The sequence below is a fragment of the Paeniglutamicibacter sp. MACA_103 genome (assembly GCF_045798555.1).
In the GTDB taxonomy this organism is placed as follows: domain Bacteria; phylum Actinomycetota; class Actinomycetes; order Actinomycetales; family Micrococcaceae; genus Paeniglutamicibacter.
This window is the reverse complement of the sequence record NZ_JBIXLN010000018.1, coordinates 1-55,283: the sequence shown is the minus strand read 5'-3', so window position 1 is coordinate 55,283 and position 55,283 is coordinate 1. Positions and strand designations below refer to the sequence as shown.

General features: G+C 68.3%; 55 protein-coding genes (1 of these 55 running past the window's edge). 30 read left to right on the top strand and 25 right to left on the bottom strand.

The features are described from left to right. From ACIPVK_RS10480 to ACIPVK_RS10460, 5 genes are all read left to right on the top strand, one after another. A protein-coding gene (locus tag ACIPVK_RS10480; RefSeq protein WP_407611916.1) for an ABC transporter substrate-binding protein crosses the window boundary here: on the top strand, positions 1-229 show its final stretch. It extends 1,136 nt beyond the left edge of the window; the window shows 229 of its 1,365 coding nt (coding positions 1,137-1,365); the start codon falls outside the window, past its left edge; the stop codon is at positions 227-229. Next, positions 204-1,127 (top strand): carbohydrate ABC transporter permease, encoded by a 924-nt coding sequence (locus ACIPVK_RS10475; RefSeq protein WP_407611915.1) that lies wholly within the window; start codon positions 204-206, stop codon positions 1,125-1,127. Before ACIPVK_RS10480 ends, ACIPVK_RS10475 begins: the two co-directional genes overlap by 26 nt. Continuing rightward, a complete protein-coding gene (locus tag ACIPVK_RS10470) occupies positions 1,124-1,939 on the top strand; it encodes a carbohydrate ABC transporter permease (RefSeq protein WP_407611914.1) in 816 nt (271 codons plus the stop codon). Before ACIPVK_RS10475 ends, ACIPVK_RS10470 begins: the two co-directional genes overlap by 4 nt. 29 nt (positions 1,940-1,968) lie before the next feature. After that, positions 1,969-2,565: a GNAT family N-acetyltransferase gene (locus ACIPVK_RS10465; protein WP_407611913.1), complete on the top strand. Its 597-nt coding sequence runs from the start codon at positions 1,969-1,971 to the stop codon at positions 2,563-2,565. 115 nt (positions 2,566-2,680) lie between these two features. Further along, complete coding sequence (locus ACIPVK_RS10460; RefSeq protein ID WP_407611912.1) at positions 2,681-3,232, top strand: DUF488 family protein; 552 nt, start codon at positions 2,681-2,683, stop codon at positions 3,230-3,232. 13 nt (positions 3,233-3,245) lie between these two features. On the opposite strand, the gene ACIPVK_RS10455 is transcribed toward ACIPVK_RS10460, so the two are convergent. After that, entirely contained in the window at positions 3,246-3,878 is a 633-nt protein-coding gene (locus ACIPVK_RS10455) for a hypothetical protein (protein WP_407611911.1), read from the bottom strand. A gap of 227 nt (positions 3,879-4,105) precedes the next feature. On the opposite strand from ACIPVK_RS10455, the gene ACIPVK_RS10450 reads away from it, so the two are divergent. Both ACIPVK_RS10450 and ACIPVK_RS10445 read left to right on the top strand, forming a co-directional pair. Further along, positions 4,106-4,561 carry an HD domain-containing protein gene (locus ACIPVK_RS10450; RefSeq protein WP_407611910.1) on the top strand — a complete coding sequence of 152 codons (456 nt, stop codon included), beginning with the start codon at positions 4,106-4,108 and terminating at the stop codon, positions 4,559-4,561. 155 nt (positions 4,562-4,716) lie between these two features. Next, positions 4,717-5,427: a response regulator gene (locus ACIPVK_RS10445; protein ID WP_407611909.1), complete on the top strand. Its 711-nt coding sequence runs from the start codon at positions 4,717-4,719 to the stop codon at positions 5,425-5,427. A 34-nt stretch (positions 5,428-5,461) separates the two neighbouring features. Here ACIPVK_RS10445 and ACIPVK_RS10440 read toward each other — a convergent pair whose 3' ends face one another. Further along, positions 5,462-6,988 (bottom strand): GAF domain-containing sensor histidine kinase, encoded by a 1,527-nt coding sequence (locus ACIPVK_RS10440; RefSeq protein WP_407611908.1) that lies wholly within the window; start codon positions 6,986-6,988, stop codon positions 5,462-5,464. Positions 6,989-7,157: 169 nt separating this feature from the next. Between ACIPVK_RS10440 and ACIPVK_RS10435 the strand changes: the two genes are divergently transcribed. The 3 genes from ACIPVK_RS10435 to ACIPVK_RS10425 all read left to right on the top strand — a co-directional run bounded on the left by ACIPVK_RS10435 (position 7,158) and on the right by ACIPVK_RS10425 (position 8,483). Beyond that, positions 7,158-7,646, top strand: a complete 489-nt coding sequence (locus ACIPVK_RS10435) for a GNAT family N-acetyltransferase (RefSeq protein WP_407611907.1) — start codon at positions 7,158-7,160, stop codon at positions 7,644-7,646. Positions 7,647-7,696: 50 nt separating this feature from the next. After that, a complete protein-coding gene (locus ACIPVK_RS10430; RefSeq protein ID WP_407611906.1) occupies positions 7,697-8,026 on the top strand; it encodes a hypothetical protein in 330 nt (109 codons plus the stop codon). Between the two features lie 115 nt (positions 8,027-8,141). Next, positions 8,142-8,483, top strand: coding sequence for a hypothetical protein (locus tag ACIPVK_RS10425; RefSeq protein WP_407611905.1), 342 nt, complete (start codon positions 8,142-8,144; stop codon positions 8,481-8,483). 142 nt (positions 8,484-8,625) lie between these two features. On the opposite strand, the gene ACIPVK_RS10420 is transcribed toward ACIPVK_RS10425, so the two are convergent. The 6 genes from ACIPVK_RS10420 to ACIPVK_RS10395 all read right to left on the bottom strand — a co-directional run bounded on the left by ACIPVK_RS10420 (position 8,626) and on the right by ACIPVK_RS10395 (position 14,894). Next, a complete protein-coding gene (locus ACIPVK_RS10420; protein ID WP_407611904.1) occupies positions 8,626-9,102 on the bottom strand; it encodes an ATP-dependent endonuclease in 477 nt (158 codons plus the stop codon). 62 nt (positions 9,103-9,164) lie between these two features. Next, a complete protein-coding gene (locus ACIPVK_RS10415) occupies positions 9,165-10,310 on the bottom strand; it encodes a cysteine desulfurase family protein (protein WP_407611903.1) in 1,146 nt (381 codons plus the stop codon). Position 10,311: 1 nt separating this feature from the next. Beyond that, positions 10,312-11,169: a carboxylating nicotinate-nucleotide diphosphorylase gene (nadC, locus tag ACIPVK_RS10410; RefSeq protein WP_407611946.1), complete on the bottom strand. Its 858-nt coding sequence runs from the start codon at positions 11,167-11,169 to the stop codon at positions 10,312-10,314. A 43-nt stretch (positions 11,170-11,212) separates the two neighbouring features. Beyond that, positions 11,213-12,904, bottom strand: coding sequence for an L-aspartate oxidase (gene nadB / locus ACIPVK_RS10405; protein WP_407611902.1), 1,692 nt, complete (start codon positions 12,902-12,904; stop codon positions 11,213-11,215). Beyond that, entirely contained in the window at positions 12,901-14,169 is a 1,269-nt protein-coding gene (gene nadA / locus ACIPVK_RS10400) for a quinolinate synthase NadA (protein WP_407611901.1), read from the bottom strand. The genes nadB and nadA overlap by 4 nt, the downstream gene beginning before the upstream one ends. Further along, positions 14,166-14,894 carry an NUDIX hydrolase gene (locus ACIPVK_RS10395; protein WP_407611900.1) on the bottom strand — a complete coding sequence of 243 codons (729 nt, stop codon included), beginning with the start codon at positions 14,892-14,894 and terminating at the stop codon, positions 14,166-14,168. The genes nadA and ACIPVK_RS10395 overlap by 4 nt, the downstream gene beginning before the upstream one ends. Positions 14,895-15,053: 159 nt before the next feature. Here ACIPVK_RS10395 and ACIPVK_RS10390 point away from each other — a divergent pair, with 159 nt between their 5' ends. From ACIPVK_RS10390 to ACIPVK_RS10360, 7 genes are all read left to right on the top strand, one after another. Continuing rightward, complete coding sequence (locus ACIPVK_RS10390) at positions 15,054-15,353, top strand: ArsR/SmtB family transcription factor (protein ID WP_407611899.1); 300 nt, start codon at positions 15,054-15,056, stop codon at positions 15,351-15,353. A 21-nt stretch (positions 15,354-15,374) separates the two neighbouring features. Beyond that, the gene (locus ACIPVK_RS10385) at positions 15,375-16,343 is read left to right on the top strand and encodes a TIGR03086 family metal-binding protein (protein ID WP_407611898.1); all 969 of its coding nucleotides are present in this window, start codon (positions 15,375-15,377) and stop codon (positions 16,341-16,343) included. Between the two features lie 27 nt (positions 16,344-16,370). Beyond that, entirely contained in the window at positions 16,371-16,817 is a 447-nt protein-coding gene (locus ACIPVK_RS10380; RefSeq protein ID WP_407611897.1) for an SRPBCC family protein, read from the top strand. A 125-nt stretch (positions 16,818-16,942) separates the two neighbouring features. Then, positions 16,943-17,257 carry an antibiotic biosynthesis monooxygenase family protein gene (locus ACIPVK_RS10375; RefSeq protein WP_407611896.1) on the top strand — a complete coding sequence of 105 codons (315 nt, stop codon included), beginning with the start codon at positions 16,943-16,945 and terminating at the stop codon, positions 17,255-17,257. A gap of 62 nt (positions 17,258-17,319) precedes the next feature. Further along, positions 17,320-18,822: an SWIM zinc finger family protein gene (locus tag ACIPVK_RS10370; RefSeq protein ID WP_407611895.1), complete on the top strand. Its 1,503-nt coding sequence runs from the start codon at positions 17,320-17,322 to the stop codon at positions 18,820-18,822. Then, positions 18,819-21,350: a DUF6493 family protein gene (locus ACIPVK_RS10365; protein WP_407611894.1), complete on the top strand. Its 2,532-nt coding sequence runs from the start codon at positions 18,819-18,821 to the stop codon at positions 21,348-21,350. The genes ACIPVK_RS10370 and ACIPVK_RS10365 overlap by 4 nt, the downstream gene beginning before the upstream one ends. A 97-nt stretch (positions 21,351-21,447) precedes the next feature. Continuing rightward, a complete protein-coding gene (locus ACIPVK_RS10360; RefSeq protein WP_407611893.1) occupies positions 21,448-22,260 on the top strand; it encodes an alpha/beta hydrolase in 813 nt (270 codons plus the stop codon). A 352-nt stretch (positions 22,261-22,612) separates the two neighbouring features. Here the strand turns inward: ACIPVK_RS10360 and ACIPVK_RS10355 are convergent, their stop codons facing one another. Beyond that, entirely contained in the window at positions 22,613-23,932 is a 1,320-nt protein-coding gene (locus tag ACIPVK_RS10355) for a TrkH family potassium uptake protein (RefSeq protein ID WP_407611892.1), read from the bottom strand. 177 nt (positions 23,933-24,109) lie between these two features. Here ACIPVK_RS10355 and ACIPVK_RS10350 point away from each other — a divergent pair, with 177 nt between their 5' ends. Further along, positions 24,110-25,582, top strand: coding sequence for a DUF4118 domain-containing protein (locus ACIPVK_RS10350; protein WP_407611891.1), 1,473 nt, complete (start codon positions 24,110-24,112; stop codon positions 25,580-25,582). Further along, positions 25,579-26,253 carry a response regulator gene (locus ACIPVK_RS10345; RefSeq protein ID WP_407611890.1) on the top strand — a complete coding sequence of 225 codons (675 nt, stop codon included), beginning with the start codon at positions 25,579-25,581 and terminating at the stop codon, positions 26,251-26,253. The genes ACIPVK_RS10350 and ACIPVK_RS10345 overlap by 4 nt, the downstream gene beginning before the upstream one ends. A 398-nt stretch (positions 26,254-26,651) precedes the next feature. Here the strand turns inward: ACIPVK_RS10345 and ACIPVK_RS10340 are convergent, their stop codons facing one another. From ACIPVK_RS10340 to ACIPVK_RS10310, 7 genes are all read right to left on the bottom strand, one after another. Further along, a complete protein-coding gene (locus tag ACIPVK_RS10340; protein ID WP_407611889.1) occupies positions 26,652-27,065 on the bottom strand; it encodes a DUF6480 family protein in 414 nt (137 codons plus the stop codon). Between the two features lie 40 nt (positions 27,066-27,105). Further along, positions 27,106-28,029: an SDR family oxidoreductase gene (locus ACIPVK_RS10335; protein WP_407611888.1), complete on the bottom strand. Its 924-nt coding sequence runs from the start codon at positions 28,027-28,029 to the stop codon at positions 27,106-27,108. Positions 28,030-28,145: 116 nt separating this feature from the next. Then, positions 28,146-28,340 (bottom strand): hypothetical protein, encoded by a 195-nt coding sequence (locus ACIPVK_RS10330; RefSeq protein WP_407611887.1) that lies wholly within the window; start codon positions 28,338-28,340, stop codon positions 28,146-28,148. 26 nt (positions 28,341-28,366) lie between these two features. After that, complete coding sequence (locus ACIPVK_RS10325) at positions 28,367-28,624, bottom strand: DUF4235 domain-containing protein (protein WP_407611886.1); 258 nt, start codon at positions 28,622-28,624, stop codon at positions 28,367-28,369. Between the two features lie 44 nt (positions 28,625-28,668). Then, on the bottom strand, positions 28,669-29,751 hold the full coding sequence (locus ACIPVK_RS10320) for a hypothetical protein (protein WP_407611885.1): 1,083 nt from the start codon (positions 29,749-29,751) through the stop codon (positions 28,669-28,671). Positions 29,752-29,779: 28 nt separating this feature from the next. Further along, the gene (locus ACIPVK_RS10315) at positions 29,780-30,043 is read right to left on the bottom strand and encodes a hypothetical protein (RefSeq protein ID WP_407611884.1); all 264 of its coding nucleotides are present in this window, start codon (positions 30,041-30,043) and stop codon (positions 29,780-29,782) included. Between the two features lie 174 nt (positions 30,044-30,217). Next, positions 30,218-30,997: a hypothetical protein gene (locus tag ACIPVK_RS10310; RefSeq protein WP_407611883.1), complete on the bottom strand. Its 780-nt coding sequence runs from the start codon at positions 30,995-30,997 to the stop codon at positions 30,218-30,220. 363 nt (positions 30,998-31,360) lie between these two features. Between ACIPVK_RS10310 and ACIPVK_RS10305 the strand changes: the two genes are divergently transcribed. The 4 genes from ACIPVK_RS10305 to hpaD are packed head-to-tail and all read left to right on the top strand — an operon-like array spanning position 31,361 to position 36,246. Further along, entirely contained in the window at positions 31,361-32,866 is a 1,506-nt protein-coding gene (locus ACIPVK_RS10305) for a fumarylacetoacetate hydrolase family protein (protein ID WP_407611882.1), read from the top strand. Positions 32,867-32,874: 8 nt separating this feature from the next. After that, a complete protein-coding gene (locus ACIPVK_RS10300; protein ID WP_407611881.1) occupies positions 32,875-33,534 on the top strand; it encodes a GntR family transcriptional regulator in 660 nt (219 codons plus the stop codon). A 55-nt stretch (positions 33,535-33,589) separates the two neighbouring features. After that, a complete protein-coding gene (hpaE, locus tag ACIPVK_RS10295) occupies positions 33,590-35,095 on the top strand; it encodes a 5-carboxymethyl-2-hydroxymuconate semialdehyde dehydrogenase (protein ID WP_407611880.1) in 1,506 nt (501 codons plus the stop codon). Positions 35,096-35,148: 53 nt separating this feature from the next. Continuing rightward, positions 35,149-36,246 (top strand): 3,4-dihydroxyphenylacetate 2,3-dioxygenase, encoded by a 1,098-nt coding sequence (gene hpaD / locus ACIPVK_RS10290; RefSeq protein WP_407611879.1) that lies wholly within the window; start codon positions 35,149-35,151, stop codon positions 36,244-36,246. Between the two features lie 112 nt (positions 36,247-36,358). Here the strand turns inward: hpaD and ACIPVK_RS10285 are convergent, their stop codons facing one another. Continuing rightward, positions 36,359-36,919, bottom strand: coding sequence for a dihydrofolate reductase family protein (locus ACIPVK_RS10285; RefSeq protein ID WP_407611878.1), 561 nt, complete (start codon positions 36,917-36,919; stop codon positions 36,359-36,361). Between the two features lie 105 nt (positions 36,920-37,024). Next, entirely contained in the window at positions 37,025-37,567 is a 543-nt protein-coding gene (locus ACIPVK_RS10280; RefSeq protein ID WP_407611945.1) for a VanZ family protein, read from the bottom strand. Positions 37,568-37,750: 183 nt separating this feature from the next. On the opposite strand from ACIPVK_RS10280, the gene ACIPVK_RS10275 reads away from it, so the two are divergent. From ACIPVK_RS10275 to ACIPVK_RS10265, 3 genes are all read left to right on the top strand, one after another. Then, positions 37,751-38,446 (top strand): phosphoribosyltransferase, encoded by a 696-nt coding sequence (locus ACIPVK_RS10275; protein WP_407611877.1) that lies wholly within the window; start codon positions 37,751-37,753, stop codon positions 38,444-38,446. 465 nt (positions 38,447-38,911) lie between these two features. Next, a complete protein-coding gene (locus ACIPVK_RS10270) occupies positions 38,912-41,422 on the top strand; it encodes a beta-glucosidase family protein (protein ID WP_407611876.1) in 2,511 nt (836 codons plus the stop codon). A gap of 546 nt (positions 41,423-41,968) precedes the next feature. Next, entirely contained in the window at positions 41,969-42,229 is a 261-nt protein-coding gene (locus tag ACIPVK_RS10265) for a GlsB/YeaQ/YmgE family stress response membrane protein (protein WP_407611875.1), read from the top strand. 90 nt (positions 42,230-42,319) lie between these two features. Here ACIPVK_RS10265 and ACIPVK_RS10260 read toward each other — a convergent pair whose 3' ends face one another. Then, positions 42,320-42,862, bottom strand: a complete 543-nt coding sequence (locus tag ACIPVK_RS10260) for an META domain-containing protein (protein ID WP_407611874.1) — start codon at positions 42,860-42,862, stop codon at positions 42,320-42,322. Between the two features lie 100 nt (positions 42,863-42,962). Here ACIPVK_RS10260 and ACIPVK_RS10255 point away from each other — a divergent pair, with 100 nt between their 5' ends. Then, positions 42,963-43,631 carry a phosphoribosyltransferase gene (locus tag ACIPVK_RS10255; RefSeq protein ID WP_407611873.1) on the top strand — a complete coding sequence of 223 codons (669 nt, stop codon included), beginning with the start codon at positions 42,963-42,965 and terminating at the stop codon, positions 43,629-43,631. Positions 43,632-43,775: 144 nt separating this feature from the next. Here ACIPVK_RS10255 and ACIPVK_RS10250 read toward each other — a convergent pair whose 3' ends face one another. From ACIPVK_RS10250 to ACIPVK_RS10240, 3 genes are all read right to left on the bottom strand, one after another. Further along, complete coding sequence (locus tag ACIPVK_RS10250) at positions 43,776-45,146, bottom strand: MFS transporter (RefSeq protein ID WP_407611872.1); 1,371 nt, start codon at positions 45,144-45,146, stop codon at positions 43,776-43,778. A gap of 209 nt (positions 45,147-45,355) precedes the next feature. Next, positions 45,356-46,807 (bottom strand): 4-hydroxyphenylacetate 3-monooxygenase, oxygenase component, encoded by a 1,452-nt coding sequence (hpaB, locus tag ACIPVK_RS10245; protein ID WP_407611871.1) that lies wholly within the window; start codon positions 46,805-46,807, stop codon positions 45,356-45,358. A gap of 50 nt (positions 46,808-46,857) precedes the next feature. Continuing rightward, positions 46,858-47,397 (bottom strand): flavin reductase family protein, encoded by a 540-nt coding sequence (locus ACIPVK_RS10240; protein WP_407611870.1) that lies wholly within the window; start codon positions 47,395-47,397, stop codon positions 46,858-46,860. Between the two features lie 180 nt (positions 47,398-47,577). Here ACIPVK_RS10240 and ACIPVK_RS10235 point away from each other — a divergent pair, with 180 nt between their 5' ends. After that, positions 47,578-48,294 (top strand): IclR family transcriptional regulator, encoded by a 717-nt coding sequence (locus ACIPVK_RS10235; RefSeq protein WP_407611869.1) that lies wholly within the window; start codon positions 47,578-47,580, stop codon positions 48,292-48,294. Between the two features lie 87 nt (positions 48,295-48,381). Here the strand turns inward: ACIPVK_RS10235 and ACIPVK_RS10230 are convergent, their stop codons facing one another. The 3 genes from ACIPVK_RS10230 to ACIPVK_RS10220 all read right to left on the bottom strand — a co-directional run bounded on the left by ACIPVK_RS10230 (position 48,382) and on the right by ACIPVK_RS10220 (position 54,043). Next, on the bottom strand, positions 48,382-49,653 hold the full coding sequence (locus ACIPVK_RS10230) for an MFS transporter (RefSeq protein ID WP_407611868.1): 1,272 nt from the start codon (positions 49,651-49,653) through the stop codon (positions 48,382-48,384). A gap of 107 nt (positions 49,654-49,760) precedes the next feature. After that, positions 49,761-52,880, bottom strand: a complete 3,120-nt coding sequence (locus tag ACIPVK_RS10225; protein WP_407611867.1) for an AAA family ATPase — start codon at positions 52,878-52,880, stop codon at positions 49,761-49,763. Then, positions 52,877-54,043 (bottom strand): exonuclease SbcCD subunit D, encoded by a 1,167-nt coding sequence (locus ACIPVK_RS10220; protein ID WP_407611866.1) that lies wholly within the window; start codon positions 54,041-54,043, stop codon positions 52,877-52,879. The genes ACIPVK_RS10225 and ACIPVK_RS10220 overlap by 4 nt, the downstream gene beginning before the upstream one ends. 77 nt (positions 54,044-54,120) lie before the next feature. Between ACIPVK_RS10220 and ACIPVK_RS10215 the strand changes: the two genes are divergently transcribed. Both ACIPVK_RS10215 and ACIPVK_RS10210 read left to right on the top strand, forming a co-directional pair. Beyond that, positions 54,121-55,092 carry an ADP-ribosylglycohydrolase family protein gene (locus ACIPVK_RS10215; RefSeq protein ID WP_407611865.1) on the top strand — a complete coding sequence of 324 codons (972 nt, stop codon included), beginning with the start codon at positions 54,121-54,123 and terminating at the stop codon, positions 55,090-55,092. Positions 55,093-55,102: 10 nt separating this feature from the next. After that, positions 55,103-55,283 (top strand): hypothetical protein (locus ACIPVK_RS10210; RefSeq protein ID WP_407611864.1); only part of this gene is annotated, 181 nt, incomplete at its 3' end.

Genomic DNA, 55,283 nt, shown 5'->3' with positions numbered 1-55,283 from the left:
CGACACCCAGAAGTACGCGCCGGCCTCCGGGGTGCTCAAGGACGTGTACACGCAGTTCGGGACGGTCACCACCACCGGTACGCTGCTGCCATACCTCGACTACGCGACCCCGACGATGGGAGACACCCTCGGCGATTCGCTGCAGGGCCTGCTCGACGGACGCATGGATGCGAAGGCGTTCACCGAGGCCCTGGAAGCGGACTATGCCGGCTTCACCCAAGGCAAGTAGCACCGCCGCCGGCGGGCCGGGCAAGCGCTCGGCCCGCCAGGGGCACGCCATCACGCCCTACCTCTTCATCGCGCCGGCGCTGCTCATCTACGCCGCATTCATGCTCTACCCGCTGGCCCGCTCGGTGCATCTCTCCCTCTTTGACTGGGACGGGCTGAGCCTGGCCACGTTCGTGGGTTTCGGCAACTACACCGACATCGCCTCCGATGCCCGGCTGCGCGCCGCGTTCGGCCACGCGCTGGCCTTCGTCTTCTTCTACGCGGTGCTGCCCTGCGGCATCGGGCTGGTCCTGGCCGCGGTACTCACGCGCGCGAAGGTCCGCGGCCTGCCGCTCTTCCGCACCCTGGTGTTCCTGCCCCAGGTGATCGCCATGGTCGTGGTCGCCGTGGCCTTCAAGCAGATCTACGCGCCCGACGGGCTGCTGAACTCCGCGCTGCGCTCCATCGGCCTGGAGGTGCTCACCCGCTCCTGGCTCGGGGACTACGTCTTCTCGCTGCCCGCCGTCGGGCTGGTCGGTTCCTGGGTGTCCACCGGGCTGGTCACGGTGCTGCTGCTGGCCGGCATGGCCAGGATCCCGACCGAGCTCTTCGAGGCCGCCCGGCTGGACGGCGCCGGTGCCGTCCGGGAGTTCCTCGCCATCATCGTCCCCTCGGTGCGCGCCGAGCTCACCGTGGCGCTGACCCTGACCATCGTCGCCTCGCTGAAGACCTTCGACCTGATCTACATGACCACCTCCGGCGGGCCCGGCTCCTCCACCACGGTGCCCAGCTACGAGGTCTACCGGCGGGCGTTCGAGACCGGGCAGGTCGGCAGCGCCGCGGCCATCGGCGTCACCCTGACCGCGATCATCTTCCTGGTGACCCTGGCCGTGAACCGGATCTCGGAGCGCGGCGCATGAGGGTCTCGGGCACCGAGCGGACGCTGAACTACGCCATCCTCATCATTTTTTCGCTCATCGTGCTCACCCCGGTGCTCTCCATCCTGGCCACGGCATTCGGCCCGGCCAACGCGGCCGCGGCCCGGACCGGCGCCTTCCACCCGTCCAACTTCGCCACCGCCTGGGTGGAGGGAAGGTTCGGGCAGTACATGGGCACCTCGGTGCTCGTGGCGGTGGTCGTGGTGTCCCTGGCCGTGGTGCTCTCCGTCCTCTCCGGCTACGCGTTCGGGACCATGAACTTCCGCGGCGAACAAGCGCTGTTCTACCTCTTCCTGCTGGGCATCATGGTGCCCGCCGAGGCCATCGTCGTGCCGCTGTTCTTCGACCTGCGCACCTTCGGACTCACCGACACGCTCTGGGCCGTGGCCCTGCCCCAGGTCGCCCAGTCGGTGGCCTTCGGCACCTACTGGATGCGCGCCTACTTCAAGTCGGTGAGCCCCTCGATCATGGATGCCGCGCGCGTGGACGGGGCCTCGAAGGTCAGGATCCTGCTCTCCATCCTGGTGCCCATGGGACGGCCCGCCATCACCACCATGCTCGTGCTGATGTTCATGTGGACCTGGAACGAGTTCCTGATCCCGCTGGTGATGTCCCCCTCCGGGGAGTTCCGGACCGCGCCGCTGGGCCTGGCGTTCTTCCAGGGCCAGTACACCCAGGGCACCGCGCTGCTGGCCGCCGCGGCCGTGATGGTCGCGCTGCCCGTGGTGGTGCTCTACTTCCTGATGCAGCGCCACTTCATCAAGGGCATGCTCGAGGGAGCCCTCAAGGAGTAGGGTGTGCCGTGCGGGCGCACAATGGTGGCATGAGGATCCTGTTGCAGACCGCGCGGCTGGCGTTGCGCGAATTCACCGCGGACGATGCCGGGCTGCTGGTCGAGCTGGATTCGGATCCGCGCGTCATGCGCTACATCACCGACGGCGTGCCGACCTCCCGGGAGGAAATCGTCGCCGAGCACATTCCCGCCTACCTCGGGTACCACCGCCAGGGGCCGGACTTCGGCTTCTGGGTGGCCCAGCTGCGCGAAACCGGCGACTTCGTCGGGTGGTTTCACCTGCGCCCCGAACCCGGGCACCGGGCGGAGGAACCGGAACTGGGCTACCGGCTGAAGCACGCGTTCTGGGGCCTGGGACTGGCCACCGAGGGGTCCCGCGCGCTGATCGACCATGCGTTCACCGCCCGCTCCGTCGCCGTCACCCGGGTCTTCGCCAGCACCATGGCAGTGAACATCGCCTCGCGGATGGTCATGGAGAAGTGCGGGATGGACCTGGTGCGCCACTTTGTCGCCGACTGGCCGGTGCGCATCGCCGGGGACGAGTTCGGCGACGTCGAATACGCGATCACCCGCGAGTCGTGGCTGGCCTCCCGCGAAGGCCCGTCGTCCCCCGGGTCCGCCGGCTGACCTGCGGCCGCCGCGGGTGCGGGCCATGGGCATGTGACCCGAAGTCGCCTACGCTGAAGGCAAGTCGGTCAGGTCCCGGGATCCACCCGCCGGACAAGCGCAAGGGGAGCAAACCATGGGCACCACCCGCATCCACACCGTTGGCCATTCCACCCATGAGGTGGCCGAGTTCATCGAGATCCTGCGGGCGCACGGCATCGGGCAGGTCATCGACATCCGCACCATCCCCAAGTCCCGGCACAATCCGCAATTCAACGGCGAGGAGCTGGCCGCAAGCCTTGAAGCCGCGGACATCGGCTACCGCCGCGCCAAGGAACTCGGCGGACTGCGCCCGACGCACAAGGACAGCATCAACGGCGGCTGGCACAACGATTCCTTCCGCGGCTACGCCGACTACATGCAGGGCGACGAGTTCGCCGCGGCCATCGGGGACCTGGTGGCCCGGGCCGCGGGCAACGACACCGCCATCATGTGCGCCGAGGCCGTCCCGTGGCGCTGCCACCGCTCGCTCATCGGTGACGCCCTGATGGTGCGCGGCGTCGAGGTCCTGCACATCATCTCAAGGTCCACGGCCATGCCGCACACGCTCACCTCCTTCGCCCGGGTGGAGGGAACGGCCCTCACCTACCCGCCAACCCCGCAGGACCCGGGACCGGGCCAACCATAGCCCCACCTCCCCGTCAGGGGGTTCGGCGCCGAAGCTGCTTGCTCCGCAGGACCCTGGCCCGCCTCCGCTTTTCGCGGGCGTCGGGGTTCATGTACCGACCCGTGTAGACCATGGCGAACCCGAGAACCGACGCCGGGGCGCCAATCAGCAGCGCGCGTTGGAACGACCGGGCCTTGCGGCCCAGGAGCGCCGAAGCCTCGGGGGTGTCGATGACCACGCGCGTGGAACCGCCGATGTCGTAGAGCAGCGGCAGCTTCTGCCCTTCGGCCCAGAGCCCGCTGTCCGTCGAGGCGTAGTGCTTCCATTCGGTGGTCGTGTGCGCTCCGCGGATGACCTGCTCGGTCACCGGGTAGTAGGTCGTGCTCCCGCCGCCGGGCCGGGCGTGCGGCGTGGAGGCGCGCCCGATCCCCACGACTTCACCGATGGCCGGGGCCCCGTGTTGGTGCACTTCGATGTCGGCCCGCTGCGCGGAGGCGGCGGAGGGCAGATAGATGACGCCGCCGATCACCAGGAACAACCCGGCATAGGCGGGGAAGCTGCCGATCATCCACAGCCACTTGCCCAACCGCTCCCGTGGCGTCATCTTCTTGCGTTGGCGCTTCTTCGAGCGCGCGGCCGTCCGGTTCCGCCGTGGCTTTCGTCCCATGCCAACCATTCTTCCGCATCCCGCGACTGTCCCACGCACGCGCGGCGCGCGTCTCGCGCGCGGGCGCTGGCGCGGGCGCGGGCGAGGCGAGAGCTTCCTGGTCGGCCGACTTGCGCCGCAGGCCACTTCCTGCCGTCGCGCGTCCGCGGGCCCCAACCGTCTTCCGTCCTCGCTACGCTGGGATCCAGGCAAGCGACGCAGCAACCACACCACCACTGGAGGCCCCCATGACCACCCGCTCATTCGTGCAGGTTGCCGAGGCCATCGCCCGCCGCGCCCACGCCGGCCAGGTCGACAAGTCCGGCGTCGACTACATCAGCCATCCCGAGCGGTTGGCCGCCGGTGTCCGCACCCACTCAGGCGACGACACCGCGGTGGCCGCGGCCTGGCTGCACGACGTGCTCGAGGACTGCGACGTCACCGCCGGGGACCCGCTGGAGGCGGGCATCCCGGCTCCTGTCATCGAGGCGGTCCGCGCCGTCACCAAGACCGAGGGCGAAACGCTGGAGGACTACTGCGCACGGGTCCGGGCCAACCCCACGGCCCTGCTGGTCAAGCGAGCCGACATCGAGGACAACACCGACCCGGACCGCACGGCGCTCCTGCCCGTGCAGGTCCGTGTCCGTCTGGCCGCGAAGTACGCCCGCGTCCGGTCCCTGCTCGGATTCCCGCAGCCCGCCTAGACGCCGGCAGCCGCCGCTGGGCACCCGGCGACGGTTACTTCCGCCAGCGGAATCCACCACGGGCCTTTGGCCCCTTGTCCGAGGCGGGTTCGGCGGCCAAGATGGAAACTGTGCAGGGCATTTTGCACACGCCAACGGGATCGGGAGGGACCGTCATGGACCAGGCAGCGGGATCGGGCATTGCGCCCGGACATGCCACCGGCCCCGGGCCCGCCGCCCCCATCCGCGTCTTCATCCTCGATGACCACGAGCTGGTCCGCCGCGGCCTCGAGGAATTGCTGGAGGGCGAGGGCTTCGAGGTGGTCGGCACCTCCGGGACGGCACGCGACGCCCGGAAGCAGATCCCGGCGCTGCGCCCGGACGTCTCGGTGCTCGACGCCCGGCTGCCCGACGGGACGGGGATCGAGGTCTGCCGCGACGTGCGCTCCATCGACGGGTCGCTGAACTGCCTGATCCTCACCAGCTACGACGACGAGCAGGCGCTGCGCGGGGCGGTGCTGGCCGGGGCCGTGGGCTACGTGCTCAAGCAAATCGCCGGCAACGACCTGATCCGTGCGCTGCGCCGGGCCGCCCGCGGCGAATCGCTCTTCACCCCGGGCCTCAAGGCCCGGATCATCTCCGGGCTGATCACCCACGAAAATTCCGACCCGCGCATGGCCGCGCTGACCACCCAGGAACGCCGGGTGCTGGAGCTGGTCGGCGAGGGACTGAGCAACCGGCAGATCGGCGAGCGCATGCGCCTGGCGGAGAAGACGGTGAAGAACTACGTGTCCTCGATGTTGGCGAAGCTGGGGTTCGAGTCGCGCACGCAGGCCGCGGTGTTCGTGACCCATCCGCTTCCGGGGATCAACGACGGAGGCACCTAACCCCGGCTCGGCAGCCCAGCCTTCCTCCGTTGGTTCAGCTTTCCGCCGGCATCGGCACGGTCCAGCGCAGCGTGGTCCCGTCCCCCGGTGACGAGTCGATGACCAGCGTGCCCCCGAGCTCGGCGGCGCGCTGGCGCATGTTTGCCAGCCCGCTTTCGTCGACATTTGACCCGAAGCCGATTCCGTCGTCGCGCAGCGTGAGGGCCAGGGTGTCCTGCGTGCGCTCAATGGCCAGTTCGACGGCGTGGGCGCGGGCATGGCGCACCACGTTGCTCAGCCCCTCGGTGATGACCGCCAGCAGGTGGGTGAGCGTGGCTTCGTCGCCCAGCGCGTCCAGGCCCTCGCCCAGTCGCAGCGCCGGGGTGAAGTCCAGCGGTTCGGAGGCCCGGCGGATGGCGCGCAGGATGTGGGAGCTGGGGCTCTCGGTCTCCCCCGCGTCGGCGCGCAGCGAGTAGATGGTGGCGCGCAGCTCGGCGATCGTGGTGTCCAGCTCCCTGGCGATGCCGCTGGCCCGCTCCCGGGCCAGCGCCGTGGGCAGCTGCTTGCGCAGGGCGCTGATCCCCAGGCCGGCGGCGAAGATGCGTTGGATGACGATGTCGTGCAGGTCCCGGGCGATGCGTTCTCGCTCCAGGTAGAGCAGCACGTCCTCGCGCAGGTGGTGCACCTGGACCAGACCGAGCCCCTGGGCGATGTTGTTGGCGAAGATCCCGGCCATCTGCGTCTCGACGGGGCGGTAGGGGCCGGCGCCGTTCCCCCGGATGGCGACCAGCAGCCCGTAGTGGGTTCCGCGTGCCGACAGCCCGGCGACCAGGGTGTCGGCCCCGTCTGCGAGCTCCCCCAGGGGCACGATCGCCTCGGGGGCCGCCAGCAGCATCGGCGCGCTTCCGCGCAGCACCAGGCGGTGGCGTGCCCCCACGTCCAGCAGCACCCGCCCGGCCAGGTGCGGGTGCACGTGTTCGCTGATCCCGGCGATCCGGTACCCGGCCTCGGTTTCGGTTTCATTTCCACCGGCGATGGGGGTCAGCAGCAGCGCGTACTTGGCCCGGGCCTCGCGGCGGGCCAGCTCCGCGACCTCGTTCAGGCCCTGGGTGTGGTGCCTGGATTCGCCGCCGAGCAAACCGCCGATGCGGGCCGAGGCGGCCAGCCAGCGAACGCGGTCCGCGGCATCCTGATAGAGCTGGGCGTTCTCCAATGCCACTCCCGCGCTTCCGGCGAGCGCCTCCCCCAGTTCCCGGTCGGCCCGGGAGTAGCGGTCCTTGCCGTTCTTGGGTCCCAGGGTGAGCCGGGCGAAGTGGTGTTGCCGGGTCATCAGGTCCAGGCGCAGGCGCTTGGCTTCGTCCCTTTCCGCGGCCTCCCCCAGCGTGGCGGCATCCTTGCCCTTGGCCAGGAGCCCTTGCTGGTGCGAGGCGTTGGTCAGCTCCAGCACCCCGGAGGTTGCCCCGAAGATCTTCATCGCTTCGTCCAGGACCCGGTGGGTGACGGCGGTGACGGACAGGTCGCTGGCGATCGAGGCCATGGAGGCGAGCAGTTCGCGCACCCGTGCGTCGCTGCGCTTGGACATGCCTACCCTCCTCCCGGTTCCCGTGCCTGTCCCCGGCGGCGGTCCCCCGTACCAATGGGAACCGTCGCCTTTATGCGCCACCCTACTCGCGTCCCGGCAGCCAACGACAGGGGGTGGCGGCGGCACCGGTCGCGGCGGCCGTCCCGTGGACGTGGATTAGATTGGGTGGATGGATATTCGAGTTGCGACCGACGACGACTGGCCGGGCCTGTGGCCCATCATCGAGGAGGTCGTCCGCGCCGGCCACACCTACTGCTGGCCCATGGACGCCACCGAGGATGCGTGCCGTTCCTGGTGGATGGGCAAGCCCGGCGGGACCGTCTACGTGGCGGTCGACGAGGACGGCTCCATCGCCGGCACCGCCGAGCTGCACCCCAACCAGCCCGCGGCCGGCTCGCATGTGGCCAACGCCGGGTTCATGGTGGCTTCCCAGGCCTCGGGACGGGGACTCGGGCGCATGCTGGGCCGCCACGTCATCGAGGAGGCGACGGCCCAGGGCTTCACTGCGATGCAGTTCAATGCGGTGGTTGCAACCAACGCCCATGCCATCCGCCTGTGGCAATCCCTGGGTTTCAACATCCTGGCCACGATTCCCGGCGCCTTTGAACACCCCGAGCACGGCCTGGTGGGCCTGAACCTGATGTACCGGTCACTGTAACCTCCCCCATGCAGCCGGGTCGCCGTTCCCCCGAAAGATCATTCGAACACATGTTCGATCATGTTTCGGAGTGCGCGGTGTTCCAACAACGTTGCCGGAGCTGGCCGGTGTCCTGGGCGCTGTTCCCCCACGGTGTGCTGTTCGACGGCATCGGCGAGGTACTGGCAGTGCTGTCCCGAAATGTGGGCCTGCCGGGTGCAATGGGCTGCGGGCGGCGGACGGCCCCGATCAGCCCGATCCCTTCGCAGTGGCGCACGGAGCTGGCCCACACGGCTGCGCGTGTGGAACCTTCGAGGATCAGCAACGATTCCGTTTCCCCTGCCATAACCCTTCTGCCCGGCCCGAAGGTCGGGCACGGCCACGCAATCCCCGCCCTGTGATGGTCCGGTGCAGAAACGGGACTTTGCTGTGTTGCACGGAGCTGCCGCCGGTTGTCGCCGGATAGACTCAGTCGATGGCCGCGGCAGACACTCCGCGCAGGCGTGAGGACGATGAGTGGATAGCGAAGCACAGGTCGATGACCGACCCCTGCGGCACCTGTTGGTTATTGACTGTGTCGTGTCAATCATCCTCCTGGTCGTACAGCCGGTGGTCGCCATCGTGCTCTACTTCCTTGCCGCCCTTGCCGTGTCATCAAGTTTTCACCAAACGCAGTCGGTGCCGCAGTGGGTGGTGACAAGCGTGATCGTCCTGGTTTTCGTCGTCCCGCTCGTAGCGGCGGTTTTCACGATTGCACGGATCGTCAATGACCGCATTGCGTTTTGGGTGCCGTCGCTGGCCATGGCACTGACAACCCTGATGGTCTATTTCCTGTCCGTGTTTGAGGCATCGCACTAGATCCCGTCAGCGCGTTCCCACTCACGATTTCGGCACCCCCTGGTTGGGCCCGTGGCTTTTGCGGTCGTGCTCGGTGCGACCTTGATCGGGAATACTTTCCAGCGCCGAACCTGACACTGAACCGCGCGGGCACCCTGAAGACTCAGAGGCTTGCCAGCAGCGAGGACAGCGGAGCGGGAATGGACTCCAATGACACCGCCTCTGCCAGCAGCCCGGCGTAGCGTGCCTTGTTTCCGCTGCGTCCGCCGAAGAACCGGGCGAGCTGGCGTTCGACGGGCTGCGCGCGCTGGAACGGTTGGGCCTGCAGGCGGCGGAAGGAGCGAAGCTCGTCCTGCCCGGCAATCACCGCCTCGACGCCGTCCACGCCGAGCGCGCGGATGAATTCGGCTTCCAGGTCCGGGTCGCAGACGAACACCGTCTTCAGAACCCTCTCGAAGTCGCGCCTCTCGGCCGCGTCCACCAAGCCGACAAGCCGCTGGCCGTTCAGTTCCCGGGCTGCCCGGCGGGCGCCCTTGGACCCGCCGACGGGAAGCACCCGCGGTTCGGGCAGGCCGAGCCGCCGGGCCAGGGTCTTCACCGCGACGGCGTCGCTTTCGCCTTCAACCAGCACGATCGTCATGCAGACATGGATACCACATCAACGGCCTTCGGCTCCATGGGCGGCGAGGGGCCGGGCCGCTCTCACTCCCCGGCGATGGCCTTGACCGCCGCCACCACGGCGCGGGCGGCGGTGGCGATTTCGGCTTCCTTCACGGTCCGGGTGAAGCTCAGCCGCACCGCGGTGTGCGCGGTGTCCTCGTCGTAGCCCATCGCCAGCAGCACCGTCGAGGCATCGGTGGACCCGGCCGCGCAGGCAGAGCCGGAGGAACACACCACCCCGCGGCGCTCGAGCTCCAGGAGCACCGTCTCGCCGCCGGTCTCGGGAAAGACGAAGGAGACGATGCCGGGGACCCGCCTGGCCGGGTCCCCGGTGAGCCTGGCGCGGATCCGCCCCTCGGTGTTCAGCCCCTTGAGCACGGTGTCGATGAAATGCCGTCCGTAGCCGTCGGCGATGCCGCCGGTGTTGGCCGCCGCGGCCAGGGACAGTGCGGTGGCACTGGCCACGGCGCCGGCCACGTTTTCGGTTCCCGAGCGGCGTTCGCGTTCCTGCCCCCCGCCGTGCACCAGCGGTTCCAGGGCCAGCTTGCCGCGGACCATCAGCAGCCCGGCGCCCTTGAGCCCGCCGATCTTGTGCCCGGAGATGCTCAGCGCATCGACGTGCGCGGCAATCGCGCCCATGTCCAGCCAGCCGGCAGCCTGCACCCCGTCGCAATGCACCAGGGCGCCGACCGCGTGGGCCGCGGCGGCGGCTTCGGCCACGGGCTGGATGGTGCCGACCTCGTTGTTCACCGCCATCACGGACACCAGCGTGGTGTCAGGGCGCAGCAGCTTGGTGAACGCGTCCAGGTCCAGGATGCCGCGTTCGTCGACGGGGGCGACGTCGAGTTCGAAGCCGTGGTGGCGCACCAGGTACGCGCATGCCTCGGCCACGGCGGGGTGCTCGATGGCGGAGTGGATCAGGTGGCGACCGCGCGGGTTGCCAAGCGCAAGGCCCTTGATCGCCAGGTTGTTGGACTCGGTGCCCCCGGAGGTGAAGACCACGTCCCCGGTGCGCACGCCCAGCACGTTGGCCGCGGTCTCGCGGGCGTAGTCCAGGGCACGCTTGGCCGTTTGGCCCATCGAGTGGGTGCTGGAGGGGTTGCCGTAGTCGCTGGTCAGCAGCGGGATGATGACATCCAGCACGTCCTGGCGCACGGGGGTGGTGGCCGCCGCATCGAGGTAGATCAAGTCAGTTCGCTTCCATCCTGATGTCCAGGCCGAGGTCAAGGGCGCGCACCGAGTGGGTCAGGGCGCCGGAGGAAATGACGTCGACCCCGGTGGCGGCGATGGCCGCCACGGTCTCCAGCTTAACGTTGCCCGAGGCCTCCACGAGCGCGGCGCCGGCGATCCGGCGCACCCCGGTGGCCAGGTCGGCGATGCTGAAGTTGTCCAGCATGATGGTGTCCACCCCGGCTGCGAGCACCGCGTCGAGCTGCTCCAGCGAGTCGATCTCCACCTCGAAGTGCACGGTGTGGCCCAGGGACGCACGAGCCTTGCGCAGCGCGTTGGTCAGCTCCGAGCCCTTTCCCAGCAGGGCGAGGTGGTTGTCCTTGGCCATGACGGCCTCGGAGAGGTTGTCGCGGTGGTTGTGCCCGCCGCCGCAGCGCACCGCGTAGCGCTCCAGCACGCGCAGCCCCGGGGTGGTCTTGCGGGTGTCCACGATCCGGGCGCCGGTCCCGGCCGCGGCGGCCACGTAGGCGGCGGTGGCGGTGGCGATGCCGCTCAGGCGCTGGAGCAGGTTCAGCCCCACGCGTTCCCCGGCCAGCAGACCGCGGGCCGGGCCGGTGACGGTGACCAACGTGTCCCCGGCGGCGAAGGCATCCCCGTCGGCGAGCGCGGGCGCCAGCTCCAGGGCGGGGTCACTGAGCTTCATGGCCGCGATGAAGGCATCCAGGCCGGCGCAGATGCCCGGTTCGCGGGCGATGACCGCGGCGGTGGCGGTGGTGTGCGCGGGGATCAGCGTGTTCCCGGTGAGGTCCCCGCGGGGGTTGTCCTCCTCCAGGGCCGCCAGGACGATTTTCTCGATGACGCGCGCGGGAACCGGCATCGCGGTGGCGGTGCGGGAAAGTGCGGGGGCGGGGGCGGGGGTGCTAGACAAGGGTCTTCGTCCTTAGGCTCGGGGTGGGGGCGGCAGCGGGCAGGGCCCGGGCGTTGCGGGGCAGGTGGCCGTTGACCGGTTGCGGGGAGGCGATGGCGTCGGAGCGGTAGTGCGCGCCGATCGAATTGTCCCGCTCCAGTGCGGCGGTGGCGATGAGCGTGGCGAGGGTGAGCAGGTTGGCGCGCTCATGCGCGGCGCGGTCCTTTCCGGTGGCGCGCCAGCGTGCCAGTTGCGCCAGGGCGGTGCGCAGGCCCTCGGCGGTGCGCTCGACGCCCAGGTGCGCCTGTGCCAGGTCCTGCAGCGCGGAAAGCTCGACTTCCTCGGTGGCGGTTTCGTCCAGGTCGTGGTCGAGGCCAACGGTTTGCGCTGCTCCGGCGGGCCGGGCGGCAATCATCTTGATGACCGCGCCGTTGCTCACGGCACCGGCCAGGGCGGTGGCGGCCGCGGCGTCGGCGGGCAGGTTCACCACGGTGCGCCAGGCGAAGACGAGTCCCTCGAGCAGCGAGTTGGAGGCCAGCCGGTTGGCGCCGTGCACGCCGGTGCAGGCGGTCTCTCCCGCGGCGAAGAGCCCGGGCAGCGTGCTGGCGCCGGTGTCGTTGGTGAGGATCCCGCCCATCCAGTAGTGGGCGGCCGGGGTGACGGGGACCGGTTCGGCGGCCAGGTCGTAGCCCAGCTTTGCGAGTTCCTTGGTGATGGAGGGGAAGCGTCGGGGCAGGAACCCGGCACCGTGCCTGGCCTCCACGCCGCGGGCGTCCAGGTGGACCGTGCCCCCCTGGGCGCGCACGGCGTGGATGGCGCGGGCCACCACGTCGCGGGGAGCCAGTTCAGCATCGGGGTGGATGTCCTGCATGAAGCGCTTGCCGTGCTCGTCAAGGAGCACGGCTCCCTCCCCGCGCACGGCCTCGGAGACCATGAAGCCGCCGGGGCTGACCAGGGTGGGGTGGAACTGGATGAATTCGGCATCGGCCATCATCGCGCCGGCCCGGTAGGCCAGGGCGGCCCCGTCGCCGGTGGCGCCCTGCGGATTGGTGGTGGCGGCAAAGAGCTGTCCCGCCCCGCCGGTGGCCAGCAGCACTGCACGGGCGGGCAGGTCCTCGCCGGCCCCGTCCGCCCCGAGCACGCGCACGCCGGTGACCAGCGTGGTTGCATCGTCCGTGGCCGGGTCGGCGTACGGGTTCTCCTCGGTGAGCAAGTCGGTGACGAAGGCATGCTCACGGATTTCCAGCCGCCCGGCCGCCTGCTGCGCGCGGCAGGCAAGGATCAGCGCACTGGCCAGCCCCTTGCCGGTGGCGTCCCCGCCGGCGTGCAGGATCCGCGGGTGCGCGTGCGCGGCCTCCAGGCCCAGGGAAAAGGCGCCGGAGGCGTCGGTGTCGAATTCGGCACCGAAGTCCACGAGCCGGCGCACGTGTCCCCACGCGGAGGTGCACATGATCGCCACCGCGTCCGCGTCGTTCAATTGCGCCCCGGCGGTGAGCGTGTCGGCGATGTGGCTGGCGATCGAGTCCCCTGCTGCCGCCCCCGACGGGCCCACGGCGCTCAGCCCGCCCTGGGCGTACCAGGAGTTGGAGTCCTCCAGCTTGTCCTTGGTCAGCAGCGTGACGGAGAGTCCGCGGACGGCGGCGGTCAGTGCGGCGTAGAGCCCTGCGACCCCGGAGCCCACGACGACAAGCTCGGTGCCGTTCACGGCCGTGCCGCCAGCATCCGCTCCAGGGCCACCTTCGCGTCGGCCGCGACCTCCGCGGGCACGGTGATCTGGTTCAGCACGACCCCGTCCACCAGGGCCTCGAGCACCCAGGCGAGATAGCCGGGGTGGATCCGGTACATGGTGGAGCAGGGGCAGATCACCGGGTCCAGGCAGAAGATGGTGTGCTCGGGGTGCTGCGCGGCCAGCCGGTTGACCATGTTGATCTCGGTGGCGATGCCGAAGACCGAACCGGCCGGCGCGTTGGCCACTGCCTTCTGGATGTAGTCGGTGGATCCTGCCTCGTCGGCCGCGTCCACCACCGGCATCGGGCACTCCGGGTGCGCCAGGATCCGCACCCCGGGGTGCTCGGCGCGGGCCCGCTCGATCTGGGCGACGGTGAAGCGCTTGTGCACCGAGCAGAACCCGTGCCACAGGATGACCTTCGAATCGAGCATCACCTGGGCGTCGTTGCCGCCCAGGGGCTTGCGCGGGTTCCACATCGGCATCTGTTCCAGCGGCACGCCCATGGCCTTGGCCGTGTTGCGGCCCAGGTGCTGGTCCGGAAAGAAGAGCACGCGGCGGCCGCGCTCGAACGCCCACTCGAGCACCGTGGCGGCGTTGGAGGAGGTGCACACGATCCCGCCGTGCTTGCCCACGAAGGCCTTGAGCGCGGCAGAGCAGTTCATGTAGGTCACCGGGATGACCGCGGCCTTGCCGTCCTCCGTCTTTTCATCCGCATAGAGGTCCATGAGCTGTTCCCAGCATTCCTCGACGGAGGATTCGTCGGCCATGTCCGCCATCGAGCAGCCGGCGGCCAGGTTGGGCAGGATGACCTTTTGATCGTCGGTGGAGAGCACGTCGGCGGTCTCGGCCATGAAGTGCACGCCGCAGAAGACGATGTACTCGGCCTTTTCGCGGGTCAGCGCGGCGTTGGCCAGCTGGAAGGAATCCCCCACGAAGTCGGCGAAGCGCACGACCTCGTCGCGCTGGTAGTGGTGGCCCAGGACCACCAGGCGCTCGCCGAGCTTTTCCTTGGCCGCCAGGATGCGGGAGGTGAGCTCCTCGTCGGAGGCCTCGCGGTACTCGGCCGGGATATCCCCCTGGCGCGGGGTGGCGGCCGGGGCCACGTCCTGCTGCGAGGCGCCCGGTCCGTAGTCCGCCTCGCCGTTGTCGAAGAGCCAGGGGCCCTTGGTCAGGTCGGTGTTGCAGCTGGCCTCGGGCGAAACGAGTTTCAGGGTCTGCAGGGTGGCGTTGATGCTGCTCATGAGATGTTCTCGCTCTCAAGGGGGTGGGTGGTTGAGCCGGTGTAGCGATAAAGGCGCGGGGGGCGGTGCTTGCCGCCGGAGAGGAATTCGTCGGTTTCCGCGATATCGGGGGTGCTGCGCAACGTCCGGCGGAAGTTCGCCGGGTCCAGCTCCTTGTCCAGCACGGCCTCGTAGACCTCGCGGACCTGGGCGAGGGTGAAGCGCTCGCCGAGCAGCCGGTGGGCGATCGAGCCGTACTCGACCTTGTTGCGCAGCCGCCAGAGCGCGTACTCGATGATTTGGCGGTGGTCGAAGGCCAGGTTTCCCAGCACCTCGGGGTCATCGGCGCGGAACCAGGCGACGTTGGGGTCATCGAGCAGGACCGAGGTGGCGGTGTCGTGGGGGTCGTCCTCGCGGACCAGCGCCCAGTAGACGATGGAGACCACCCGGCGGGTGGGCGAGCGGTCCAGGTCGCCGAACGCGTAGAGCTGTTCGAGGTAGCGCGGGACCAGCCCGGTGGTGTCGCGCAGGTTGTTCGCCGCGGCGTCCAGCAGCGAGTCTCGGGGCCCGAGCGGGCCGCCGGGCAGTGCCCACTGGCCGCGGAAGGGTTCGCGGGTGCGGCGGACCAGGGGAAGCCACAGGCTTTTGCGCCCGGTGCGTTCGTCGTCGCGCAGCGAGAAGATCACCGTGGACACGGCCAGGGCCGGCGGTTGTTCGCGGCGTTCCGCCACGTTCGAAAACGGCAACCGATCCACCTTCCTAGTTAGTGTCATGTTGACCAGAACTAAGAATACGGTGCCGCGCGGCCCGCCACAAGCCCTGTGACGCGGAATACCGGCGAGAAGTCGACGCCCGTGGCAGCAAAGGGGTTGCGCAATACGTTAGTGAGCGCTAACGTATCTTTTGTGCCTGACGTTCTGGAAACCGCCGCTGAACCCACCAGGCGCGCCCTGCTCCAAATCCTTGCCGACGGGGAACGCACCGTCAGCGAACTGGCCGAACGCTTCCCCGTGACCCGCTCGGCCATCTCCCAACACCTGCTGCTGCTGGCAGAGGTCGGACTGGTCACGGCCCGGAAAGAGGGCCGCAACCGGTATTACCGGCTTGACCCTGCCGGGATGGCCACGTTGCGCCGGGCGCTGGAGTCGTTCTGGACTTCGGAGCTGGACCTGCTGGTGGCCGAGGCCACGGGCCTGCAATCTTAAAAAACACCAAGGAGATTCCCCATGTCCATTGAAAAGTCCGTTTTCCTTCCGATCGATCCCGAGGCAGCCTTCGAACTGGTGACCCGGCCCGAGCGGCTACGCCGCTGGCAAACCGTCGCCGCCCGCATGGACCTGCGCGCCGGCGGCGAATACCGCTGGACCATCACCCCCGGCCATTCGGCTGCCGGGCAGATCACGGAGGTCGAGCCCGGCAAGCGCCTGGTCTTTGACTGGGGCTGGGAGGGCAGCGAATCCGCGACCTCGACCGTCACCATCACCCTGGAGCCGGCCGACGGCGGCACCAAGCTCACCCTGCTGCACGAGGGCCTGGCCCCCGAGGAAGTCGCCGGACACACCGAGGGCTGGAACCACTTCATGGACCGGCTGGTCCGCTTCGCCACCGACGGCGACGCAGGAGCCGACGACTGGGCGGCACTTCCGGACCCGATCAACGAGCTCAGCAGCGCCGAGGCCACGCTGGCCATCGTCCAGCGCGTCCTGCACCAGCTCAAGCCGACCGACAACGGCCTGCCCACGCCGTGCGAAAACTTCAGCGTCACCCAGCTGGTGGACCACCTGGTCGGTTCCGTCGCCGGCATCGGGAAGGCCCTGGGCCTGGAACTGCTCGATGACCCGTCCGCCTCGGCCGAGGCCCGCGTGGCCGACGCCGCACAGGCGACGCTCGAGGCGTTCACCAAGCGTGGCTTGGAGGGCACCATCGACATGGGCTTCGCCGAACTGCCCGCCACCATGGTCGCGAACATCCTGAACCTCGAGTTCCTGGTCCACGCCTGGGACCTGGCCACGGCCACCGGAGCCGAGCTGGAGGTCGCCCCGGGACTCTCTGACTACGTCCTGTCGCTGGCTCGCAACACCATCAGCCCGCAGATGCGCGGCGCCAGCTTTGCCGAGGAGACCCTGGTCGACGAATCCGCCGCCAGCCTCGATCGCCTGGTTGCCTTCACCGGCCGGGAAGTTTCCGCCCGCTGAGCGGGCCGGAACACCTAAGGAGCGCCAATGGTCGACGTCAAGTGCGAGATCGTGATCCAGCGGCCGCGCGCGGCCGTGGCCGGGTTCGCGGCCGATCCCGACAATGCACCCACGTGGTATGCAAACATCGGCTCGGCCGTTCACCGCGGCGGCCCGCCCGTGGGCGTCGGCACGCTCGTGGATTTCGGGGCCCGCTTCCTGGGGCGCGAGCTGAAGTACACCTACGAGTTCATCGAGTGGGTGCCCGGCAGCAGGCTGGTCATGCGCACCTCCCAGGGACCCTTCCCCATGCAAACCACCTACACGTGGAGCGACGAGGGCTCGGCAACCCGCATGGTGCTGGCCAACACCGGCGAGCCGGCAGGCTTTTCCAAGGTGGCCGGCTTCCTGATGGCCCCCATGATGCGCCGGGCCATGGGCAAGGACCTGAGGAAGCTCAAGGCCCTGCTCGAATCCGGAGCAGCGGACCGCTGACCCGCAGATCGCTGCGCCCACCCCGGCTCCCGTGCCGGGGTGGGCGCAGCGGTGTTGTGGCGCGGACACACAGGTCCGCGACTCCGTTTCGCGTCGGTGCGCGCCACTGGTGCAGACTGGGAACCATGATCACCGAACACGCATTGTTGCCAGTCATCGCCGGAATGGAAGAGGAATTCATGGCCGCCTTCGAACAGGCGCGCCCGCTCATCTCCGCCACCGATGGCTACCTCGGCCTACAGCTCTCACGCAGCATCGAGACCCCCAACCATTTCCTCCTGCTGGTCTCCTGGGAGTCGGTCGAAGCCCACACCATAGGCTTCCGGGGTTCGGCGAACTACCTGGAATGGAAGCGCCTGCTTCACCGCTTCTACGAGCCGTTCCCGGTGGTCGAGCATTTTCAGGCGCTCGAACACCTATCGGCCGACCGTCTCGGTTAGCATGGGACCAATGAGCCCACGCGGCCTCCCGCAGGTGGCCATCGCGAGAAGGTGACCCGTCCATGAGCACACCCCTCACGACCCCGGAATTTCCCGGCCGGCAGTCGGTCGAGCAGTGCTACCGGTATGGCCGAGTCTCGATCCTGGAGGACCAGGCGGGGACGGCCCGCATGCACCTGGCCACCAGCGGCGGGATGGACGCGAACCGAACGCCGGTTGCCAATCCGTATTTCTACGCCGGGTTCCCCGCGAATCCCCTGGCCGTGGCCGAGGCCCTGCTCGTGGTGGCCAGGGTAGCCCGTACCCGGTTCTACGTGCCGCCCGGAATGCTCGCCGCCATCCTGCGCGCGGCGGATCCGGTCATCACCTCGACGCCCGCGGGGTTGCGCTTCGAATCCTTCAGCGCCTGCTGCGGTGTCCACGCCCGGCTCGATATCCCGGCCGCATCGCTGGACACCGAGTTCACGGCCGGCGGAGTGACGAACATCGACATCAACCCACCCCTGCGCCAGGCGCTGGCCGGGCTTCGCCACGGCGAACCCCTGCACCTGGCCATCGGCGAAGCCGAAGTGCGGGTGCGCACCATGGATTCCGAGCGGACCGAGGAACGGGTCGAGCTGCCGAACCGCTGGCTCAGGGGCCTGTGCGAGGTCCAGGCCTCGGGCACCGCAATGAAACTGCGTCACGAGCTGGGGCCCGCGGAAGCCAAGCGCTTCATCGGATCCCTGCCCCGCACCAGCTCCACCGGCACGGTGTTGTGGGCCGCCCGGGCAGCCCGATCTCTGCGCACGGCCTCGCGGCCCGCCCCGGGAGCCGTGTGCCTCGCCGGTCCCGAACGCCTGTTGGCCCTTGGGCCGTTGTTGCGTTTTGCCACGGGCCTGCGCGCCTACGGACCGGACATCGATGCCGGGTCGCTGCCCGCGGCGAGCTGCTGGGTGCTGGACATGCCCGGCGCCCGCCTGAGCCTGACGCTCAGCCCAGGGAAGTCGCGCGGGTTTTCCGGCGAGGGCGGGGTGCTGCACCGGCTGTCCTCCGCCTCGGCTCCCCGGGATGCATTGCTTCTCGACGCTGCCCTGGCCCTCGATTCCTCCATCGACATCCCGGAGCTGGGCCGGCGAACAGGGCTCCGCATACCTGCGGTGACGGACGCGCTCGCGGTGCTGGCAATCTCCGGGCAGGTCGGCTTCGACGTCGCCGAAGGAAGCTACTTCCATCGCCCCCTGCCCCTGGACACCGCCTTCGCGACGGGACAGAACCCTCGCCTGGCCGACGCGCAGAGGCTGGTGTCCCTCGAAGCCGTACGGCCCCTGCCGGCCGCGTGGGGCGAACCGCGCGGCGGGGCGGACGGCCGTGGGTTCACGGTGCATTCGGGTGGCAACGAGTACGTGGTGCATCAGCGGGACGGCGGATCCGACAGCTGCAGCTGTCCCTGGTTTGCAACCCACCGCGACGGGCGCGGCCCCTGCAAGCACATCCTGGCCACCCGCATCGTGCACCCGGGGACCGGGTTTCCGGCAACGGGTGCAGCCCGCACACCCCAGGTGCCCGGCGGGCTGGAACCGTGAGCAGGCGGCCCTACCAGTGGTGGGAATTCGACCAGGACCTCGATGACCTGGTTGGGCGGCCGGGCACCGATCTGGCGTCCCTGAATGAGCAGCTGCTCAAGGTCACCGACCCCGCCGAGCCCACGGCGTACGCCGAGAAAGACATCCGGGAGCTGTCAAGGAGATGGACGCAGCGCCGGGACTTCGTGTCCGTGCGGCTGGCCGAACTCTTCCACCGCGTGCAATTGGCGCACGACGACGACTACGTCCTGGCGGCCGTGGGCCACCTCGGCGGACGCTCCGACACCGGCGGGGTCCGGAAGTTCATGCTGAGGCACGACGACTACCTGCGCGAACATGTTTTCTGGCGGTTCTTCGAGGTGGAGGGCGGCGGGGAGATCTCCCTGGCAAACGTCGACAAGTACAGCGACGAGAACCATACCTGGACGGCTACCATCCTGGCGCTGGTAGCCGAGGGAACCCTCGAGCGATCGCGCGTGCTGCGCAGCTGCCTCGAGGCGTTGAACCGGGATTTCTCCGCCTACCGCGCCGGCTGGTTTTCCAGGCTGCATGACGCACTGGCGCCCGACGCCGCCGAAGCCCGAAACAACCAGGGCGAGCTGCTCCGCCTGCTGGCCTCGAACAATTCCGCCACCACGGCGCTGGCGGTGCGGCAAGCACAACTGTTGCACCGGGCGGGAACGCTTGATTCCGAGGGGTTCATCCGCCATGCCGCGCCCGCCCTTGCCGCCCCCAAGACCTCGGCGCTGAAGGTCCTGGCCATTCTTCGGTCCCTGGCCGGCAACGCTGCAGGCGTTGCCGGGACCCGGCTTTTTGCCGCCGCCCAAGTGGGGATGGACCACCCACACCACGACGTGCAGCGGGCGGCCACCGCCTTGCTGGCGGATTTCGGCCGGGATGACCTGCTGCGTGCCGGGTCGCGGGGTTTGTCGCCCGCCGTGTCCATCGAGTTCGCAGCGCACCTGCCCCGGGCCGCTTCCTCCGGGTCCCCGGATGCCCTCGCCTCCCCGGCGGGACCAACCGGTGCTGAGGTGCCGCGGCAACCGCCGTGGCCGCACCCCGTTCCGGTGCCCGACTGGGCCGAGTCCGAGATGCCGGAGCACCTGGCAGGGCTACTGGAAAATCCCGGCGACCCGGTTGCCTTCGAATTGGCCCTGTCCCGGCTGGCCTCCCGGGACGCCTGCGAACTGTTGCGCCCGTTGGCCCGGCGTGCGGCCAAACTCGGCGGGGACAACGAAAACGTGGTGGCGGAACTGATCCTTGCCGGTGCCGGTCCGGACTTCAGGTTCAAGCCGCCGACGCGCGTGCGGCGCTCGGGGCAAGACCGGGAGCCGACGGTTTCCTGGCCCGAAGACCGCTCGATCGTTCCGGTGCTGTACAAGCGGGTCCGGGAAGTCGTGGAGATCCTGCAGGCACGCGCGGAGCCCCGGGTGCTGCTGGCGACGCCCACCGCAACATGCGGCTGGATCGAGCCCGCCGCGCTGGTTGCCCGTTTCCTGGCCAACGACGCGGCAGGCATGGAGCCCCTTCATTTCGACACCCTGGCCGCGTTGCTGCGCCTGGCACCGGAGAATCGTCCCGCCGCACTCGAACAACTGCAAAAGGCCGATGTCCGCCCCGCGGGCACGGAGGCCGGCCACGCCATGGCGTACGCCTTGGGCGGCCCGCCGGCGGCAATCAACAACGCAGCCTGGTGGGTGGCCGCCGCACGGGCCCGCGCGCCGTTTGCCATTGACGGCCACCTGCTGGAGGCGGGACTGGCAGTCGCGGGACAGGGGCACCCCGCCACCCTCCGCCTCCGCTGGAAATCCGAGACCTCGACGTTCAAGGATGGCGGGAAGCTGCGGAGCTACACCTGGTGGAAGGTCAAGGCCGACGCAGGTCCCCCCGGCCGGGCGTCAGCGGAGTTCCCCAGCATCATTCCGTCCGCCACCGACGCCTTCCAGGTTGCCTCCGCACTGGAAATCCGCCAAAGCGCGATGGAGTTCCCGCCCAGCACCCTGTCGCTGGCCGCCGCGTCCGTCTCCTGGCTGAACCGCGCGATGGAGACACCCGACCCGGAGGTGGAGGATGCCGTCCTGGCCGCACTGGAGGTGCATGCCGGACGGTGGGAGGGGCCGACCGCCGAACTCCTGGCCTTGGGCCTGGCCGCCAGGCGGGCCGAGGTCCGCATCCGTGCCTCCGAGCTGTTCGCGCTGGCGATCCCGGAGCGCATGGGAGCAGAACCCTTTGCCGCAGCCCTGGCGCACTGTGCCCGGGCATGCGTCCTTTCGCGCTGGGCCGCGTCGCTGGCAGATGCCGCCGGCATCTCCGGCTCCGCGGCCACCGCGACCCGCGAGGTGCTCGCCCATTTGCTGCCCCGCTTGGAACATGCCCAGCACGGCGTCGGCAGGCTCCTGGGCGTGTATCTGGAGGAAAGCATCCGCGCGCATGTCCCGCCGGAGTCCACGGCACTGCGCGCCTGGCTGGAGGGTTTTTCCGGCACCTCCATCGCGGCACGGAACGCCAAAGGACTCCTGGCGCTGTAGGAGTCGCTCCCCATGGACCGGCGGGCGCCGGCCCGGCTCACCTCCGGGGCGTCGAAGCAACTCGCCAAGCCACCACTATTCTGGAAGGATCTGCCTCATGGAATCCACACATGAGCACCTTGTCGAAGGCACCGCCAACGCCCTGGGCCTGACCGTCTACGAGCCCGGCTCCCCCACGGCGCAGCGCCCGGTGGTCCTGCTGCACGGCTTTGCCTCCTCCAGCGAGCTGAACTGGGTGAAGTCCGGGTGGATCCGCAGCCTCACCGAAGCCGGGCGCAAGGTTCTGGCCGTCGACCTGCCCGGCCACGGCACCTCCCCGGCCCCCGAGGACCTGGACGCCTACACGCCGAGCCGGATGCGCGCGGATTTGCTGCAGCTGCTGATGGACCACGGTGTCACCACGCTCTCGACAAGCGACGCACTTAGCGGCGTCGATCTGGTCGGCTATTCCCTCGGCGCGCGCCTGGCGTGGGAATTCGGCGGCACCCAGCCGCAAGTGGTCAACCGGCTGGTGCTCGGCGGGCCGGCAAGCATCGACCCGCTGGCGGCCTTCGACCTCGACGCGGCCCAGCGCTACCTGGCCGACGGCACCTCGATCGCCGACGAGTCGACGGCCGACTTGCTGCGCATGGCGATGACCGTGGAATCCAACGACATGTTCTCGCTCATGAGCATGATCGAGGCCATCAAGACCGAGCCCTTCTCCCCCGAGCAAATGATCCCCACCATGCCTACGCTGCTGGTGGCCGGCGACGGCGACTCGCTGGCCACGACCATGCCGCGGCTCACCGAATTGCTCGCCACCCGCGACACCGAGAAGTCCGTGTTGTGGCTGGCCAATCGCGACCATGCCAATGCGGTGACCAGCCGCGAGTTCAAGAACGCGGCCGTCGCATTCCTGGAGGCCTGATCCCGAGGGATACAGCACGGCGTTGCCTTGCTTCATACCGTGAACCCGCCGTTGGCCTGCACCTGACGGGTCGCGCGGTCAGCTGCGCGGTTCGGATGGGGCGCGGACGGGGGGGGTGCCAGCGCATCGGAGTGGCTCCACCAAATCCATCCAGTGCGAGGCCCCCTCCAAGGCACCTACGTCATCCGCGCCACCGTCCCGGACGCACCTTGGACGCGCCCCGAGGCCGTGCGCACCCGGATGTCCCTGACCAACCGAGAAAGGGGGGCCCGCAGTCGTCGAAGGAGAAGTTCCCCGGGAGCAAAACACCCACGAAACGCCTACCCCTGAACCGGGAACGGCGGCTTGATCGTCAGCCGATGATGGGCCGCTCCTCAGGCAGCCGAAAGAGCCTGGACCGAAGGGAGAGAGCCAGCGCGGTGCTCACGGTGATGGTTCCGATCCGGCCGAGGAACATCAGGACGATGAGCACCAGCTGGGCATTCGCCGGCAGGCCTGCCGTGATGCCGGCGCTGAGCCCGACGGTTCCGAAGGCCGAGGTCGCTTCGAACAGCGTCTTGTCCAAGCCGTGGTCCGTAAAGGTGAGCAGCAGGAGTGTCCCAATGATGACCGCGGCGACGCCGAGCAGGGCGACCGTGAGGGCCTGGCGCTGCACCGAGGATGAGATGCTCCGGTTGCCGATGTTGACCTGTTCGTTGCCGCGGATCTCGTTCCAGATGGCGAAGCCCAGGACGAGGAAGGTCGCGACCTTGATGCCGCCGGCGGTGCCCGCGCTGCCGCCGCCGATGAACATCAGGATGTCGGTGATGAAAAGCGTTTCGGGCGCGGCGGCGGCGTAGTCGATGCTGTTGAAGCCGGCGGTTCGGGGGAACACCCCACCGGCCAACGCAGCGAGCAGCTTGCCTCCCGGGGAGAATCCGCCCAGGGTTTCCTGCCGGTTCCATTCGACGGCGGCAAACAGGACCGTTCCGAGGATCAGGAGGGCGATGGTGCCGAAAATGGTGAGGCGGGTATGCACCGTCCACGACCCAAGCCTGAATCCTTGCCGCCTGAGCTCGATGAAGACGGGAAACCCGAGTCCACCAGCGATCAAGGCGAGGCAGATGGGGATGATGATCCATGGATCCTGCGCGAAGCCGATGAGGTTGTCACTGTAAAGGGCAAAGCCCGCGTTGTTGAAGGCGGAGACCGCATGGAAGACGCCGTGCCACAGGGCGGTAAGCGGATTTTCGTGATAGGCAACCCAAAACCTGCCCGTGAGCAGGATGGCTGCGGCTCCTTCGAAGAACAGCATGATCCGGGCTACCCGGAAGAGCACATCCCGCACGTCGCCCAGATTGAGGGTGTGCGTCTCGGACTGCGCAACGAGTTGTCCGTGGAGCCCGATCTTCTTCCGGAGCAACAGGGCCAGGAGTGTTCCAAGCGACATGATGCCGAATCCGCCGACCTGGATGAGGCCAAGGATGACGGCGTGCCCAAAGGGCGTCCAGAACGTCGGGGTGTCCACGGTGATCAGTCCCGTCACGCACACCGCCGAGACGGAGGTGAACAATGCCGGCATGAATCCCTCATCGGCTTGCGCGGTGCGGGCCGCGGGGAGCATCAGCAGGAGTGTGCCGATTGAAATCATGCACAGGTAGGCAAGCGGAACCAGGCGCACCGGGTGAAGCACTACCCGCTTCAGGATCCCGACCCAACGGGGCGGCAAACGACTGCTGCCCCGCTTTGGGACCAGGTTTCTTGAGACGGGCTTCAACACAATTCGACGTTACCTCCGGCCGATGGGCGCTCGGCGGGGTTTGGCGTAAGGGTCCCGTAAAGATTCGCCTTCGTCGGGCATAATAGGTGAATGATCCGCGGCAGAAGCATCGGGAGAGCGGGTCCCGCCGGCTCCGGGCTGGGCCCGATGCGCACCTTGTCGGGTTTCCTTCTTGCGTTGATTCTGCCCGCGGGAATGACGTTTCTGCTCTCTCCGTTCGACGAGCTGAACCTTGCGACCCATGCACTGGCCAGGCTGTGCCCGGTGATAGTGGTGGCCTTCGTCGGAGGGCTGTGGCCGGCGGTGCTTGCGGCGGTCCTGGACGCATTGTTCCTGAACTATTTCGTGACCCATCCCGTGGGCACGCTGACGGTCAACGACCCGCAGGATTTCTTTGTCCTGTTGGTCTATTTGGGGGTCGGGATTACCGTGGCCCTGGTCGTGGGACTCTCCGCCCGCCGGTCCCGGGCAGCAGCCCTCTCCAGCGCCGAGGCAGCCACGCTGAGCGAGTTGGCGCGCACCTCCCTGGCCGGCGACCAAAGTTCGGAGGAGTTCCTCGACCAGTTGCGCGGGCAGTTCCAACTCAACGGGGTCAGCGTCTTCGAAGGCGTTGATGACGGATTGTGGCGGCTGCGTGCCTCGGCCGGTCCGGACGCGCCGCAGTTTCCGGACGCCGCCACGACCCTTGACCAACCTCGTCCCGGGTTGGCAGTCGGGTTGAACCAATCGGCGCCGACCGGCGGTGATCGGCGCCTGCTAAACGCCTATGAGGCACATCTTGCGGCGTTGTTGGAGCGTGAGCGGCTCATCCTGCGGCTACGTGATTCGATCAAGCTCATCGAAGGAAACCGGGTCAAGACGTCGATCCTGCGGGCAGTTTCACATGACCTGCGAACTCCTCTGGCCGGTATCGAACTCGCCCTGACCGCGCTGCGCCGTCAGCGGTCCAAGACCAGCGTGGAGCAGCAGGAAGAGATGCTGGACGCGGTTCAGAGCTTCACCGACCGGCTCAAGGGACTGGTGGGGAACTTATTGGACATGTCGCGGCTTTCCAGCGACAGCGTCCAGGTGCTGCACGAACCCGTCACGTGGCTCGAAGTTGTTCCCGAAGCGCTTGCCGGGGTCCCGGACGGGGCCGTGCGTGCGGAACTGGCCCCCAACCTGCCACCGGTGGACGCGGATCGCGGGTTGCTTGAGAGGGCGTTGGCCAACCTCGTGGAGAACGCGGTGAAGTACGCCTCGGGCACCGATATTGCGGTGCGTGCCACGGTCGGAGGCAGCCTGCATGTTTGGCCTGACGGCCGTCCCTTTGGTGAACTGCGCGTCGTGGACCATGGCGACGGCGTGCCCGCGGACCGGGTCGTGGCAATGTTCCAGCCTTTTCAGCGACTCGACGACGCGTCCCCCGATGCAGGCATCGGCCTTGGACTGGCGGTGGCCAAGGGTTTTATCGAGGCCATGGAGGGTCAGCTCGTGGCCGAGCCAACGCCCGGGGGCGGACTCACCATGTCCATCAGGCTGCCGCTTTACACAGGGTTGGCAACGTTCAAGGACTCCGTATGAAAAACGTCCTGCTGGTAGACGATGAACCCCAGCTCGTCCGCGCCCTGCAGATCAATCTTGAGGCCGAAGGCTATGCCGTCACGACCGCACCCGACGGCGCCAAAGCGCTGCGGGCAGCTGCTTCCCAGCCCCCGGACGTACTCGTGCTCGACCTCGGGCTGCCGGACATGGACGGCACCGAGGTCATCCGCAGGCTGCGAGTCTGGACAGAACTGCCCATTATCGTGCTCTCGGCCCGCCATGGCTCCTCCGACAAAGTCGAGGCACTCGATGCCGGGGCCGATGACTACGTCACCAAGCCTTTCGGCCTGGATGAGCTCTTGGCCAGGCTCCGCGCCGTCGAGCGGCGTTCCTGGCCCGTCCGTGAGGCCGGGACGGTGGAAGCAGGCGATCTGGAGATCGATTTGATGGCTGCGACCGTCTCCCGTGCAGGACACCGAATCCGTCTCACCCCGCGTGAATGGGGCGTGCTGCAATTACTCGTCGAAAATCGGGGAAGGCTTGTGTCCCAGCAACAGATCCTCAGCGAGGTCTGGGGGCCGCTCTACGAAAAGGAAACCCACTACCTGCGCATCTACGTGGGACAGCTCAGACGCAAGCTTGAGGAAGACCCCGCAAACCCCCGGCATCTCTTGACAGCACCAGGTATGGGCTACCGGTTCGAAGCATAGCCCGTAGTGCGCCGTATGCTCCCGCGGAGCATACGGCACCAACCAGCGGGAGTGCCCAGCGGAAACAGGAAACGGGCAAGGGCAACGCCTTCCCCGGCGATTGCGTCACCGGGGAGCTCCAGCCCACCCGTTTGACGCCTTAGGTCCCCTGTTATGCCTCCGAAGGCCGGGGACGCGGCATCAGTCTGCGAGTGCCAGGCGACGGCCGCTTCAGCTTGCGTGCCCGGCGTGCAAAATTGGTCGGCGCATATTTCGTGGACGCGGAACTTGGCGCACTTCACCGTGGTGGCAAGATCCAGTTCACTCCCCTGCACGATTTTGTCCCCGACTGGAGCCGAGGCTCCGGTCGAGGACAAACCAAAGTCCAAAGGGCACGCGCTGTTGCTCGCGTTGCGAGGCTACTCTTCGTGCCCTTGGTCCTGGCTCATCGTTCCCTCACCCGGGGGCGTCTCGCCCGGAGGGACTCCGCCTCCTGGTTCCAGCCCTGTGATTTTTTGCTTGACCGGATCGGGGTTGGAGGTGGCCACGGCATCAACGGTTTCAGACACTGCCGATTCGTCGGACTCCGGCGCTTGTTCGTTCTCTGGGTCGAAGGCTGATTTGTTGCCCATCGCGATATTTTCCTGTCTGTCGATGTCGATTTCGGTGTCTGAGGGTCGGGCCGTAGCCTTACCGGCGTGAGCCTCGGGCTCATCGGGGATATCGGACCATTCGGGATCGTCCTGCTGAAGGTTCAACGGATCAGCTTCGACTTCGCTCCCGCGCGTTTCCGCTTCTGGCTCCCCTCCCGTGGGAAGGTCGTGTTTATCCATCGTGGATTCTCCTCTTGGTTTGCCCGCCCGGAAACCGGACTCAGGGAGTCGACTTGCCGCCATTGACGTTCAGCGTTTCCCCGACCACGTAGCTGGATTCGGCAGACGCCAGGAAGACGTAGGCCGGGGCCAGCTCAACGGGTTGCCCAGCCCGGCCGAGCGGTACGTTGTGACCGAACTTCGGCAAGGCGTCCTTCGGCTGGCCGTCCGAGACCTGCAGCGGGGTCCAGACGGGCCCAGGGGCCACGGCGTTGACCCGGATTCCGCGAGGCGCCAGCTGCACGCCCAGTCCCTTGGTGAACGCGTTGATCGCCGCCTTCGTCGAGGCGTAGTCCAACAGCGTCGGCGACGGGTCGTAGGCCTGGACCGAGGTCGTGTTGATGATGCTGGAGCCGGCCGGGAGGTGCCTGAGCGCCGCGCGGGTGACGGTGAACATGGCCAGGACGTTGACCTGGAACGTCTGCAGGATCTGTTCGTCGTCAAGGTCCTCGAGGTTCTCGATGGCGATTTGCTTGCCGGCGTTGTTGACCAGGATGTCCAGGCCCCCGAGTTTCTCCGCCGCCTCGTCTGCCAGCGAGTTGCGGTAGCCGGCGTCGAGGAGGTCGCCGGCCAGGCCGATGCCCACGCGCCCCTCGGCCTCGATCACGCCGATGACCTTGCGGGCGTCTTCGGCCTCCGCCGGCAGGTAGGCAATGGCGACATCCGCCCCCTCCCTGGCGAAGGCGATTGCCACGGCCGCCCCGATGCCCGAATCGCCTCCGGTGATCAGCGCCTTGCGTCCCTTGAGCCGGCCCGTCCCGACATATGATTTTTCGCCGTGGTCGGCCTGGGGATCGAGCTTGGCGTCCAAGCCAGGTTCGGGCTGGTCCTGTTTCGGCGGCGAGATCCTGGGGTGGCGGGTGACGGGGTTGTCCGGGGAAAGCTGGGCTTCGGAATCGGGCTTGAGGGGTTCGCGCTCATCCATGGGAAATCCTCCAGTCTTCGTGGGCGTTGTGTTCGCACGATTTACGCTAGGGCAAAGCCCCGCGGTGATCAATGAATGCGCGGCCCCGGCGGACGCGGTCGGCGGGGCCGCTACGACTAGTCGGTTCCGGACGCCTCCTCGTCCGGTTCGGAGGAAAAGGCCCCCGTTGTGGAGCGGTCCTGGTTGATGCCCGGTTTGACCTCCTGCTCCGCCGAGGGCGTTGCCTCGTCCTCGGGTTCAGGGGACCGGTCCCCGGCGGCGACGCGCGGCGCTTCCGCCGCGTCGGTCGTGTCATTGTCCCGATGTTCCATCGTGAATTCCCTTCTTCTCCACCTGCCTACGGGGTCCTCTTCTTCTCGATCAGATTCTGCGTCCAGCGTTTGGTGACGGCCTGGACGACCGATGCCGTGGCTCCGGAGAACACGGCGAAGGCCAGCACCTTTCCGATCTTCGTTCGTTGTTGCGATTCCGGGTTGGTCACGGCGGGAGGCTGTTCGCCGGTGGCCCGCTTCCACACCGCGCCGGAGATCCGCGCCCCGGCCAGTCCAGCCAGGAGCGAGAGGGCAATGGTCAGAAGCTTGGTGAAAAGTTTCATTTTTCTCCTTCGTTGGCGTGCTTTCGGCGTTCCGGTTCGTGTGGCTACGTGCCGCCTTCGGCGTCATCCGACAGCCTGATCCGCCGCCGTTCGTACTCCCGTCGGCTGTAGGTTGCCTTGCGCACGGATTCCTCGTTGTCCAGGCTGGACCCCAGGGCGCCGGCGATGGTTCCCAGCGACGCGGAAAGCCAAGACAGGTTCAGGTACTCGCCGAAGCCCACCCCGTGGCCCAGCTCCAGGGCCAGGAACTGGGCATCGATGATAACCAGGGCGCCGGCGAGGATGACGGCGAACAATGCGAGGTACATCAGCAGGATCGCCGAGAGGATGGTCAACAGCGTTGCCAGGTTGTAGATCACCCGCTTCTCCCGATGGCGGTCGCCGACGGGGCGTTCCCACAGGCCGTTGTGGAACACCAACCAGGAACCCATGACCATGACCGAGAGCAGGGTGATGAGGGACAGACGCTGGGGCGGCAGGTAGTCGGCCATGCTCCAGATGCTGGTGTAGAAGATGCCAAAGGCACCGGTGGCCAGGGCCGCGGCCATGGCAGTGGACAGACTGGGAACCAGCCGCCACGGCCTGTTGCTGCGCACCATGCCCACCAGCAGGAGCAGGCGGCCCCGGAGGCCCTTGACGGTTTCGAAGGAGTCGTCCTCGGCCCCGTCCGCCTTGATCCGGCGCTCGATGGATAACGGGTCCACGCGTGCGGGCACCCGGCCGTCGTCGCGGAGATAAGGGTCACCGACGCCGTGCAGGGCGGCCAGGACCTGGACCACCGCGCGCTGCAGCCGCTTCCGTCGCACGATGCCCAGCGCGGGCAGGACCACGACGGCGGACCGGGAGCCGGTGTTCCGGCTGGTCGCGACCGGCTCGCCGTTCTCGTACTTGGGCAGGTCCGTCAGGTAGACCAGGTAGTCCCACTGCCCCGCCTCGCGCAATTTTTGGGCATGCTCGTTGAGTTCCACCTCTCCGCTGGCGTCCAGGGGAAGGGAGAACTCCGCGACCTCCAACTCCCACCCGGCGGCCGAATCCAACCGTGACCGCAACTGCTCGGGCAGCGTCTTCTCCAATTCCAGGGCACGGACCAGCGGCATGCCGGCGTCGGCCATCAAGCCAACCACCATGGTCCGATCCGGCCGCGCGTCCATCGCCCTACCCGGCGTCCAAACGGTCTTCGTCCTCGGACGGGGCACCGGGTGAGGACCCGTCGCCCTCCGGAGTCCCCGGCACCGCCTCCACGTCCTCGGGCAGGTGCTCGGCCAAGTACTCGGGGTCCTGGAACGCATCGACGGTTCCCGGATCTTCCGGACCGTCGAGGTCCTCCGGCTCGAAGGGCGTCCCGCCTTCCTGTTCCAGGGCGTCCTCGGGGTAGTCGTCCTCGTGTGCCGACCTGTTGTCGGGGGAATTCGTCGTCATGTCTCGTCTCCCTGAATGGTGTTGCCCGTTGGGGAGTCGTTCCGGACTGGTTCCCGGCCTGGTTTCCGCCGGTGTCGTGTCTCCCACGCTACTGATGCGGCGAGTCGATGCCAAGTGATTTGCACGGCTTGCCCGCAGGCGCAGGATCGATTGGCTTGTGGCGGCACGCGAGGCCTACCGCAGGGGATCGACGTCCGCGAGCAGCTTGCCGAGCCTGGTGTGGATGCGCTTGAGATCGGGCAATTCCACGGGCAGCAGGGCGGCGCGGTCCCGTTGGTACTCCGGCGCGGTCTCGGCACGGGTGTTCCAGCAGTCCAGGCCCACGTGTAGGCGGTCCTGACGACCGGCGGCACCGGGAGCATGGATGGCATGGGCGAGAAGGAGGTCCGTAGTCGGTTCGGCGGATCCGCGAGTCGAGTACAGGCGGTTTTCCGCACCGCGCGCACCGGTCAGCGCCAGCGTCATCCGCAGGCCGCACCCTTCTTCTCCGTGGTCCCTGCACCACGGCTGGCAGTTGTCCAAGTTGTGCTCCGCCGGGTTCTGCGCCCTCCACCCCGCCTGCCCGGACACGGATCCGGGCCGAGCCTCGGACCGGTGCGCGTCCCCGCTGCGAACCAGTGCCAGGAACCTTCCAAGCTGCGCATGGATGGTTCTCATGCCCGGGACGTCGGTCTGCAGGGAGGCTTCGGGATCGCTCCGGCGATCGGAAACCACATGCCTGAAATTGAGGCAGGTCCAGATCACCGGCGCATCGCTCCCAGGCTCCCAGGCGTCGGTGCCGACCACGAACTCCAGCTCGTTGGCTTCCGCACCCATCGCCTCGATTCCCGCCAGCCGCTTCCTGCCGTGGAGCATCGGCCGCCGGGAGTGCAGCCGGGTTCTTGCCAGGCAGTCCCCGTCGCAGTCCTCGGGGTATTTGCCGCACCAAGGGAGGCAGGGGCTTGTGGGTTGCATGGCGGTGGCTCCTGCGGCGATGGGGGATCGTGTTTATCGAATCCTGCCGGCCCACTCCGACATTTTGCGCCCGGAGCGGGCGCCGGCGCGGTTTGGCTGCACGTCGGCGAATCGGTGGACGGTGTCCGCCCCGCCGCCTTAGGCTTCCAGGGGGCGGGCGGCGGCAGCAAGCGGAGGCGAGGGGACCACGTACCGGGGGCCGCATTTTTTCGTCCGCCCGGCACACAAGTTTCCGCGCGATTCCGGGGTCGGAGGCCCGGTCCCCCGGCGCCGGCCGAACGTGTTCGCCGACACGTCTTGACAAGTGCGGAGATCCGCATCACACTGGATCGTATACGATTTCATACACAACAGGAGGAAACCGTGAGCAGCGACGCCACAGCCACCGAATTGGTTCAGGTCGACCAGTCCATCTTCGACAAGGCCGGCAAGGTTCTTGCTGTACATCTCTCCTACTCCTCGCGTGCCGCCCAGCGCGGCCGCACCCCGGCTTTCCCGTCGTACTTCATGAAGGCCTCCTCCTCGCTGGCCGCCTCCGGATCCACCGTCGAGCGCCCCGCCGGCACCGAGCTGCTCGCCTTCGAGGGCGAGATCGCCCTGGTCATCGGCACCGACGCCCGCCGCGTCTCCGTCGAGGACGCCTGGAACCACGTCGGCTTCGTGACCGCCTCGAACGACCTGGGCGTGTACGACATGAAGTACGCCGACAAGGGCTCGAACATCCGCTCCAAGTCCGGCGACGGCTACACCCCGCTGGGCCCGGTCCTGCTGCCGGCAGCCGCCCTGAACCCGGCTGCACTGCGCATCCGCACCTGGGTCAACGGCGAGATCGCCCAGGACGCCTCGACCGCCGAGCTCATCTTCTCCTTCGCGCAGATCGTGGCCGACCTCTCCCAGCAGATGACGCTGAAGGCAGGGGATGTGATCCTCACCGGAACCCCGGCCGGATCCTCGGTGATCGTCCCGGGCGACCTGGTCGAGGTGCAGGTCGACGACGAGGCAGCGGGCCTGTCCACCGGGCGCCTGGCCACCACCGTGGTTGAAGGCACCGAGGCCTTCGCCGCCTTCGGCAACCAGCCGAAGATCACCGATGCGGACAAGATCGACGCCTTCGGCACCGCCGCCGACGCCGGCATCGATTCCCCGATCACCGGCAAGGAGGCGCTGACCGACGAGGTCAAGGCCAAGCTGCTCTCCGTCGCCACCGCCACCATCTCGGGCGCCCTGCGCAAGCGCGGGCTGAACAACGTCTCGGTCGACGGCCTGCAGGCCACCAAGGGCATGACCAAGGTCATCGGCACGGCACGCACGCTGCGCTACGTGCCCAACCGCGAGGACCTCTTCAAGACCCACGGCGGCGGCTACAACGCCCAGAAGCGCGTGATCGACGACATCGGCCCGGGCGAGATCCTGGTCATGGAGGCCCGCGGCGAAAAGGGCTCCGGCACCCTGGGCGACATCCTGGCGATGCGCACCCAGGTCCGCGGCGCCGAGGCCATCATCACCGACGGCGGGGTCCGCGACCTCGACGCCGTCGCCGCCCTGGACATCCCGACCTTCCACAACGGCGCGCACCCGGCGGTTCTCGGGCGCAAGCACGTGCCGTGGGACACCGACGTTGCAGTGGGCTGCGGCGGGACCACCATCGTGCCCGGCGACATCGTGATTGCCGACGCCGACGGCATCCTGGTCATCCCGCCGCACCTGGCCGCGGAGATCGCCGAGGAGGTCGTCGAATCCGAGCGCCAGGACACCTTCGTGTTCCTGAACGTGAAGAACGGCAACAAGATCCAGGGCCTGTTCCCGATGAACGCGGACTGGAAGGCGAAGTACAACCAGTGGGTCGCCGACGGCGAACCGGAATTCTAGGAACCGTCATGGCCCCCAGCAAATCAGAGTCGGCCTACCGGCTGCTCCACGAGAAGATCACCGAGGGAACCTACTCCCCCGGCTACCGGCTGGTGCTCGGCACCATCGCCGCGGAACTTGGCTGCTCCGTGGTCCCGGTGCGCGAGGCCATCCGACGACTCGAGGCCGAGGGCCTGGTGACCTTCGAACGCAACGTCGGCGCCATGGTGGCGGCGGCCGACACCACGCTCTACCTGCACACCATGCAGACCCTGGCCATCATCGAGGGTGCGGCCACCGCGCTGAGCGCCCCGTTCATCGACGAGGACCAGCTGGCCGCGGCCCGGGCCATCAACCAGGCCATGGCCGATCTGCTGGTCGACTTCGACGCCCCGCGCTTCACCGAACTGAACAACGAATTCCACCAGGTGCTCTACCGCAACTGCCCCAATCCGCACATCCTGGAATTGGTGCACCGCGGCTGGAACCGCCTGGCCGTGATGCGCTCCTCCTCCTTCACCCACATCCCGGGCCGCGCCCGGGAATCGGTGAGGGAACATGCCCGCCTCCTGGACTTGATCGAGGCCAAGGCCCCGGCCGCCGAAATCGAACAGGCGGCCAGGGCCCACCGCACCACCACCCTGAACGCCTACCTCGCGGCGGCCAACCTCCCGGCCTCCACGCTCTAGGCATCCCCAACATCTTCAGCACGACGCAATTCCCGACCCGGCAAGGAGCCAGTAAATGAGCAAGCACTTCGTTCCCGAGAACCTCCCCACACACCTGCAGCACTACATCGGCGGCCAGTTCGTCGACTCCATCGGCGGGGAAACCTTCGAGGTCCTGGACCCGGTAACCAACCAGACCTACGCCACCGCGGCCGCCGGCCAGAAGGCCGACATCGACGCCGCCGTCGCCGCGGCCACCGAGGCCTTCAAGAACGGCCCGTGGCCGACCATGAGCGCCCGGGCACGCGCCAAGGTCCTCTACAAGATCGCCGACGCCGTCGTCGCCCAGGAGGACCGCCTGGCCGAGATGGAAACCTTCGACACCGGCCTGCCGATCACCCAGGCCCGCGGCCAGGCCCAGCGCGCCGCGGAGAACTTCCGCTTCTTCGCCGACCTCATCGTCGCGCAGCACGATACCGCGCTGAAGGTCCCCGGATCGCAGCTGAACTACGTGAACCGCAAGCCGATCGGCGTCGCCGGCCTGATCACCCCGTGGAACACCCCGTTCATGCTCGAGTCCTGGAAGCTCGCCCCCTCGATCGCCTCGGGCTGCACCGTGGTGCTCAAGCCGGCAGAGTTCACCCCGCTCTCCGCCTCACTGTGGGCCACCATCTTCAAGGACGCCGGCCTGCCCGACGGCGTCTTCAACCTAGTCAACGGCATCGGCGAGGAGGCCGGCGACGCGCTGGTCAAGCACCCGAAGGTCCCGCTGATCTCCTTCACCGGTGAATCCTCCACCGGCCAGCTGATCTTCCGCAACTGCGCGGAGAACCTCAAGGGCATGAGCATGGAGCTGGGCGGAAAGTCCCCGGCCATCGTCTTCGCAGACGCCGACTTCGACGCCGCCATCGACTCGACCCTCTTCGGCGTCTTCTCGCTGAACGGCGAGCGCTGCACCGCCGGTTCCCGCATCCTGGTCGAACGCCCGATCTACGAGAAGTTCGTCGAAGCCTACGCGGCCCGCGCCAAGAACATCAAGGTCGGGGACCCGCACGATCCGACCACCCAGGTCGGCGCGCTGGTCCACCCGGAGCACTACGACAAGGTCATGAGCTACGTGGAGATCGGCAAGACCGAGGCCCGCGTCGTGGCCGGCGGCGGACGCCCGGAAAACCTGCCCGAGGGCCAGGAAAACGGTTCCTACGTCGCCCCGACCGTTTTCGTGGACGTGGCCCCCGACGCCCGCATCTTCCAGGAGGAGATCTTCGGCCCCGTCGTGGCGATCACCCCGTTCGACACCGACGAAGAGGCCCTGGAACTGGCGAACAACACCAAGTACGGGCTGGCTGCCTACGTCTGGACCAACGACCTCAAGCGCGCCCACAACTTCGCCCAGGATGTCGAGGCCGGCATGGTCTGGCTCAACAGCCACAACGTGCGCGATCTGCGCTCCCCCTTCGGCGGCGTGAAGGCCTCGGGCCTGGGCCACGAGGGCGGCTACCGCTCGATCGACTTCTACACCGACCAGCAGGCCGTGCACATCACCCTCGGTGAGGTCCACACCCCCAAGTTCGGCGCCTAACCCGCTTTCCCCCACCCCCCGCTTTTCCAGTTTTTTCCGCAAAGGAGCGAATCATGTCCAACGTCATCCCCAAGCCCTCCGTCCCGGCCCCCGATATCCTGCGCTGCGCGTACATGGAAATCGTGGTCACCGACCTGGCAAAGTCCCGTGCCTTCTACGTGGACCTGCTCGGCCTGCACGTGTCCTACGAGGACGACAAGCAGATCTACCTGCGTTCCTTCGAGGAGTTCATCCACCACAACCTGGTGCTGACCCTCGGCCCGATTGCGGCGGTTGCTGCGTTCTCCTACCGCGTGCGCTCCAACGCCGACGTCGACGCCGCCGAGGCGTACTACAAGGAACTGGGTTGCCGCACCGAGCGCCGCACCGAAGGCTTCGTGCGCGGCATCGGCGACTCGGTCCGCGTGGAGGACCCGCTGGGCTTCCCGTACGAGTTCTTCTTCGAGACCGAGCACGTCGAACGCCTGCACCAGCGCTACGACATCTACTCCCCGGGCGAACTGGTCCGCCTGGACCACTTCAACCAGGTCACCCCGGATGTCCCGCGCGGCCGGAAGTACCTCGAGGACCTGGGCTTCCGCGTCACCGAGGACATCCAGGACGACCAGGGCGTCACCTACGCCGCCTGGATGCACCGCAAGGGCACCGTGCACGACACCGCCCTGACCGGCGGCGACGGCCCGCGCATGCACCACGTTGCCTTCTCCACCCACGAGAAGCACAACATCATCCAGATCTGCGACAAGATGGGCGCGCTGCGCATGTCCGACCGCATCGAGCGCGGCCCCGGACGCCACGGCGTCTCCAACGCGTTCTACCTCTACATCCTGGATCCCGATGACCACCGCATCGAGATCTACACCCAGGACTACTACACCGGCGACCCGGACAACCCGGTCATCACCTGGGACGTGCACGACAACCAGCGCCGCGACTGGTGGGGCAACCCCGTTGTCCCGTCCTGGTACACCGAAGCCTCCCTGGTCCTGGACCTGGACGGCAAGCCGCAGGACGTCGTCGAGCGCACCCACTCCTCGGAGATGGAGGTGACCGTCGGAGCCGACGGCTTCTCCTACACCCGCGCACCGGGTGACGCACTGACCGGCGATCCGGGCGAGGAAGTCGGCTTCAAGATGGGCCACCAGCTCTAGGCCCTCTCGACCCGCATGCGCCCTGGCGCATGAAGTGGGCCGGTGTCCGTGCGCATCATCAATCCGATGGTGCGCACGGCCACCGGCCCCTTCTGCGTTACGGCTCCTCGGGTCAGTGCCTCACGGCGTACCGCAGGAAGACCATGCCGTTGGCGAAGCGGCGCTCGTCCAGCAGCTCAAGCGGTTGCCTGACGCCGTCGGGGAACATCCGTTTGCCGCCCCCGACGAGCATCGGCGCAACGAAGACCTGGCACTCGTCGATCAGGTTCGCGCGCCAGGCCGATGCCGCCACGTCGGCGCCGGAGATGCCGAGGTCTTGACCCGCCTCCGCCTTGATGCCCCGAACGAGATCGGGGTCAAAGCTGCGCTCGATCCGTGTGCGCTTCGTGGACACCGATTCCAGGGTGCGCGAGAACACAACTTTGTCGGCCCCCTGCCATATGCGGGCAAATTCGGCATTACCGGGAGACAGCGCGGCGAAGGAGGGATCGGTCTCCCAGACACTCATCATTTCGTACATGGTGCGCCCATAGAGGTACGTGCCCACCTCGCGCTCGATCCCGTTGATGACGTCAATAACCTCCTCACCCGGATAGGCCCAGTCAAAGCCCCCTGCCTCGTCGGCAATGTAGCCGTCCAACGATGCGAGGAACGTGTAGATCAACTTGGACATGGTGCTCCCTTCCGGGGGTGCCCGCACGGGCGCCCGAACCTGCCTCTGGTTCGCTTGAAACACGGCGAGCCGTGGACCCGATGCTACTCCCCGGACCCTGTGAAGTCAGCGCGCCGGCGAAGCGACCGCGGCAGCCATCTTGCTGGCCAAAAGTCCTGCCGTCGCTGCACCGATCGCGCTGCCAAGACCGGCCCAGATGACGTCATCCAGGCTCGACACGCGCCCCAAGTCCAGCGCGAATTGCAGCACCTCGATGCAGATGGCCAGGACCAGACACCGCACGACCACCTTGGACAGCGCGGATCCGGCCACCAGCTTCATGATGAAACCACCCACCGCAAACATCGCCACGTTCGCCAGGGATTCCACCAGGTTTGAGTTCCCCGCCCCGAGGCCGGTGCCAAAGGTGTGGACGAGGGGAACCAACGAAATGGTGCGCTCCTGCAGCGCTCCCCCGGCCCGGGGCATGAGCGTCACCAGGCAAACCCCCAGCAGCCAACAGGAAAGCAGCCATGTGCCCGCCACGGACTTCCAGCTCCGCGTCGCGTTCCTGATCGCGCGATAATTCACGGCCAGGACGACCGCCGCGACGAACACCGAACCGACCAAAAGGAACGGAACAAGCTCGGCAAAGCTCCTGAATAGCATCGTCACGTGCGTAATTCCCATTCTGACCAGTGGATAAGCAAGGTGGTACCGGCCTCGAGCGTAGTTGCGTGCTCGTTGCGGCGGCAAACCGGCGAGGAGCCCGCCCGCGCACTCGCGGCGTGAGCAGGGGCGTTGGCCGCAGGCGCTCTTCACTCCCGCCCGGAACCCGAGCACACTGGATGCATGGGCAGGGAATCGGGGCCGCAGTTCCAGGACCGGGCACAGGCAGGCGCCCTGCTCGGCAGGGTCCTTGTCGACCACGGCGTGGATCGGCGGTCCGTGGTGCTGGGGCTGCTGCGTGGCGGCGTGCCGGTGGCCGCCGCGCTGGCCAGGCAGCTGGGCGCCGAGCTCGGAGCCCTTGCCGTGCGCAAGCTCGGGGTGCCGGGCCACCAGGAGGTCGCCTTCGGGGCCATCGCCTCCTACCGTTCCCGGCGCGGCAGGTACCTGGTGCCGTGGACGCACCGACACGCCCTCGACCTGGATCCGGCCGCCGACCTGGAGGAGGTCGAAAACCGCGCCGCCGCCGAACTCGACCGGCTGGCCGAGCTTTTCGCCGACTTCGCGCCGGATCTGGCCGGACGCGCCGTCGTGCTGTGCGACGACGGGCTGGCCACCGGGGCCACGATGCTTGCGGCGCTGGACGTCGTGGCCCAAAACGGAGCCGCGGAAACCATCGTTGCGGTCCCCGTTGCGCCGCGCGACCGGGTGCGTTCCATGACGGGGGCATCGACCCTCATCGCCCTGTATGCACCTCGGGACTTTTCCGCAGTCGGCGCCCACTATGCCAACTTTTCGCAGGTCAACGAGGAAGAAGTGGAAAAGCTCCTGCGCGAGGCACGGGATGCGCGGAATTCCCTGGACTCCAAAGGCCCCGACTAGGCCATGTCGCCCTACGGGAAAAACCGGATGACGACGGCGTAGACGACGCGGCATGCACGGTACGTCGGTGCGAGCAGGTGGTACCGGGTGGCGATTCCGCACCATTTCTTGAAGCGATTGAAGGATCTTCCCATCCATGTTGCGGCCATTGTGGGTTTCGGACTCCCAGCTCAACGGGCGCCCGCCGCGTGGTCCGCGGCGTCTGCGGTGTCCGATCTGGTCAGTGGGTTCCGGAATTGCCGTTTCGATGCGCCGACCGCGCAGCAGTGACCGGTTCGCCCGGGACCGGGGAGGGGAATGCCCAGGGCAACTAAAGGCAATTTGTTGTCCTGGTGCTACCAGGCGGTGAAGCATGTCGTGTGACGCACGTCGCTTTTCAGCAGGCTCGCCGCTATACAGCGACCGTGGCCGTTGGGCGTGGCACCCCCGCACCCTCATCCTCTGATAGGTCGAAGGAGACCATATATGACAAGCCGAACGCGTAACCGCAGACTCGGGCTGTTGGCGCTGGCTGCGGCGGTGCCGCTGGCGCTCGGCGCCGCTGGCATCGCCGTTGCCGACCCCGCCGCGTCGGATAGTTCGGCGGTGGCTGCCGCCGAACTGCCGTGGATGAATACCGCGCTGGCGCCCGAAGAGCGCTCGGCGCTGCTGCTCGAAGCCCTGACGCTGGATCAGAAGCTGCAGCAACTAACAGGTGCCCACCCTGAAATCCTCCCGGACCTGCCCGAGTGCTACGGCGCCCGGCACGTCACCGGGATTGCCGAACTGGCCGTTCCGACCCTGCGCATCACCAATGGCCCTGTGGGTGTGGGTCAGAATGATTGTGTCGACCCAGCACTGGCCACCGATCCCAACGCCTCTCCGTGGGCGGCCTACACGGACCCTTCGTCGGCAAAGGCGACGGCGCTGCCCTCTGCCACATCGGTCGCCGCGTCCTTCGATCCGGCGGTCGCCTCGATGTTTGGCGATGTAATCGGCACCGAGATGAAGAACCTCGGCCTGCATGTGTTCGAAGCCCCCGGCTTGAACATGGCCCGCTTGCCGGTCCTCGGCCGCAACTTCGAATACTTCGGCGAGGACCCCTACCTCACCGGCATCATGGGCGTTGCCGAGACGCAGGCCGTCCAGGACCACGGCCTGATCGCCATGGCAAAGCACTTCGTTGCCAACGAGCAGGAAACGAACCGGATGACGATCCAGGAGACCATCGATGAACGCACGCTGCACGAGATGTACCTGCTGCCGTTCGAGATGGCCGTCAAGGACGGCGATGTTGGCTCCATCATGTGTGCGTACAACTACGTCAACGGCGTCTCCTCCTGCGAGAACGATTACATCTTGAACGACGTCCTGCGGGACCAGTGGGGCTTCAAGGGCTATGTCCAGTCCGACTTCTTCGCCACCAAGAGCACCGTTGACACGCTGCTCGGCGGCCTGGACCACATGATGCCTGTCCCGCAGCAGTGGGCACCCGAACTGCTAACCGCCGCGCTCGACGCCGGCGACCTGCAGGTATCCGATATCGACACCGCCCTGGACCGGCGCTACGTCCAGATGTTCAAGTACGGCATCTTCGACCGGCCGCTTGAGCAGACCCCGATTGACTATGCGGCCGGCGGCGAGAAGGCCCGCGAGATCGGCACCAAGGGTGCCGTGCTGCTGCAGAACAATGGCGCACTGCCGATCGATTCCTCCGTGGAGGAGATTGTGGTGATCGGCAAGGCATCGCAGGTCTATGCCCAGCAGGCGGTGGCCGGCGGCGTGAAGGTCGGTGAGCCGATGGGCGCGGGCGGCGGCAGCTCCGACGTCGTTCCCGACTACACGGTCTCCCCCGTGGACGGCATCAAGAACGTGCTGGGCAACCTGGGCAACGCCGAGGCGAAGGTCAAGCTGGTCCTCGTCGACGACGCAAACGCCAACGCCACGGTTGACGGCGAGAAAATCACTTTCGAGGAGGCACTAGACGAGGCCCGGAACGCCGACAACGTGGTGATGATGGCCGGAACGATCTCCGAGGAAGGCGCCGACCGGACGACATTCACGGATACCTCCGGCAAGGAGCGCGCAGCCGTTGGCGACGATCTGGACTGGTACGCAGCCCTGCCGAACAAGATTGCAACCGACGATGGCGAAAACCCCGCGAAAAACAGCAACACGGTGGCGATGATCAAGGCTGTCATGCAGGCCGCGCCGTCCATGGCGGAGAAGACGTCCCTGGTCCTGAAGGACAACGCGGGCGTCGCCATGGATCCCGCACTCGTGGGTGAAACCGGTCCGGCCATTCTTGAAGCATGGTTCCCCGGCCAGGAAGACGGCAACATCGTCGCGGACCTCCTGTTCGGCGTCGAGAACCCGTCCGGCAAGTCTCCTGTCACCTACCCGTACACGGGCAAGGGGTTCATGGACAGCGCCTCGGTGTTGCAGTTCCCCGGCGAGATCATCGACGGCAAACAAACCGTCGAGTACACCGAGAAGCTCAACGTCGGCTACCGCTGGTACGACTCCAACGTCAGCGGAGATTGCGAAGTCGCTGACGACGGCTCCAACTCCTGCGTGGCGTTCCCGTTCGGCCACGGCCTCTCGTACTCGGAGTTCAAGACCTCGAAGCTTACGGTGACGCCGCGGGTGTCCGACGGGACCCGGCCGATCAAGGTCCAGTTCTTCGTCGAGAACACCGGGGACGTGGCCGGCACCGAAGTGCCCCAGGTCTACCTCGGCCTCCCGGGCTCGGCAAACGAGCCGCCCAAGCGCCTGGTCGGCTTTGAAAAGGTGGAGCTGCAGCCGGGAGAGAAGAAGCGCGTACAGATCACCATCGATCCGGACGCGTCCAACCATCCGCTCTCGGTCTGGGATGCCGACGCGGACTCGTGGTCCACACCGACCGGAGAGTTCGAAGTCCGCGTGGGCAGCTCCTCGGGTGACGTGGCGCTGACCGAGACCGTTGAGGTCCGCACGGCCGGGACGCCCGCGGACTGACGGAGTTCCACCGAATCAACAGCGGCGGACCGTCGGACCCTTGCCGGTCCGGCGGTCTGCAGCTGTCATGTGGTTTTTCTCGCCACGCGAAAGGTCTGCTCCAGGGGAACGTGCGCGGCGCGACGATCGCCTGACTCGTGGGCGCTGGCGGCAGCCCCATCATCGTCCGCCTCGGGTGCGTCGGACTCACCACCGTGACCGACGTGCGCACCAAAGACAAGGCCGACGTCACCCGCCGAGGTCCGCTCGACTTGCATCCGGTGGCGTGTCACCACCTGCCGTTGCCGGAGAGCATCAGCTGGGGAATGCCGGAGGACGGGCGTCTGCCGTCGGCGGCCCTGGACCTGGACCTGCCCAAGGTTTGCACTCCTGCGCAGAGATCGCGGCATCGCCATCGCCCGCGGAGCGGATCCCGGTCCGGCATCCCCGCACCGCGCCCATTGCCCCCGGCAGGCGCGAGACGTAAATTGTTGCACAAGAGGACCACCCGCCGACCGCGCCCACCGGACGCAAGCCCGGGTATCCGATGCATCGAAGGGGAATTCGATGGGTTTGCTCGGCTGGATCATCTTGGGGCTCATCGTCGGCGCCCTGGTCAAGAACATCATGCCCGGCCGCGTCAAGCGTGGTTGGCCCACCTCGCTGCTCCTGGGGGTGGCCGGCGCCGTCGTCGGCGGCTGGCTTGGCAGCCTCATCTTCAACACCGGGCTGGGCGGGTTCTTCAACCTGCGCACCTGGGTCCTTTCGATCCTGGGCGCCGTGCTGGTTGCCGGGGTCTACGGGGCCATCCGCCAGCGGCGCACCTAGGGCCGATGACAAAGCCGGACCCACCGGGGAACGGGATGCTCGTGGCGCGGCCCGGGGCCCCGCCACGCAGATTCGGTCCGTTGCCTGGAATCAGCCGGCCACGTTGATGCGCGGCAACGTGCCGATGCCCTTGCCGTCCTTGTCCGTGACCCGCAGGGTTTCGCCGTCCACGGTCACGAACCTTGCACGCGAGAGCCAGGTGTCCATCCCGGGACAGCCGATCAACGTCCTGGCCACGTCCCGCAGCTCGATTCCCTGCCCGGACCCGGCCCACGTGCCGGTGAGCGAATTGCAGCCGTCATGGCCGTTGAACCGCCCCTTGGGGGCGAACCACAGCACCGGGGATCCCTCCGTGGCCCCGCCCCACTGGCCAATCACCGCGGCGTCCGTGTCGGTTCCACCGGTGTCCCCGCTCGCTGTCACCTCTGGCGGGGCGGTCGGCGCCGACACCGACGGTGCCGGCACGATCGGTAGCGTTCCCGACTCCGGCAAACCGCTTCCGGCGGTCGGGCCGTGGCGTTCCACGTGCAGGGACATGGTGGCCTCGGTGCTTTCTGCACCCGGACCCGTCGAACATGCGGCCAGCGCAAAGGCCGTCACCGGTACCAGGATCAGGGCCATCGGTCGCCTCATGCTCACATGGTAGCCGCAATAATCGGCTTTTGGCCTGCAAAGTGGCGCCAGATCGTGGCTGGGCTCCCCCGCCGCCGCGCCCTGGTGCAGACTTAGTGACATGACACCCGAACACATTGCCCCCACCCGGTTCTCGGACCGCACGGCCGCCGGCGAATTCCTGGCGAGCGACCTGCAAAAGTACGCGCAGGACCCCAACGCCTTGGTGCTGGGCCTGTTGCGCGGCGGCATCCAGGTGGCGGCCGAGATCGCCGCGCGGCTGGGGCTTGAACTGGACGCGCTGGCGGTGCGCCGGCTGGTGATGCCCGAACGCACCGACATCGCCTTCGCCGCCTTGGCCGCCTACGGCGAGCACACCTCCCTGAAGTACATCGAGGGGGTCTGGGACTCGGCGCGGTTGCGCTTCGAGAGGGAGATCCTCGACGGGGTGGAGACCGCTGCGCGGAAGGAGCTGGACGAGCTGAGGGCCCTGCTGGTGGGCGAGTCCGTCCTGCCCGTCGCCGGGCGCACCGTCATCCTGGTCGACGAGGGGGTCGCCAGCGGGGCAACCATGCTGGCAGCGGTGGAATTGATGCGCGAGGCCGGCGCCGGGCGCATCGTGGTGGCCGTGCCGGTTGCCCCGGCGGTGGCGCTGAAGGAAATCGAGCCGCTGGTCGACGAAGTCGTTTGTGCCATCACCCCCAGGGTGTTCCACACCGTCAGCGCCTTCTACTCGCGCTTCGACTCGCTCGCCGACTACGAGATCCTCGCCCTGGTCCCCCGCCGCTAGGGTTCCAGCGCCGCTGCCCGTTGGGCGGGACATTCACCTCCCGACAAGACAAAAGCGGGGCCGGCCGGTTCCTTGCCACCTCGCCTGAGGGGAAAGGAACCGGTCGGCCCCGCGTTCATGGCGACTGCGCGCCGGGATTGGTGCCTAGGCGTGCTGGCCCCGGTGCTTGGCGTCGTGTTCCGCCTGCAGCTCCGGATCGACGTCCTCGACGTGCAGGTTGTTGCCCTTGGTCTCGCCGACCCAGATCACTGCCGCCATCGAAATGAGGGTGAGCACCATGATGTAGATGGCGATCGAGCCGGACCAGCCGGTGCGCTGGAGCAGGATCTGTGCCACGGTGGACGCAAAGGCGCCGCCCAGGATCGCGCCAAGGGCGTAGCCGATCGAGATGCCCGAATAGCGGATGTGCGCCGGGAACATCTCGGCGTACATGGCCGACTGCGGGCCGTAGGACAGGCCCAGGCCGACGGTCAGGATGAAGATCGAGACGCCGTAGAGGAAAACGCTGCCGGTGTCGATGATCAAGAACATCGGGATCATCCAGACAAAGACGATGCCGTAGCCGATCAGGAAGGTGTTCCGGCGACCCAGGTGGTCCGAGAGCCAGCCGCCGACCAGGGTGAAGATCAGCCAGCCGACCGAGCCGATGGTGGTGGCCAGGAGCACCGGGGCGGCGGGCATGCCCAGCACCTTGGTGGTGTAGGCGATGAAGAACGCGATGACCAGGTAGCCGGCGGCGTTGTTCGAGATGAAGATCAGGGCCGCCTGGATGACTTCCTTGGTGTTTGTCTGGAAGAGCTGCTTCAGCGGGGTGTGCTCCGAGGCCTTGCGCAGCGCGAGCTGCTTGAAGATCGGGGACTCCTCGACGGCCTTGCGGATCAGGTAGCCGACCACGATCAGAACCACCGAGAGCAGGAACGGGATGCGCCAGCCCCAGGCCGCGAACTGTTCCGGGGTCATGGAGGTGCGCAGGAGGTAGAGCATGCCCGTGGCAATGATCATGCCGATCGGGACGCCGATCTGCGGGTAGGCGCCAAAGTAGCCGCGGCGGTTCACCGGGGCGTGCTCGACGGCCATCAACGCCGCGCCGCCCCATTCGCCGCCGGCGGAGAAGCCCTGGATGATGCGCAGCAGCACCAGCAGGATCGGCGCCCACAGGCCGATGGAGGCATAGGTGGGCAGCAGGCCGATCAGCGCGGTGGCCGCACCCATCAGGATCAGCGTGGCGACCAGGATGCGCTTGCGTCCGTACTTGTCCCCCAGGTGGCCGGCAACGATGGCGCCCAACGGGCGGAAGAGGAAGGAAATGCCGATCATGGCGAAGGCCAGGATCTGTCCCAGGCCCGGGTTGGAAACGCTCAACGGCTGCAGGAAGAGCGGGGTCAGCAGGGTCGCGGTGAGCTGGGCAAAGATGAAGAAGTCGTACCACTCGATGGTGGTGCCGACCAGCGTGCCGGCAAGCACGCGACGTTCCTCGGAACGTTTGCTGCTGGCCGGAAGGGGTAAGGAAGCCATGGGAGAACTCCAGCGTTCGGCGCTTCGCGCGGTGTGAGTGTGAACCGACCGTTCGGACGGTAAAGTGCTGTGGCCATCATAACCCATGAACGTGACTTCACTCACGCCACTTCGGCAGCAGGATTTCCTTTCCCGCCTGCGCCGGGGGCGCCTGACGCTTGCGCTCCGCCACGCCAGCGCGCCGGCACCGGGTTCCAGGGCGCGGCTCCTCACTGGTCCCGGGCCAGGAAATCACGCACGCGCGCCCTCACCGGTTCGCGGTCGTAGCCGTTGACCATCGCCCCGGCCATGCGCACCGGATCCCCAAAGAAGAAGTACTCGTAGAGGGCCTGGCGGCCGGAAAACCCGGTGATCGAGGCGTCGTAAGCCAGCTTGAACAGCCGGATCCGCTCGGGCCCGGTCAGGTTCTTGCCCTGCAGGTACGTGGCGATGTCCTCCCCGGCGACCTCCAGGTCCCCCTGGCCGGGCAGGGCCATCAGGCCCGAGGCGCAGAACTTCCGGATGATCTCCGGGAAGCGCTGGGAGATCTTCGGGTACCAGTTGCGGGCGGCGTTCAGCGTTTCCCAGTGCGGCAGCAACACCCCGTCGACACTGGGGGCCGCCTGCGCCTCGGCCGCGACGACCAGCGCCTTGCCGATTTCCACGTTGCGGATCAGCTCCGCCAGGTCCTCCTGGATGTGCGCGAAGCCGTCGATGCCGATGGCCCCGGCGATCTCCGAGGCCAGGCCCAGGTAGAACTCGGACTTGGCGACGGTGCGGGTGACGACCTGGTGCGTCATCAGCGCCCCGGCACCGGTCTCGGCATACCAGGCGTTGCACAGTTCCGGGCGGCCAAGCATGAAGATGCGTTCGTTGGGGATGAACACGTTGTCGAACACCACGACCGCGTCGATCTCGTCGAAGCGGGCGGCCAGCGGCTCGTCGTGCGTGTTGCCCCCGTTGTGCAGCCCGGTGCGGCAGAGGTAGCGCAGCCCCGGCGCGTCGTTGGGCACCGCCACGGCGAAGGAGTAGGGCGCGTCCTCGGGGGTGCCGCGCAGCACGGTGGAGGGGAATACCAGCAACTCGTCGGCGATCGGGGCGACGGTGGCGAGCATCCGGGCCCCGCTGATGACGACGCCGTCCGCGCGCTCCTCGATGATGCGCGCGGTGAGCTGTCCGCCCATCTGCTCGGAGCCGGAGACCGAGCGGTTGACCTGCGGCGGGATCAGGGTGTGCGTGGCCAGCAGGTCGTTCTCGCGGGCGAACTCGTAGTAAGCCTCGATGCGCTCACCGAACACCGGGTCCGCCTGGGCGAAAAACGTCTTGGCGGTGGCCAGCGCCGTGAGGGCGGAGTTCATGTAGTCGGCGGTGCGGCCCAGAAAGCCGTTGGAGTACTCGGCCCAGGTGGCGGTTGCGGCCCGGCGTTGGGCCAGGTCCTGCGGCGTGCGCGGCACCAGGAACGAGGCGTTGACCAGTTCCCCGGAGGTGGGCGAGACATAGGTCAGCGCTTCCCGGTGCTCCGGCTCGTGCTGCATGTCGTAGAGCCTCGCGTAGGTGAGCGCGAGCTGCCTGAAGGCGGGGTGCCGGGTCAGGTTCTCGGAAACCACCTCCCCGTCGATGACCAGGTGCGGGCGCATCGCGTCCAGCTTGGCGAGGAACTGTGCCCCGGTTCTGATGCCCATTTTCATGACCCCTTTTGCGTGGTGGCGGTGCTTCGGTTGCGACGTTGGCCCTAGAGCAGCTCCTCGACGCCGAGGTGGCGTTCGGGGATGGTGGTGAAGAACCCGTTGGCGAAGGCCAGGGCGTCGCCCCGGCGGTAGTTGAAGTCCCGGACCTCTCCCAGGTAGAGCGTGTGGTCCCCGCCGTCGTAGGCGGCCCACGGGGTGCAGGAGAAATAGGCGAGCACGCCCGCCAGGCGCGGGGCGGTGGCGCCTTCGATCCAGGCCGGTTCGTGCGAGGGCCGGCCGGCGAAGTGCAGGGCGAGGTCTTTTTGCTCGGCGCCCAGGATGTTCACGGTGAAGGGCCGGTTGGCCAGCTCGTCGTGGGCCCTGGACTTCCGGGCAATGGACACCAGCACCAGGGGCGGGTCCATGGAGACCGAGGTGAACGAGTTCACCGTGATGCCGTGGCGCTTGCTTGGCCCGTCAAACGTCACAATGGCCACGCCGGTGGCAAAACGACCCAGGCTGCCGCGGAAATGTGGCAACGTGGAGGCGTCGATCCGGCGCGGGACACCACCCTCGGCAATTTCGTCCTTGCCCGGGACGATCATGGCGTGCCCCTGCTTCCCGCTCCCGCCCGACCCTCGCATTCACGCGGAAAATGTTCTAATATCGAACGAGCAGTTCCAATAGAGAATTGTATTTGCACCATAGCCCAGCACGGGTTGACCCACAACCCCCGCGGGCCATGCCCCGAAGAGCGAACCCACCGAAGGACGGCACCAGCCCCCATGACCGCCACCAGCACCACCGCCCCGGCGTCGCAGACACTCTCCCGCGGCATCCGCATGCTGGAGATCCTGGCCGAGGCCAACGGGCCCATGACCATCGCCGAGCTCGCCGAGGACCTGGGCGTGCACCGCTCGATCGCCTACCGGATCCTGCGCACGCTGGAATCCCACCGGCTGGTCACCCGCGACGAGTCCGGCCGGGTGCACGGCGCCCCGGGGCTTGCGGTGCTGGCCAGCAGCGTGCAGCGGGACCTGCAGAGCGCGGCGCTTCCGGAACTGACATTGCTGGCCAACGAGCTGAAGATGTGCGCCTTCATCGCCGTGTGGGACCAGCCCGACTGCACCACGCTGGTCACGGTGGAGCCGCGCCACGTGCATGCCGCGGTGGTGCAGCGCCCGGGCTCGCGCCACCCCTTCGGCCACGGCGCGCCGGGCATTGCCATGCAGTCAACGCTTACCCAGGCGCAGTGGGAGGCGCTGAACCACGAGACGCCGTACCGGCAGATCGCCTCCGAGGCCCGCACCCTGGGCTACGCCACCAGCATCGACGAGGTCATCCCGGGGCTTTCCTCGGTCGCGGCGCCCATTGCGGTGCCGGGGCAGCTCCCGGCGGCGGTCGCCGTCGTCTACAGCACCGGGTCCCGGACGAACGAGGTTGCCGCCATCGGCGCCCGGCTGAAGGCGGCTGCCCGCGCCATCGAGGCGGAGCTGGGCTGAGTTCCCCGGGGAATACGACAAGCGGGCGGTGGACTGGAGGGATTTCCCCTTCCAAGTCACCGCCCGCTTTTGCACCAGGTGCTTTTGCTAGGAGCGCGGGCCGGTGCCGAGCATCATCGACCGGCGCTGGATGGTGCGCAGGATCGCCATCGCGATGCCTGCGGCCAGCAACAGGCCGGCGGCCCCGGCTGCCACCGCGTAGGCGCCGGCATATCCGTGCGAGTCGGCGAGCAACCCTGCCAGGGAATTGCCGATCGCCGTGCCCACCACGATGCCCGAGGACAGCAGCGTCATGACCGTGGAGAGTCGCTGCGGCGGGGCGATTTCCCCGCCGAGGGTGAAAACGGTGACCAGGATCGGGCCGACCGGAATGCCGACCAGCAGCAGGGCCGCAATCATCGGGACCAGTTCCCCGGGCAGCTGCAGCGCCAGGGCGGCGGGGACCATGAAGATCGCCGCGGCAAGCCAGCGGCTGGCCTGCGGCCATCCGCCGGGCCAGAAGGCGACGGAGAGCGCGGCGATCGCGGAGGTGAGTCCGACGGCAGCGTAGAGCAGCCCGCCGATGTTCGCGTTGCCCAGCTCACCGGCAAAAGCCAGGGTGCCGGCGGCGCTGGAGCCAAAGAAGGTGCCCATGCCGATCATCCCGAGGACCGCGAGGCCGATCCCTGTCAGCTGGTGGGCGGTGAGCCTGACCTTCACGGCGTTCCTCACCGCCGGCACCACGGCCTTTTCGGTGCGGTGCACGGCGAAGAGCGGCACCAGGACCAGGGTGAGCGCCGCGGCGATGGCCAGCGGGAGCCAGGGAGCGACCAGAGCCGCGAACAGGCCCACAGCGGCGGGGCCGAGCACAAAGCCCAGCTCGTCGACCATCGACTCGTAGCTCAGGGCGGCGGACAGCTCGCGCCCCCCGGACTCGCGCTTGCGGGTTAGCGCCATCCAGCGCACGCGGGCCAGCGGGCCGACCTGCGGGCCGGTGGCCCCGGCCAGGACCGCCAGCAGCACGATGACGCCCAGGGGCGCCAGTTCCCCGGCGCCGCCGAACCACAGCAGCGCGGTGATGAGCAGGGACTGGAGCACGGCCACGGGCAGCAGCACGCGGCGCTGGCCGAGCCGGTCGGAGAGGTAGCCGATGGTGGGTCCGCCGACGGCCGAGCCGAGGCCGACCATGGCCGCGGCCATGCCGCCGGCGGCGTAGGAGCCGGTCGAGTCGATCAATAGGGTCATCGAGCCGATGGTCAGCATGGCCAGGGGCAGGCGGGCGAAGAAGCCCAGCGGGAAGAAGGCCCAGCCGACCAGCGGCGGAAGCGCCGCATAGGGTGAGGAAGGGGCTGCGGACTTGTTGGGAACGGTGTTGGTCATGGCGATGCCGGGTACTCCACATACATGCGTGTAGCGTCCCTGCCTCCCGCTACACAGAACCCTTTGCAGACACCAGCCAGTCTATCCGAGGCCCGCAAGGGCGGTGCTCACACCCCGACCTGCAGCGACACTGTCGAGCCGTTGCGGCCCTTGTGGACGTTCAGCCGGGTGGCGATGCGCTGCTTCATGTCCGCCACGTGCGAGACCACCCCGATCACCCGCCCGCCGCTGCGCAGCGTTTCCAGGGCGTCCATGACCTGTTCCAGGGTCTCGCCGTCCAGCGAGCCGAAGCCCTCGTCGACGAAGAGCGTCTCGATGTCGATGCCGCCGCTTTGCTGCTGGATCACGTCGGCCAGGCCCAGCGCGAGTGAAAGCGAGGCCATGAAGGACTCCCCGCCCGAGAGCGTCTGGGTGTCTCGCCTGATGCCGGTCCAGGCGTCGAGGATCTGCAGGCCCAGGCCCGACTTGTTGTTCCCGCGCGGGGTGTCGTCGTGGACCAGGGAGTAGCGCTGCCCGGTCATCAGCAGCAGGCGCGCCGTGGCGGCCAGCGCGACGGACTCCAGCCGGGCCGCGAGCACGTAGGTGCTCAGCGTCATCTTCAGCCGGTTCTCCCCCGCGCCGCGGGCCAGCTCGGCGATGGCCTTCAGCGTGGCGTAGCGCTCGAGCACCGGCCCGGCTTCCTTCGCGAGGGCGGCGAGCTTGTCCAGTGCCGCCTCCAGGCGTGCGGCGTAGCTGGTGAGCACCGCGTCGCGGGCCAGCAGCGAGTCGCGTGCCGCGGCCGCATCCGCCACGGATTGTTGCGCGGCGGCGTGTTCGTCCTCGCCGGGTGCCAGGATGCCGTCGGCGACCTCCGTGCGGGCCAGTTCGATGCCGGGCGCCTCGGCGAGCGTCTTGATGCGCACGGCCTCGTCGTTGTGTTCGCGCACGCGCCGTTGCTCGGCAGTGCGCCGGGCATCGTCGAGCAGCAGTGCGTTCCAGGCGGCGGTGTCTGCGACCCCGATGCCTGCGAGCTTCCCTGCCCACAGCCCGTTTGCGGCATCCGCGTTGGCTGTCGCGCTCGCACTTGTGTGCACGGCGGCGGCCAGCGCCTCCAGGGCTGTGGCGGCGGCGCCGAGGATCACGTGGCGTTCGGCCAGGGTCTGCCCGTCCCGGCCGAGCTTGGCCAGGCGCGCCTCAAGCCGCAGCGCCTTGGCCTCCTCGGCATCCCGCTTGGCCGCGGCGACTTCCAGCTCCATGGCGGACGCCGCCAGTGCCGCCTTCAGGGTTTCGAGTTCGGTCTCCGCCCGGTGCACCGCCTGTTGCGCGGCGGCGGCCTCGGTGCCGGAGGCCAGCGCACGGGCGTGCGCCTCGGTTGCCGCCGCAAGTTCAGCTGCGGCCTCGTCCGCGCCGAGTTCCCCGATCTTGCCGCGGGACACATCGAGCGCCTGGTTGGCATTCTTCAACGCGCCCTGGTGTTTTTCCTCGGTCTTTTCCGCCGCGGCCAGCTGGTCCTGCGCGGCCTCGATGTCCTCCGGTGCCACGAACTCCCCCTCGGGCAGCGAGGCGGGTTCCGGGTGGCTGGTGGATCCGCAGACCAGGCAGGCGTCGCCGTCGACAAGTTCCTGGGCCAGCGCGGCGGCCGACTGCTCGAGGCGAAGGGTGATCAGCGCGGAGACCCTTTCGCGGGCCTCCAGGCTCTGCGTGCGTGCCTCATTCCAGGTGGTGTGCGCGGTTGCCTGCGCCTTTTCGGCCCGGGTGCGGGCGAGCACCGCGTCGCGGCGCTCGGTGGCGTGCTGCACCGCGGCCTGGAGGGCCGGGACGGATTGGTCCAGCACGGCCAGTTCCGCGTGCCGCGTGCGCAGGGCCGGGAGTTCTTGGTCGATCTGCCCGATGCGCCCGGTCCGCTCGGACTGCTGGGCGGAGCCGGTTTCGATGCCCGCCGCCAGGCCCAGGATGCCGTCGCGGACCTGTTCCAGCTCGGCTTCTTCCGGCAGCGCCGCCTCGATGAGGGCGGCCGCGGCGCGGGAGGACTTCGCGGCCTCGCGCGCGTGCACGCCGAGGGATTCGAGCACGCTGGGATCGGGGTCCGCGGTGCGCGTCCGCTCCAGCAGGTCCCCGGCTCCCGGGTCTTGGGCCGCCAGGGACTCGTGGGCCTCTCCGGTGTCCACGGCGGAGGCGGCCGCGCGGAGGGCATGGTGTGCCGCGTCGGCCTTGGCCCGGGCGTCTGAAAGTTGCTGGTGGTAGGGGTGGAGCCCGACGGCGCGTGAGTCGGCCTCCAGCAGCGCCCCGAGTTCGGCGATCTGCTCGGCGCGGGACTCGTGGGCCGCGCGCAGGGTGCCGAGTTCGGCGAGCTGGCGGTGCCGGGTGGCCCGCTCCTCCAGGGCCGTCCGGGATTTCTGCGCCCCGGCGAGCGCGGCGTCGGCGAGCGTGCGTGACTGGGCGAGCCCGGCACGCAGCTCGGCCACGCGCCGGCGCAGCACGTCACCGAGCTCGGCGCTTTCCCCGGAGTCCAGATGTCCGCGGGCTTCGGGCGGCAGTCCGACCTCCCCGTCACCGTCCTCGGCGTCGTAGAGCGTGGAAGTCGCATCGGCGACCAGCGTCTGAAGGGTGGAGGCGCGGGCGCGCTCGGCGTCCTCGGCCTCGGCGCGGGCGGCGTTCAGCCGCTCGCCCAGGATCCGCTCGGTCATTGCGTACTCGGTGGTGTCGAAGAGCGAGCGCAGCAGGTCCTCGCGGTCCTTGTCCTTGGCGCGCAGGAACGCGGCGAAGGCGCCCTGGGGCAGCATCGCGACCTTGGTGAACTGTTCCTTGTCCAGGCCCAGGATCTCGCGCAGCGTGTCGCCGACCTCGTCGTTGCGGGTGGACTTCTCCACCCAGGCACCGCCGATGCGCTCGCGCAGCCGGCTTTGCGCCTGCGCGGTGGTGAAACCGTTCTTGCTGCGTGCCGAGGGCCGCTCCCATGCGGGCGAGCGGGTGACCTCGAAGCGCCGGCCCCCGGTGGAGAATTCGCAGATGACCTCCGGGACCGCGGCGGGCCCGGCGTGGTCGCTGCGCAGCGACTTGCTGCCGGTGCGCACCCCCGGCAGGGAGCCGTAGAGTGCGTAGCAGATCCCGTCGAGCACGCTGGTCTTCCCCGCCCCGGTCTCCCCGTTGAGCAGGAAGATCCCCGCCTCGGAGAGCGCGTCGAAGTCGATGGACGCGCGCTTGGCGAAGGGGCCGAAGGCCTCCAGCTGCAGCGAGTGGACCCTCATGCCTGCACCTTCTCGCTCTTGACCTGCGCCAGGACCGAGGCCACCAGGTCCTCCTCGGCATCGCTCAGGGGACGGCGCCTCACGTGCTCGACGAACCCGGCGCAGACCTCCACCGGCGAGGCCGCGGCCGCCAGCCGGTCGGCGTAGGAGTGGTGCGTGTCCTCCTGGCGGTCCTCGGGCTCGAAGTTCAGCACCAGGGTGTCCGGGAAGCGGGTGCGCAGCCGCTCCATGGCCCCGGCGGGGCGGTGCGTGTCGGTCAGCGTGACCTGGCACCAGGCGTCCTGCGCGGAGGCGTATTGCGGCTCGGTGAGCAGCTCCTCGATCCTGCCCTTGAGGATGCGCAGCTCCTTGGCCGCAGGCCAGTCGATGCCGCGCACCTCCGCCAGCCCGTCGGGCCCGACCTCCAGCAGCCAGGAGCCCTTGCGGTGCCCGGCCTCGGAGAAGGAATACGGGATCGGGGAACCGGAGTAGCGGATGTGTTCGGCGAGCTGCTGCCGGCCGTGCAGGTGGCCCAGGGCCGCATAGGTGAAGTCGGAGAAGTAGCTGGTGGGCACGATGTCCAGCCCGCCGATGCTCAGCTCGCGCTCCGAGTCCGAGGCCGCGCCGCCGGCGGCGAAGACGTGCGCCAGCACGATGCCGTGCACGGGCGCCGCGGAGGCCCCCTGCCGTGCCGCCAGGTCCGTGCGCACCTTGTCCAGTGCCGCGTGGATGACCGGCGGGTGCCCGGGTTCGGTGACCTCCAGGGCCTCGGCGACCATGCGCGGCTCCAGGTAGGGCAGGCCGTAGACAGCCACCGCAAAGCCGTCGGCATCAAAGACCGCCGGCCGCCCGATGTCCGCCAGCGAGGTGCGCAGGTGCAGCCCGGCGTGCTCCAGCAGCGCGGAGCCAAAGCCCAGGCGCAGGGCCGAGTCGTGGTTGCCGCTGGTGATGACCATCTGCACCCCGGTGGCCCGCAGCCTCACCAGGGACTCGTCGAACAGCTTCACGGCGTCGACGCTTGGCAGCGCCCGGTCATACACGTCCCCGGAAACCAGGAGCAGGTCCACCTTCTCGGCCTCGATGGTGTCGATGAGCCGGTCCACGAAGTCGCGCTGGGCCGCCAGCAGCGAGGCCCCGTGGAAGGAACGGCCCAGGTGCCAGTCGGAAGTGTGCAGGATACGCATGGGTTCCACATTAGCCAGCGTTGCCCACGGGTTGGTATTCGCGCCGGGAGCCTGTGGACAGCAACTAGACTGGGACGGTGAGTGAATCAACTGATCAGTACGCGCTTCCCGCCGAATTTTCCGACCGCGTCTTCGGCGTGCTGCTGGCCGTGGCCGACGGTGCCGCCCATGCCCGCGACGGCCAGGACCCCGGCGAAACCGAGACCCTTGCCCTCTACCTGCTCGACGGTTTGCTCGAGGCCCTGGAATGGGCCCACGAGGGCGTCGCCTCCGACGAGGCCGCCTGCATGTGGCTGGCCGGACTGCGCTGGTACAAGCTGGTGAACAAGTCCTTCCCGGCCGGGGCCCCCGAGCCGCAACCGCGCTGGATCGACGAGGCGTTCGACGGCGCCCCCGCCTTCGCCCCGGGCGACAGCCAGAACCTGCTGGCGCTCACCAACCCCGACATGTCCTCGGTGGGCCGCCCGGCATTCGCGCAGGCCGACACCACCGGCGTGCTCACCCGGGCCGCGTTCGTGGCGCTGCTGCCGCGGGTCGACGAGGCGACCACGGCCAAGATCGCCACCGACGCCGCCGCGCTGACCCACGGGTCCCCGTCCGCGCACCGCGCCGCCGGGGTCGCGGCACTGGTGGTGCGCGCCGCCCTGGAATCCGGGACCGACTCGATGGGCCGCTGGGCCGAGCTGGTGAAGGAATTCGCGGTCGAAGCACCCGCAGTCGAGGAGCACGACGACTCAGACGCCGAGGCCGGGGGGCACGAAGACACAGAGCCCGAGGGCAGCGAACGGGACACCACGGCCGGGGCCGGACTGGTCCGGGCCGTCAGGCTGGTCACCGCCGCACTGGCGAACACCGAACCGAAGGCCGCCTACGACGCGCTCTTCGAGTCCCTGGGCGAGGAGCCCGACACCGAGACCGCGGCCTACGCCACGGCACTGCTGGCCGCCGTGCAGGGCACCGACGCGGTGGCCCACCGCCCGGCCTCGGAAATCGACCCGATCCTTGACGCCATGCACGAGCGCTGGGTCAAGGTCACCGTCGGAGAGTAGCCAAGCCCCGATGCCGGCCGCACCCCTGGACGCCGCGCACCATCCGGTCCGTTCCGCGGCCCGGGTGGTGCGCGGCGTCTTTGCTAGGGCCCCGTTCACCGCGGTGCTCTGGTTGGTGGTGCTGGGCGGCGGCGTGGCCACCGGCGCGCTGAGCGGCAGCGTCGGACACGAGCCCTGGTTCGCCGCGCTGT

Excerpts from the sequence above, each read along its gene's own strand:
- ACIPVK_RS10475 (WP_407611915.1), top strand. The coding sequence starts at position 204 with ATGCCGGCTTCACCCAAGGCAAGTAGCACCGCCGCCGGCGGGCCGGGC.
- ACIPVK_RS10470 (WP_407611914.1), top strand. The coding sequence starts at position 1,124 with ATGAGGGTCTCGGGCACCGAGCGGACGCTGAACTACGCCATCCTCATC.
- ACIPVK_RS10465 (WP_407611913.1), top strand. The coding sequence starts at position 1,969 with ATGAGGATCCTGTTGCAGACCGCGCGGCTGGCGTTGCGCGAATTCACC.
- ACIPVK_RS10460 (WP_407611912.1), top strand. The coding sequence starts at position 2,681 with ATGGGCACCACCCGCATCCACACCGTTGGCCATTCCACCCATGAGGTG.
- ACIPVK_RS10455 (WP_407611911.1), bottom strand. The coding sequence starts at position 3,878 with ATGGGACGAAAGCCACGGCGGAACCGGACGGCCGCGCGCTCGAAGAAG.
- ACIPVK_RS10450 (WP_407611910.1), top strand. The coding sequence starts at position 4,106 with ATGACCACCCGCTCATTCGTGCAGGTTGCCGAGGCCATCGCCCGCCGC.
- ACIPVK_RS10445 (WP_407611909.1), top strand. The coding sequence starts at position 4,717 with ATGGACCAGGCAGCGGGATCGGGCATTGCGCCCGGACATGCCACCGGC.
- ACIPVK_RS10440 (WP_407611908.1), bottom strand. The coding sequence starts at position 6,988 with ATGTCCAAGCGCAGCGACGCACGGGTGCGCGAACTGCTCGCCTCCATG.
- ACIPVK_RS10435 (WP_407611907.1), top strand. The coding sequence starts at position 7,158 with ATGGATATTCGAGTTGCGACCGACGACGACTGGCCGGGCCTGTGGCCC.
- ACIPVK_RS10430 (WP_407611906.1), top strand. The coding sequence starts at position 7,697 with ATGTTCGATCATGTTTCGGAGTGCGCGGTGTTCCAACAACGTTGCCGG.
- ACIPVK_RS10420 (WP_407611904.1), bottom strand. The coding sequence starts at position 9,102 with ATGACGATCGTGCTGGTTGAAGGCGAAAGCGACGCCGTCGCGGTGAAG.
- nadC (WP_407611946.1), bottom strand. The coding sequence starts at position 11,169 with ATGCCGGTTCCCGCGCGCGTCATCGAGAAAATCGTCCTGGCGGCCCTG.
- nadA (WP_407611901.1), bottom strand. The coding sequence starts at position 14,169 with ATGAGCAGCATCAACGCCACCCTGCAGACCCTGAAACTCGTTTCGCCC.
- ACIPVK_RS10385 (WP_407611898.1), top strand. The coding sequence starts at position 15,375 with ATGTCCATTGAAAAGTCCGTTTTCCTTCCGATCGATCCCGAGGCAGCC.
- ACIPVK_RS10380 (WP_407611897.1), top strand. The coding sequence starts at position 16,371 with ATGGTCGACGTCAAGTGCGAGATCGTGATCCAGCGGCCGCGCGCGGCC.
- ACIPVK_RS10375 (WP_407611896.1), top strand. The coding sequence starts at position 16,943 with ATGATCACCGAACACGCATTGTTGCCAGTCATCGCCGGAATGGAAGAG.
- ACIPVK_RS10370 (WP_407611895.1), top strand. The coding sequence starts at position 17,320 with ATGAGCACACCCCTCACGACCCCGGAATTTCCCGGCCGGCAGTCGGTC.
- ACIPVK_RS10360 (WP_407611893.1), top strand. The coding sequence starts at position 21,448 with ATGGAATCCACACATGAGCACCTTGTCGAAGGCACCGCCAACGCCCTG.
- ACIPVK_RS10350 (WP_407611891.1), top strand. The coding sequence starts at position 24,110 with ATGATCCGCGGCAGAAGCATCGGGAGAGCGGGTCCCGCCGGCTCCGGG.
- ACIPVK_RS10345 (WP_407611890.1), top strand. The coding sequence starts at position 25,579 with ATGAAAAACGTCCTGCTGGTAGACGATGAACCCCAGCTCGTCCGCGCC.
- ACIPVK_RS10340 (WP_407611889.1), bottom strand. The coding sequence starts at position 27,065 with ATGGATAAACACGACCTTCCCACGGGAGGGGAGCCAGAAGCGGAAACG.
- ACIPVK_RS10335 (WP_407611888.1), bottom strand. The coding sequence starts at position 28,029 with ATGGATGAGCGCGAACCCCTCAAGCCCGATTCCGAAGCCCAGCTTTCC.
- ACIPVK_RS10330 (WP_407611887.1), bottom strand. The coding sequence starts at position 28,340 with ATGGAACATCGGGACAATGACACGACCGACGCGGCGGAAGCGCCGCGC.
- ACIPVK_RS10325 (WP_407611886.1), bottom strand. The coding sequence starts at position 28,624 with ATGAAACTTTTCACCAAGCTTCTGACCATTGCCCTCTCGCTCCTGGCT.
- ACIPVK_RS10320 (WP_407611885.1), bottom strand. The coding sequence starts at position 29,751 with ATGGTGGTTGGCTTGATGGCCGACGCCGGCATGCCGCTGGTCCGTGCC.
- ACIPVK_RS10315 (WP_407611884.1), bottom strand. The coding sequence starts at position 30,043 with ATGACGACGAATTCCCCCGACAACAGGTCGGCACACGAGGACGACTAC.
- ACIPVK_RS10310 (WP_407611883.1), bottom strand. The coding sequence starts at position 30,997 with ATGCAACCCACAAGCCCCTGCCTCCCTTGGTGCGGCAAATACCCCGAG.
- ACIPVK_RS10300 (WP_407611881.1), top strand. The coding sequence starts at position 32,875 with ATGGCCCCCAGCAAATCAGAGTCGGCCTACCGGCTGCTCCACGAGAAG.
- hpaE (WP_407611880.1), top strand. The coding sequence starts at position 33,590 with ATGAGCAAGCACTTCGTTCCCGAGAACCTCCCCACACACCTGCAGCAC.
- hpaD (WP_407611879.1), top strand. The coding sequence starts at position 35,149 with ATGTCCAACGTCATCCCCAAGCCCTCCGTCCCGGCCCCCGATATCCTG.
- ACIPVK_RS10285 (WP_407611878.1), bottom strand. The coding sequence starts at position 36,919 with ATGTCCAAGTTGATCTACACGTTCCTCGCATCGTTGGACGGCTACATT.
- ACIPVK_RS10280 (WP_407611945.1), bottom strand. The coding sequence starts at position 37,567 with ATGCTATTCAGGAGCTTTGCCGAGCTTGTTCCGTTCCTTTTGGTCGGT.
- ACIPVK_RS10275 (WP_407611877.1), top strand. The coding sequence starts at position 37,751 with ATGGGCAGGGAATCGGGGCCGCAGTTCCAGGACCGGGCACAGGCAGGC.
- ACIPVK_RS10270 (WP_407611876.1), top strand. The coding sequence starts at position 38,912 with ATGACAAGCCGAACGCGTAACCGCAGACTCGGGCTGTTGGCGCTGGCT.
- ACIPVK_RS10265 (WP_407611875.1), top strand. The coding sequence starts at position 41,969 with ATGGGTTTGCTCGGCTGGATCATCTTGGGGCTCATCGTCGGCGCCCTG.
- ACIPVK_RS10260 (WP_407611874.1), bottom strand. The coding sequence starts at position 42,862 with ATGAGGCGACCGATGGCCCTGATCCTGGTACCGGTGACGGCCTTTGCG.
- ACIPVK_RS10255 (WP_407611873.1), top strand. The coding sequence starts at position 42,963 with ATGACACCCGAACACATTGCCCCCACCCGGTTCTCGGACCGCACGGCC.
- ACIPVK_RS10250 (WP_407611872.1), bottom strand. The coding sequence starts at position 45,146 with ATGGCTTCCTTACCCCTTCCGGCCAGCAGCAAACGTTCCGAGGAACGT.
- hpaB (WP_407611871.1), bottom strand. The coding sequence starts at position 46,807 with ATGGGCATCAGAACCGGGGCACAGTTCCTCGCCAAGCTGGACGCGATG.
- ACIPVK_RS10240 (WP_407611870.1), bottom strand. The coding sequence starts at position 47,397 with ATGATCGTCCCGGGCAAGGACGAAATTGCCGAGGGTGGTGTCCCGCGC.
- ACIPVK_RS10235 (WP_407611869.1), top strand. The coding sequence starts at position 47,578 with ATGACCGCCACCAGCACCACCGCCCCGGCGTCGCAGACACTCTCCCGC.
- ACIPVK_RS10230 (WP_407611868.1), bottom strand. The coding sequence starts at position 49,653 with ATGACCAACACCGTTCCCAACAAGTCCGCAGCCCCTTCCTCACCCTAT.
- ACIPVK_RS10225 (WP_407611867.1), bottom strand. The coding sequence starts at position 52,880 with ATGAGGGTCCACTCGCTGCAGCTGGAGGCCTTCGGCCCCTTCGCCAAG.
- ACIPVK_RS10220 (WP_407611866.1), bottom strand. The coding sequence starts at position 54,043 with ATGCGTATCCTGCACACTTCCGACTGGCACCTGGGCCGTTCCTTCCAC.